At 43.7% G+C, this 57,671-nt stretch carries 38 protein-coding genes and 1 tRNA gene (2 of these 39 only partly in view); 10 read left to right on the top strand and 29 right to left on the bottom strand.

Annotated elements, in window-relative coordinates:
- From lptE to GGD38_RS01110, 4 genes are all read right to left on the bottom strand, one after another.
- Positions 1–227 carry the 5' portion of an LPS assembly lipoprotein LptE gene (gene lptE, locus GGD38_RS01125; RefSeq protein WP_375299874.1) on the bottom strand. 349 nt of this gene lie to the left of the window's left edge, so 227 of the gene's 576 nt are visible here — the first part of the coding sequence; the start codon lies at positions 225–227; its stop codon lies beyond the left edge, outside the window.
- Positions 211–1,458, bottom strand: a complete 1,248-nt coding sequence (locus GGD38_RS01120; RefSeq protein ID WP_375299875.1) for a sigma-54 interaction domain-containing protein — start codon at positions 1,456–1,458, stop codon at positions 211–213. Before GGD38_RS01120 ends, lptE begins: the two co-directional genes overlap by 17 nt.
- A gap of 294 nt (positions 1,459–1,752) precedes the next feature.
- Positions 1,753–3,180 carry a tRNA (N6-isopentenyl adenosine(37)-C2)-methylthiotransferase MiaB gene (gene miaB, locus GGD38_RS01115; RefSeq protein WP_375299876.1) on the bottom strand — a complete coding sequence of 476 codons (1,428 nt, stop codon included), beginning with the start codon at positions 3,178–3,180 and terminating at the stop codon, positions 1,753–1,755.
- A gap of 292 nt (positions 3,181–3,472) precedes the next feature.
- Positions 3,473–4,324 (bottom strand): class I SAM-dependent methyltransferase, encoded by an 852-nt coding sequence (locus GGD38_RS01110; protein ID WP_375299877.1) that lies wholly within the window; start codon positions 4,322–4,324, stop codon positions 3,473–3,475.
- Between the two features lie 173 nt (positions 4,325–4,497).
- Between GGD38_RS01110 and GGD38_RS01105 the strand changes: the two genes are divergently transcribed.
- Positions 4,498–4,570 (top strand) — tRNA-Gly (locus GGD38_RS01105).
- 209 nt (positions 4,571–4,779) lie between these two features.
- Here GGD38_RS01105 and GGD38_RS01100 read toward each other — a convergent pair.
- The 9 genes from GGD38_RS01100 to GGD38_RS01060 all read right to left on the bottom strand — a co-directional run bounded on the left by GGD38_RS01100 (position 4,780) and on the right by GGD38_RS01060 (position 19,979).
- On the bottom strand, positions 4,780–6,123 hold the full coding sequence (locus GGD38_RS01100; protein WP_375299878.1) for a TolC family protein: 1,344 nt from the start codon (positions 6,121–6,123) through the stop codon (positions 4,780–4,782).
- Between the two features lie 293 nt (positions 6,124–6,416).
- Positions 6,417–7,082, bottom strand: a complete 666-nt coding sequence (locus tag GGD38_RS01095) for an ABC transporter ATP-binding protein (protein WP_375299879.1) — start codon at positions 7,080–7,082, stop codon at positions 6,417–6,419.
- A 333-nt stretch (positions 7,083–7,415) separates the two neighbouring features.
- Positions 7,416–9,827 carry an ABC transporter permease gene (locus GGD38_RS01090; protein ID WP_375299880.1) on the bottom strand — a complete coding sequence of 804 codons (2,412 nt, stop codon included), beginning with the start codon at positions 9,825–9,827 and terminating at the stop codon, positions 7,416–7,418.
- Positions 9,828–10,033: 206 nt separating this feature from the next.
- Entirely contained in the window at positions 10,034–12,412 is a 2,379-nt protein-coding gene (locus GGD38_RS01085; protein WP_375299881.1) for an ABC transporter permease, read from the bottom strand.
- A gap of 153 nt (positions 12,413–12,565) precedes the next feature.
- Complete coding sequence (locus GGD38_RS01080) at positions 12,566–14,998, bottom strand: ABC transporter permease (protein WP_375299882.1); 2,433 nt, start codon at positions 14,996–14,998, stop codon at positions 12,566–12,568.
- Positions 14,999–15,324: 326 nt separating this feature from the next.
- Positions 15,325–17,745: an ABC transporter permease gene (locus GGD38_RS01075; RefSeq protein ID WP_375299883.1), complete on the bottom strand. Its 2,421-nt coding sequence runs from the start codon at positions 17,743–17,745 to the stop codon at positions 15,325–15,327.
- A gap of 78 nt (positions 17,746–17,823) precedes the next feature.
- On the bottom strand, positions 17,824–18,501 hold the full coding sequence (locus tag GGD38_RS01070; protein ID WP_375299884.1) for an ABC transporter ATP-binding protein: 678 nt from the start codon (positions 18,499–18,501) through the stop codon (positions 17,824–17,826).
- Positions 18,502–18,531: 30 nt separating this feature from the next.
- Positions 18,532–18,705, bottom strand: a complete 174-nt coding sequence (locus GGD38_RS01065; protein WP_375299885.1) for a hypothetical protein — start codon at positions 18,703–18,705, stop codon at positions 18,532–18,534.
- Positions 18,706–18,722: 17 nt separating this feature from the next.
- Positions 18,723–19,979 carry an efflux RND transporter periplasmic adaptor subunit gene (locus GGD38_RS01060; RefSeq protein WP_375299886.1) on the bottom strand — a complete coding sequence of 419 codons (1,257 nt, stop codon included), beginning with the start codon at positions 19,977–19,979 and terminating at the stop codon, positions 18,723–18,725.
- A 252-nt stretch (positions 19,980–20,231) separates the two neighbouring features.
- On the opposite strand from GGD38_RS01060, the gene GGD38_RS01055 reads away from it, so the two are divergent.
- The 3 genes from GGD38_RS01055 (at position 20,232) to GGD38_RS01045 (ending at position 23,714) form a co-directional block, all read left to right on the top strand.
- The gene (locus GGD38_RS01055) at positions 20,232–21,590 is read left to right on the top strand and encodes a sigma-54-dependent transcriptional regulator (protein ID WP_375299887.1); all 1,359 of its coding nucleotides are present in this window, start codon (positions 20,232–20,234) and stop codon (positions 21,588–21,590) included.
- A 277-nt stretch (positions 21,591–21,867) separates the two neighbouring features.
- Positions 21,868–23,211, top strand: coding sequence for a PAS domain-containing sensor histidine kinase (locus tag GGD38_RS01050; protein WP_375299888.1), 1,344 nt, complete (start codon positions 21,868–21,870; stop codon positions 23,209–23,211).
- 263 nt (positions 23,212–23,474) lie between these two features.
- Positions 23,475–23,714 carry a hypothetical protein gene (locus GGD38_RS01045; RefSeq protein WP_375299889.1) on the top strand — a complete coding sequence of 80 codons (240 nt, stop codon included), beginning with the start codon at positions 23,475–23,477 and terminating at the stop codon, positions 23,712–23,714.
- Between the two features lie 30 nt (positions 23,715–23,744).
- Here the strand turns inward: GGD38_RS01045 and GGD38_RS01040 are convergent, their stop codons facing one another.
- Both GGD38_RS01040 and ychF read right to left on the bottom strand, forming a co-directional pair.
- A complete protein-coding gene (locus tag GGD38_RS01040; protein WP_375299890.1) occupies positions 23,745–24,254 on the bottom strand; it encodes a hypothetical protein in 510 nt (169 codons plus the stop codon).
- Positions 24,255–24,678: 424 nt separating this feature from the next.
- Positions 24,679–25,776, bottom strand: a complete 1,098-nt coding sequence (gene ychF, locus GGD38_RS01035) for a redox-regulated ATPase YchF (protein WP_375299891.1) — start codon at positions 25,774–25,776, stop codon at positions 24,679–24,681.
- A gap of 180 nt (positions 25,777–25,956) precedes the next feature.
- On the opposite strand from ychF, the gene GGD38_RS01030 reads away from it, so the two are divergent.
- Complete coding sequence (locus GGD38_RS01030; RefSeq protein WP_375299892.1) at positions 25,957–27,360, top strand: nucleoside recognition domain-containing protein; 1,404 nt, start codon at positions 25,957–25,959, stop codon at positions 27,358–27,360.
- 74 nt (positions 27,361–27,434) lie between these two features.
- On the opposite strand, the gene GGD38_RS01025 is transcribed toward GGD38_RS01030, so the two are convergent.
- The 12 genes from GGD38_RS01025 to GGD38_RS00970 form a co-directional block, all read right to left on the bottom strand.
- Positions 27,435–28,256, bottom strand: coding sequence for a DUF4397 domain-containing protein (locus GGD38_RS01025; RefSeq protein ID WP_375299893.1), 822 nt, complete (start codon positions 28,254–28,256; stop codon positions 27,435–27,437).
- 64 nt (positions 28,257–28,320) lie between these two features.
- On the bottom strand, positions 28,321–29,985 hold the full coding sequence (locus GGD38_RS01020) for a SusD/RagB family nutrient-binding outer membrane lipoprotein (RefSeq protein WP_375299894.1): 1,665 nt from the start codon (positions 29,983–29,985) through the stop codon (positions 28,321–28,323).
- Between the two features lie 35 nt (positions 29,986–30,020).
- Positions 30,021–33,170, bottom strand: a complete 3,150-nt coding sequence (locus GGD38_RS01015; protein ID WP_375299895.1) for a SusC/RagA family TonB-linked outer membrane protein — start codon at positions 33,168–33,170, stop codon at positions 30,021–30,023.
- Positions 33,171–33,295: 125 nt separating this feature from the next.
- Positions 33,296–34,045 (bottom strand): DeoR/GlpR family DNA-binding transcription regulator, encoded by a 750-nt coding sequence (locus GGD38_RS01010; protein ID WP_132559917.1) that lies wholly within the window; start codon positions 34,043–34,045, stop codon positions 33,296–33,298.
- A 181-nt stretch (positions 34,046–34,226) separates the two neighbouring features.
- Positions 34,227–34,952 (bottom strand): hypothetical protein, encoded by a 726-nt coding sequence (locus tag GGD38_RS01005; protein WP_375299896.1) that lies wholly within the window; start codon positions 34,950–34,952, stop codon positions 34,227–34,229.
- 340 nt (positions 34,953–35,292) lie between these two features.
- The gene (locus GGD38_RS01000) at positions 35,293–36,045 is read right to left on the bottom strand and encodes a DeoR/GlpR family DNA-binding transcription regulator (protein WP_375299897.1); all 753 of its coding nucleotides are present in this window, start codon (positions 36,043–36,045) and stop codon (positions 35,293–35,295) included.
- Between the two features lie 656 nt (positions 36,046–36,701).
- Positions 36,702–37,178 carry a hypothetical protein gene (locus tag GGD38_RS00995; RefSeq protein WP_375299898.1) on the bottom strand — a complete coding sequence of 159 codons (477 nt, stop codon included), beginning with the start codon at positions 37,176–37,178 and terminating at the stop codon, positions 36,702–36,704.
- A 159-nt stretch (positions 37,179–37,337) separates the two neighbouring features.
- A complete protein-coding gene (locus tag GGD38_RS00990; RefSeq protein WP_375299899.1) occupies positions 37,338–40,787 on the bottom strand; it encodes a TraB/GumN family protein in 3,450 nt (1,149 codons plus the stop codon).
- A 26-nt stretch (positions 40,788–40,813) separates the two neighbouring features.
- Positions 40,814–42,835, bottom strand: coding sequence for an LPS export ABC transporter periplasmic protein LptC (lptC, locus tag GGD38_RS00985; protein WP_375299900.1), 2,022 nt, complete (start codon positions 42,833–42,835; stop codon positions 40,814–40,816).
- Positions 42,836–42,849: 14 nt separating this feature from the next.
- Positions 42,850–43,821 (bottom strand): MlaD family protein, encoded by a 972-nt coding sequence (locus GGD38_RS00980; protein WP_375299901.1) that lies wholly within the window; start codon positions 43,819–43,821, stop codon positions 42,850–42,852.
- Between the two features lie 517 nt (positions 43,822–44,338).
- Positions 44,339–45,307 carry an N-acetylmuramoyl-L-alanine amidase gene (locus GGD38_RS00975; protein WP_375299902.1) on the bottom strand — a complete coding sequence of 323 codons (969 nt, stop codon included), beginning with the start codon at positions 45,305–45,307 and terminating at the stop codon, positions 44,339–44,341.
- 162 nt (positions 45,308–45,469) lie between these two features.
- Positions 45,470–46,477, bottom strand: a complete 1,008-nt coding sequence (locus GGD38_RS00970; protein WP_375299903.1) for an N-acetylmuramoyl-L-alanine amidase — start codon at positions 46,475–46,477, stop codon at positions 45,470–45,472.
- Between the two features lie 80 nt (positions 46,478–46,557).
- Between GGD38_RS00970 and GGD38_RS00965 the strand changes: the two genes are divergently transcribed.
- Positions 46,558–49,287, top strand: coding sequence for a putative LPS assembly protein LptD (locus GGD38_RS00965; protein WP_375299904.1), 2,730 nt, complete (start codon positions 46,558–46,560; stop codon positions 49,285–49,287).
- 108 nt (positions 49,288–49,395) lie between these two features.
- On the opposite strand, the gene GGD38_RS00960 is transcribed toward GGD38_RS00965, so the two are convergent.
- Both GGD38_RS00960 and ung read right to left on the bottom strand, forming a co-directional pair.
- Positions 49,396–50,139, bottom strand: coding sequence for a lysophospholipid acyltransferase family protein (locus tag GGD38_RS00960; RefSeq protein ID WP_375299905.1), 744 nt, complete (start codon positions 50,137–50,139; stop codon positions 49,396–49,398).
- A gap of 164 nt (positions 50,140–50,303) precedes the next feature.
- The gene (gene ung, locus GGD38_RS00955) at positions 50,304–50,975 is read right to left on the bottom strand and encodes a uracil-DNA glycosylase (protein ID WP_375299906.1); all 672 of its coding nucleotides are present in this window, start codon (positions 50,973–50,975) and stop codon (positions 50,304–50,306) included.
- Between the two features lie 191 nt (positions 50,976–51,166).
- Here ung and GGD38_RS00950 point away from each other — a divergent pair, with 191 nt between their 5' ends.
- The 4 genes from GGD38_RS00950 to GGD38_RS00935 all read left to right on the top strand — a co-directional run.
- Positions 51,167–51,745, top strand: a complete 579-nt coding sequence (locus tag GGD38_RS00950) for an RNA polymerase sigma factor (RefSeq protein WP_375299907.1) — start codon at positions 51,167–51,169, stop codon at positions 51,743–51,745.
- Between the two features lie 252 nt (positions 51,746–51,997).
- Positions 51,998–53,101 (top strand): FecR family protein, encoded by a 1,104-nt coding sequence (locus GGD38_RS00945; RefSeq protein WP_375299908.1) that lies wholly within the window; start codon positions 51,998–52,000, stop codon positions 53,099–53,101.
- Between the two features lie 211 nt (positions 53,102–53,312).
- Complete coding sequence (locus GGD38_RS00940) at positions 53,313–56,819, top strand: TonB-dependent receptor (protein WP_375299909.1); 3,507 nt, start codon at positions 53,313–53,315, stop codon at positions 56,817–56,819.
- Positions 56,820–56,850: 31 nt separating this feature from the next.
- On the top strand, positions 56,851–57,671 hold the 5' portion of the coding sequence (locus tag GGD38_RS00935) for a RagB/SusD family nutrient uptake outer membrane protein (protein WP_375299910.1). The gene runs 763 nt beyond the window's last position; the window shows 821 of its 1,584 coding nt (coding positions 1–821); its start codon is at positions 56,851–56,853; the stop codon falls past the right edge of the window.

Raw genomic sequence — 57,671 nt, 5'->3', positions numbered from 1 at the left:
TCTGTTAACTGCGGGCTCAACTGCGGGTTTATATACCGGGCCTTGTTCTCAATATAATTAACCCTGAAAGTTTTTACCTCCTTGGGAATTGAGCCTATATCTTTAAATGAATAGCATCCTGAAGTCAATAGGGCAATGGGCAATAAGCAATAAGCAATAAGCAATTTTATTCGTTGCCAATTGCCTTTTGTCAATTGTCTATTGGTTTTATCATTCTTTAATATCATACTCCTTTAATTTTCGGTACAGCGTTCTTTCACTGATTCCCAGGTCAAGGGCCGCATCTTTACGTTTGCCTTTATGTTTTTTAAGTGCCTTTTCTATCAGTTCTTTTTCCTTGTCCATAATGTTCAGCGACTCATCCACCTCTTCGTGATGATGAATATCATCGTGATTATCATGATGCACCATTATGGGCTGCTGTGTGCTGGTGACCACCGGCTGAACGTAGGTTGAAGGCAACAATTCCTTTGTCTTCAGCTCGTTCAATAACGATTGATTTTGCACGCTGGTACCGGGGTTCTGCAAAATATCTACAAACATCTTTTTCAGTTCGGTAACATCCTTTTTCATATCGAAAAAGAGCTTGTACAGGATCTCGCGCTCATTGGCAAACTCGTGGCCATTGGCCACAGGGTTACCGCTTCCATGGGCCAGCACCGGCAACCGGTTCATATCGCGATTAGGCAAAAATCGTTTTAGTTCGTTGGCCGTAACCAGTTTATCTGAAGCCAGCACAGAGATCTGTTCTGCAATATTCTTCAATTCACGCACATTACCGGGCCAGGGATAATTAATTAACACATCTTTTGCCTCATCGTCAAGCTGTACCGGGGTGGTTTTATAGCGTTCTGCAAAATCAACACTAAACCTTCTGAACAGGAGGGGAATATCTTCCTGCCGGTCGCGCAGGGAAGGCACCCGAATGGGCACTGTGCTTAAGCGGTAATACAGGTCTTCCCTGAATTTACCGTTCTGTGTGAAGGTGAGCAGGTCTTTATTGGTAGCGGCAATTACGCGCACATCGGTTTTTTGAACTTTGCTTGAACCTACGCGAATAAATTCGCCTGTTTCAAGCACCCGCAGCAGGCGGGCCTGGGTGCCGAGGGGCATTTCGCCAATTTCATCGAGGAAGATGGTACCGCCGTTCACAGTTTCAAAATAGCCTTTGCGGGCGTCAACCGCGCCGGTAAAAGAACCTTTCTCATGGCCAAACAGCTCCGAGTCGATGGTGCCTTCGGGAATGGCGCCACAGTTTACAGCGATAAATGGATTGTGTTTACGTGCAGATAAGGCGTGAATGATCACTGAAAATGCTTCTTTACCAACCCCACTTTCTCCGGCTATCAATACGGTCAAGTCGGTATTGCTCACCTGTGCAGCAACCTGCAGGGCAAAGTTCAACCCTTGCGAGTTGCCAATAATGCCGAACCTGTTTTTGATACTTTGAATATCCACTTTGATACTAATTTTTTCAGATACCCCCAGCGGTGATCAGTAATGATGTTGCATGAAGGTGATCCGGATTATTTTAATCAGGGCAGCGCCCTGTTTATATTGTCGGTCTCTTTTTGGCATGCCCAATTGAGTTATGGGCTGGCCCGGTATTTTACCGGGCTTACAGTTTCACGCCGATACAATCAGGCGATGGTTGAAACTATTTAGGGAGCGCTTATAGTAATAAGCAGCTCTATTTATATTTACAGTTCTATAATTTAACTCGTCTCCTTTTGCTTTTGGTGAATGCCTGTCTTATGGTTCAATTTTTCCTATCAACGTTGCGCCAGTACAATCATGTACTTTAACCATTACGTAGCTGCCTTTGTTCAGCGGGTATTGTTCTTTTGGAAAAACAACCACTTTATTCTGGCTGGTACGTCCCATCCAATCCTGGTCGCTGCGTTTACTGTTTCCTTCAATCAATACTTTAAATGTTTTGCCCAGGTCTTGCTGGTTACTTTCACGGCTGAGCGCATTTTGCAGTTTAACGATCTCGTCGAGCCGCTTTTTCTTCACGTCCTCAGGAATGTCGTCTTTATAGCGGCGGGCGGCCAGGGTTCCCGGGCGCTCGCTGTAAAAGAACATATAGCTCATATCGTATTTACTGTGCCGCATAATACTGAGCGTATCCTGATGGTCTTCTTCTGTTTCGGTACAAAAACCGGCAATGATATCTGAGCTGATGCCGCAATCGGGCAGTATTTCACGTATACGATCTACCTTGGCCATATACCATTCGCGGGTATACGTTCTGTTCATCAGTTGCAATACACGGGTTGAACCGCTTTGCACCGGCAGGTGAATGTATTTACAAATGTTCTCATACTTTGCCATGGTGAGCAACACATCGTCGGTAATATCTTTCGGGTGCGAAGTAGAGAAACGAACGCGTAAGGAAGGATCAATGAGAGCCACCTTTTCGAGCAGGTTGGCGAAGGTTACAGGAACGCCTGTTGCCTCGTTTTCGGGCACCCAGTAGTAGCTGTCAACATTTTGACCTAATAAGGTCACTTCTTTGTAACCGTTATTGAATAAATCGGTGCATTCTTTAATGATAGAATGAACATCACGGCTGCGTTCGCGGCCCCGGGTAAAGGGTACTACGCAGAACGAGCACATATTATTACAACCCCGCATAATGCTTACAAAGCCCGATACGCCATTGCTATCGAGCCTGACTGGGGAGATGTCGGCATAGGTTTCTTCACGGCTTAGCAGCACATTCACCGCTTTTTGGCCGGTTTCGGCTTCCATGATAAGGCCAGGCAGGCTTCGGTAGGCATCGGGGCCAACTACCATATCAACCAGCTTTTCCTCCTCAAGGAACTTGGCTTTTAAGCGTTCGGCCATACAACCCAATACGCCAATAAGGGCGCCGGGATTGTTCTTTTTAACCACCCGCAGGTCGCTCAGGCGCTTGCGAACGGTTTGTTCGGCCTTTTCACGAATAGAACAGGTATTGATGAGAATGAGGTCGGCTTCCTCGAAATTGCGGGTGGCGCCGAATCCGTTCTCATTTAAAATAGAGGCAACGATCTCGCTATCAGAGAAATTCATCTGACAGCCATAGCTTTCAATGTAAAATTTTTTATTATATGCATTAGGGTCATTTACAAAGGGAGAGTAGGCTTCTCCCTGCCGGCTTTCCTCGTGCATCGTATGGTTCATCCGCTCTAACATCAACAATTCAGTTTTTGGGATGGCAAAGATAGCCAAAAAAGGGTAACAATGACAGGTTGGCACTCCGACGCCCAAAGGGCGTTGGAGTAGTTAACAAAGTTGATAAGTTGACAAGTTGACGAGGAGGCGTCCCGCTGACTAAATGGAGGAGGTAATAGGTTATAGTTCATAGCCCATTAGACTGTATTTTAATTCATCCGCCAGCTGGCGGACCGTTTCACGTTTTACGGCAGGCGAGGCACTGAGTTTCGGAAATATTGCCGATTGCCGATTCACGATTGCCGCTGCTCCCTCATTTCCCAAACAACACATACCCATAGGTCTTATTCCCAATGTCGCGGGCTTTTTTAGGAAAGAGTTTGATAAAGAGACTCAGCGGGAACCTGAAGGGTGGAAGCTTGCGGCCGATGCGGTCGCCTTCATCGAGCAGGTAAATATTGTCATGCACCTTCCAGCCATGGCTGGTAAAATAACGAATAGGGTCTGCTACATTAAACTGCAATGGTGCTTTGGTGAGGATCTTTTTTAGATCGGTAGCCCTGCGGTGGCGGCGCAACCCACCATGGTAATCCATTATCCAGTAATGGAAGGTAGGTACTGCAAAGATCGCTTTTGATAACTGGGCGGCCTGTTCATTGGAAAGATAGCCAACAACCCCTTCGGTTATGAGCAGCGCCCGTTTGGCCTCATTGCCCAATTGGGTAAACAGGGCCTTCCGCTCTGTATCGTTCGAAAGATCGGCCGATAAACGTTGCAGGTGACAAGCCGGTTTATCGTTCTCGAGCAGTTTCGATTTATAATCTATCATTTGCGGAAAATCAACTTCTACCCAACGCAGATTAACCGGCAGTGGCATACGATAGGGACGGGTATCGAGACCGGCGCCTAAATTTATAACTGTATCTATACCGCGTTCAATGGCCCTGTTTATCAACCTGTCGATACCGGTTGTGCGGGTAACCATGGCAAAAGCCATATGATCTTTAATGGGTGTAGCTTCCACCATTTGAAAACCGCGGTCGGTAGCCAGTTTGCGGGCAAGCGGGTCTTTGAACACTGCATCGGGGCGTTCTGATTCCAATGCTCTGTATGCGGCGATCCAAAGCGCTGTATCGGAAACGTTATTGATGAGTTGTTCAGACATATTGGGACCAGGTTTGTGTATATAAATTTAACTATTTTCCGCAACAGCAATTATCAAGCGAATGGGTATTAAGATTGTCTTTTGGTGCTTTAATTTTTTAATTAACTTAGAGGGAGTGATGATTGGTTTTGTGTTTGTTGAACGCGGAGTTATTGGTGCTTATGGTAATATAAGCGGAAGTAGCTCAGTTGGTAGAGTATTAGCTTCCCAAGCTAAGAGTCGCGAGTTCGAGTCTCGTCTTCCGCTCTGAAAAAGACAATCTTATATGGTTGTCTTTTTCTTTTTTTATAACAGTAGCTTCTTTCAAATGATTGATTACACTCAAATAAATCAAATTCTATCCATTTTTCTGCGTGCGCGGACACCGTGCTCCCAGATTTTGACTGTTTTCTGTTAGCGCGAATACCGCGCTGGCAAATTCTCTCCTTTGGTGCAAAATAGGTGTTGTAAATTCTTTACCACAACGGTTTTCCCTGGTAGTAATCCAGGATCTTAGTACGAAGAATGTAATCATACCGGGCGATAATGAGATTTACATTGGCCCGGTCGAGGTTATTTTTGGCAATAAGATAATCAATTGAGGTAGTAGCGCCGGCATTGAAGCGGGCTTCAGCGGCACGGAACGATTCGGTATAAGCCGCCACCTGTTCAAGCAATGCCTGGTAACGATTTTTAGCGGCCGTCATATTAAAATGGTCCTGCTCTATGTTTTGCTTTAATTGTATTTGTTTGGTTTGTGCCGTATAACTGGCGCTTTTAAGATCAATTTTTGCCAACGCTATCTGATTGCGGTAGCGAAGGTTATTAAAGATGGGAATGCTAATACCTACACCTACATAAGTACGATAGTTATTGCTAAGCTGATCGTAGTATTCAATTTTTCGATTGCTCGAATCGCGGGCGGTGCTGGAGTAGGGGGTATAGAACCCGGCGCCCAAACCAACCGATGGGAACAGGCTACCGCGTGCTGCCTGTACCGCTTTTTCTGCACTCTTTGTACGAAGATCGGCGGCTTTTATAATGGCCAGTTGTTGTAATGCAATACTGAAAATGCTATCGGGCAGGGTTGTATAATTCATTTCAACCTGGTCGGCCCGTAACCTTTCCACCTGTAGTTCCCTGTTATATTGCACATTCATTAATTGCGACAGGGCCAAACGGGCGGCATCGAGATTGTTCTGGCTGTTTATTATGGTCACTTTGTTATCGGCCAGCTGTCCCTTCATATCCGAAAGGTCCGATGGTTTTATAGCGCCTTCCTGGTTCATCACCTCTAGTCGCTCAACCTGTTTCTGCGTAACATCAACCTGCTTTTGCGCCTGCTGTAACAGATCGGTGCTGCTTAATATTTGCAGGTAAGCCAGTATTACGTTCAGCATCAACTGATCTTTGCTGGTTTGCAATTCCATTTTACTGGCTTCATAAGCGTATTGCGAACTCTTTAATGTATTTAACAACCGCAGTCCATTGAATAATGTAACATTACCCGATAATGAATAGCTGCCCGATGTTTGTTGCTGGTTCACATAACTGTTGGTGCTAAGATCGATGCTACGGCCCTGGTTCAGCGTATGATTTATTTCACCCCCTATATTGGGTAATAAATTGGCTTTCGACTGACGCATGGTTACACCGGCCCGCTCCATACTAAGATCGCTTTGCTTAACATCGAGGTTGTTTTCAATAGCCGTTTGCACACACTCCTGCAACGATAATGGACGACCGGTAATACTTTGCGACCGGCCATCCATATACACTATCATGGCTATACTACTTATTATGAATAATTTTCTTAACATTATTGCTTTTGTTCTTGTTGTTTGTTTTCGTGAATGGGCGTAATCGGCAATGGCTCGCGTATGTGCAGGCTCTCTTTCGTGAAACGGCAAACGTGAAACGTGAAAGGGTTGCCTGATTTCAGGGCTCGCGCTTTTATCGGCAATCGCCAATCGTCAATAAAACCCATACTCGCATTACCTAATTAACTCATCAATCCGTCAGCTATTAGTGCAAAGCGCTGCACATAAGCCCTCTATCACCTCTATCACCTTTTCAACTCCTCGTCAACTCGTCAACTTGTTAACTCGTCCACTCAATTTGCCTCAATCCGCCCATCCAATAAATTAATTATATGAGAACCATAACCCGCATTCTTCTCCGAGTGCGTTACCTGTATAATGGTTACGCCTTCTTTGTTCAGTTGTTTGAACAGGTCCATGATCTCTTCACCCTGTTTTGAATTGAGGTTACCAGTGGGTTCATCGGCCAGTAATAATTTGGGTTTGGCTATTAGTGCCCGGGCAATACCTACCAGTTGTTGCTGACCGCCCGATAGCTGGGTAGGAAAGAGGTCTTTTTTGCCAACGATATTAAACCTGTCTATCATATCTGCCACCATGGCCTTACGCTCGGCGGTTTTTACGTTTTGATAAATGAGCGGCGTTTCAATATTCTCGTACACGGTTAACTCATCAATAAGATGATAGGCCTGAAACACAAATCCAATATGTTGTTTATATAACTGCGAGCGTTGTTTTTCCTTTAGCGTATGCACCGGCTGGCCAATAAAATGGTATTCACCTTCATTGGCATCGTCGAGCATGCCGAGAATATTAAGCAGGGATGATTTGCCCGAACCTGATGGGCCCATAATAGAAACGAATTCCCCTTCTTTGATCGTTAGATTAATATCTTTTAATATAAACGTTGGTTTACCGCCAACCTGTACCCATTTTGAAATGTGCTTCAGCTCGATCATAGTTCTAAGTTCTTGGTTTTTAGTTCTGGCGTTAATCTTTCCCAATACATGCCAGTTTATAGTTGGGTGATTTGCAATATACTATAAGCTAATTGCAAAATCATAAGTTCGTTTCCGATACAAGAAGTGTTCGGTTTTGATACAGGTATTTAGTTGACAGGTTAATCCCGATGCAATCGGGAACGAGTTGACGAGGGGGGTGAAAAGTTGATAATGGTGATAGAGTTGATAAAGGAAAGGCAGTTTTTAAGTTTTTAGTTCTTAGTTTTCGCGTTTGCCGTTTCACCATTCGCGAGGCCACTCACCACCCACCACTCACCATTCACGACTGCATTATTCCGATCTTAATGATTTGACCGGGTTGGCCAGCGCTGCCTTTATCGCTTTATATCCTACAGTTAGCCATGCAATCAATACCGACCCCACAATGGCGCTGATAAAGAACCAGGCATTTAGCGGAACCTTGTATACGAAATTATTAAGCCAGCTACTCATCATGTACCAAGATACCGGTATGGCTATAAAGAACGAAATGATGATAAGAATGGTAAACTCTTTTGAGAACAATTGCAACAGGCTTGCTACAGATGCGCCCAATACTTTGCGAATGCCTACTTCTTTTGTTTTTTGTACGGTCATAAAAGAAACCAGACCATATAAACCCAGGCAGGAGATAAAAATGGCGAGGCCCGCAAAGATCTTATATAACAATGACAACTGTTCTTCCTGTTTATAAAATTCTGCAATGTCTTCGTCAAAGTACGATGAAGTGTAAGCATATTCAGGATAGAACTGGTCCCAGGTTTTTTGAATAGCCGCCTGTGTTTGCGATAACTGGTGGGTGCGTAATTTTATAGCCGTAAGTGAGTAAAAGTTTTTACGGGTTGAGATCAAAAGCGGTTTGATATCTTCACGCAGCGAATTTGTTTTAAAGTCTTTCATCACGGCTACAATGGGGTACGACTGGCCCTGGCCAAGCCGTATGGTTTTACCAATGACTTCGTTGGCGTTTTTAATACCCAGCTTTTTTACCAGCGTTTCATTGATCATGGCTTCCCTTATGGTATCGCTTTCAGCCAGGTTACGGCCTGCCAGTAATTGCAGTGAAAACGTTTTACAATAATCAACATCTGCGAACTTCAGGGTTACCTGAAATTTTTCATCGGGTTGGTTGTTATAGGCAAAATTTGTGGCCCAGGTATTGCCCGATGAAGGCGCATCGCTGTTAAAACTTACCGATTGTACACCGGGCGCCTGTAGTAGCTGTTGTTTAAATGCTACCAGTTTCGATTGAAAAGTACTGTCGCCATTTCCTCTTAAAACCAGTACGCCTTCTTTATTGAAACCCAATTCGGCTTTACTTATGAAATTCATTTGGCTTACTGCCACGGTGGTGGCAATGATCAATATTTGTGAAATGGTGAATTGCATAATAACCAATCCTCTTCGTAACGATACACCTTTTACATTGGCCGATACCATTTTATTCTTCAACGCATTAATAGGATTGTATTTCGACATTACAAACGATGGGTACAAACCAGCCAACAGGGTAACTGCCAAACCTATAACCGCTATTGTACCCAGTATTTTTGCATTAAGCATGTTGAGCGGTTCTTCTATAGATGCAATATGTTTTACATAGGGCAGGGTAAGGTAGCCAATGCCCAATGCTACTATCACTGAAATACCTACGATAACAGCAGTTTCGCTCATGATCTGTGTAAACAACTGCTTACGGTTGCTACCCAGTACTTTTCTTATGCCAATTTCACGGGAGCGGTTAACTGAAAGGGCCGTTGACAGGTTAATAAAATTCACACAGGCCATCAATATAATGAACAGCCCGATAAGCGATAAGGTTACCAGGGTTGATTTACTGGTTATATGGTCGCCAAAAGATTCGAACCGGCGATCGAAGTGTACAGTGCTTAATGGTTGAAGAAAATTGGTCTTTATGGAATTTTTTCCTAACGACTGGTAATGTTTGTTACTGAACTGTAATAAGGCCCCATCTATACTGGCTGCTTTTGCTCCCTGTGGCAATAAAGCAAAAATGTTGAAGTTGCTTGACGTGTGGTTATAGCTATCTTCGTGGTAATATGCCTTGCCATGTTGTTTCAGCGTTTTATAGGATACCAGTACTTCCAGTGGAAAATCGGTATTGGCGGGTACATTTTTTAATATACCGTTCACCTTTAATGGAATGGCATTATCGAGCGTTATGGTTTTACCCATGGCCTGCTGCCAGTTGCCAAAATATTTTGTAGCTGTTTTTTCATCGAGCACCACATTGTTGGGCGCATCTAATGACGAAGGGTCGCCAGCCAGCCAATCGTAATGAAATACATTGAACAATTGTGGGTCATAAAAGAAGATGCCTGTTTCCTGAATGAATTTTTTACCGGTTGCATTTTCTGCAGCAGGAACTGTTACCTGGCTGCCATATGTTGAACGCATGGCGCCAAATTGTATGTTGGGAAAATCGGCGCGTAATGCTTCCAGCGCGGCAACAGGAATGCCTGCATTGTAAGTAAGGTCTTTGTCGAATTTATCCTGCGTTACAACCCGGTGTATACGATTGTAATTGGGTTGAAAGGTGTCGTAACTCAATTCATACCTCACTACAACGAACAACAGTATGCTTGCTGCAATACCTATTGATAAGCCCGTAATATTTATAAGCGAAAATGCCTTGTTGCGTACAATACTTCGCCAGGCGGTCTTTAAATAATTTTTAAACATTGTATAAATAAGGTTATTTTATTTATTAATTGATCATTGTCTTTCTAGTTAGCTTATCGTGAAACGTGAAACGTGAAACGTGAAACGGCAATCGGCAATCGGCAATCGGCTTGAATTTTTGGCGGTACAAGGTAGTATATTAGCTTTAACATTCGCGAGTCCACTCACCACTCACCACTCACCACTCACCATTCACCACTCACCACTCACTCTGTTCTAAGGCTCTTCACCGGATTGGCCATCGCTGCACGAAATGCCTGAACGCTGATGGTGATAACAGCAATCAATATGGCCAGCACTCCGGCCATAACAAAGATCCACCAGCTGATACTTGTTCGGTATGCAAAATCGGCCAGCCATTTATTCATAAAATACCAGGCAACCGGTGCTGCAATAAAGAATGAGATGATAACCAGTTTCAGAAAATCTCTTGATAGCAGGTTAATAATATTCGATACCGAAGCGCCCATCACTTTACGAATACCTATTTCGCGGGTACGTTGCATGGTGCTGTAAGAGGCCAGTCCCAATAAGCCCAGGCAGGAAATAAAAATAGCCAGTACCGAAAAGTTCATAAACAACCGGCCAAACCGTTCTTCGTTTCTGTATTGGCGATCGAAAAACTCATCGAGAAAATAATAACTGAACGGCCGGTTGGGTATAAGGGCTTTGAATTCTTTTTCAATTGATGCTATGGTTTTCTTTACATTGGCCGCATTTACTTTTACCGAGATCAATGAAAAGCCCGACCAATCCATACGAATTGATAAGGGCTTAATAGGCGTTTGCAAAGATTTGTAGTGGAAGTCTTTTATAACCCCAATGATCTTGCCTTCGTGGCCCCATTGTTTAAACCGTTTGCCAACGGCCTGGTCGGGTGAATGATAGCCCAGCAGTCGGGTAGTGGCTTCATTTACTATCATGGCTTCATTGCTATCGGTTTTAAACTCCCTGTTGAATGCACGCCCCGCCACCATTTTAATATTATAAAGTGGTATGTAGTCGAAGTCAACATAATACAGATCGAGATTGGTGATCTGCAGATCGCCTTTAATATTCTCTACTTCCGAATAGGCGCCGGGGTTGCCGCTACCCGGTACGCTGCCCGAAAGAGAAGTTACTTTTACATTTGGTAAACGTGAAATTGCCTGTAACAGGGCATCGCGCTTTTTTTCCCGTTGCGTTTCTATAACCAATACCTGGTCTTTATTAAAGCCCAGATCACGATTACGCATATAATTCATTTGCGTATATACTATAATGGTACCAATGATAAGGGCTGTGGATATGGCGAATTGTGCAATAACAAGTCCTTTGCGCAAAAAGGTGCCTTTATTACCGGTTGCAAACCTGCCCTTTAAAACTTCTATGGGTTTAAAGGATGATAATATAAATGCAGGGTAAACACCTGCCAGCAGCCCTATTATAATGCCTGCGCCCAATAACAACACTATTAAACCGCCATCATAAAAAATTCCTCTGCTAATGATCTTGCCGGCCAGCTGGTTAAATGAAGGAAGCAGTAATGCAGAAAGACCCACGGTTAACACGAAAGCAATAAAGCAAATTATTACAGATTCGCCAATGAACTGGCTTGCCAGTTGCGGTCTTACTGCACCGGCTACTTTACGTATACCCACTTCTTTTGCCCGCTCCGATGCACGTGCAGTAGTTAGATTTATAAAGTTTATACAGGCTATAATAAGAATGAATAAGGCAATAATTGAAAAAATATAAACATTTCTGATGCTACCCAATGAATCGCCGCGGGTTGAATACAGGTAAACCGATTTCAACTGTTCCAGTTTCAGAGTAACAAACATTTGCAGTTCTTTCATTTCCTTACCGCTCCATTTTTCAAGGAAGGCCGGCAGTTTCTTTTCTATCGACTGTGGGGTTATGCCTGGTTTTAACAGTATATATGCCCATGGAGAATAGTTGCTCCACTGATCGTCGATGCCTTTCGCGAATTTTGTTGTAATGGTACTCATCGATACCAGCAGATCGCCTTTTACCTGGGTATTTTCAGGCATATCCTGCATAATGCCTGTTACGGTGGCTGGTGAACTTTCGCTTGTGATAAGGATGGTTTGCCCAAGCGGATCGGCCTTGCCAAAATATTTTTTGGCGGTTGATTCGGTCAGTACAACGCTGTATGGTTCTTTAAGTGCGGTACGTGGGTCGCCTTTCAGTAGTTTAAAACTGAAGATCTGGAAGAACATAGAGTCGGCCCAGATTGACTTTGGCTCGTTGAATTTTATATCGCCTTTCCTTAATAGTAAATTATCAGGCATTACCCGGGTAACGGCTTCTATTTCGGAAAAATCAAATTTAAGATGTCCGGGTACGGCCCATGCCGGCCCGCTTGACGGAATAGTTTCGGTGGGCGTTTTTATATCGGCCACTATGCGGTATATACGATCGGCTTTCGTGTGAAACCGGTCATAACTTATTTCAAAACGCACATACAGAAAGATCAGCAAACAGGCTGTCATGCCAACGGTTAACCCCATTATATTTATAAAGGAAAACACCCGGTGGCGCCATAGGTTCCTAAAGGCTATTTTGAAATAGTTCTTTAACATATGATTTCTTTATTGCTTAAATCTAATTTGATCTTATGTTAATTTAAGAGGCTGTTACCGGTTACCAGTTTCCGGTTACGAGGCCTCGACGCGGACGGATTTCAGGTCCGGATTTGTATTTCCCGGTAACTGGCAACCGGTACCCGGTAACTGCTATTCATTCCTCAAACTATTCACCGGGTTGGCCATGGCCGCTTTCACCGCCTGTATACTGATGGTGGTAACGGCCACGAGCATGGCAAAAAGGCCCGAAAGACCAAATACATACCATGCAATATCTATACGCCAGGCATACGTTTGCAACCAGTTGTTCATAAAATACCAGGCAAGGGGAGAAGCGATGAGTAATGCCACCATTATCAGCTTTAAAAAGTCTTTTGATAATAAACCTACCACCTGCGTTACCGAAGCACCCATTACTTTGCGAATACCTATTTCTTTAGTTCGGTTCACAGCTGCCAATGCTGCCAGTCCAAACAAACCTAAACATGCCAGAAAAATGGAGATGCCGCCGGCCCAGCCTGCTATAGAGCTCCAGCGTTCTTCGCTTTTATAAAAATTGTCAAACTTCTCATCAACAAAACTGTATTCAAAAGGTGCATCTGTTACCAGCTTTTTCCAGGTAGTTTCAAGCAGCGCCAGTTTTGATGCCGGGTCACCGGCTTCAAGCCGCACAAAGATACGAGATGGTTCAAGGTTGGCAGGCCGGCTAAACAATTGTGGCCGTACCTTATGAGTTAAGTCTTCAAAATTGAAATTGCGCGATACGCCAATGATTATTTTGGGTGGGTTATTTCCTCTGGCAGTATGTAGCTCTTTGCCTATTGCTTCTGTGGCCGGAATACCAAGTACGGTATGCACCAGTTCTTCATTCACAATAACGGCGTTCATGGTATCGCTTGTTAATGCTGCATCAAAATTGCGGCCGGCAATTAATTGCATACCCAATGCTTGCAGAAAATTATAATCGCCGGGGTATTCAATAACACCCGTTTTTTCGCCCAAATAAGTTTTGTAGCCGCGGCCCATTTGCCCTTCGCCAGAACCCAGTCCCATTTCACCGGCTGTTACATCCACAATACCGGTGCTTGATTGAATGGCCTGTTTGTACAGGGGATATATCTTTCTGGAATCGATGCCCTGCGTATTGATCATTACAATGTTCTCTTTATTGAACCCGATATTTTTAGAACGCATATACCTGATCTGCTGTAGAATGATGATGGTTGAGATGATCAATCCAATTGAAAGTATAAACTGTAATGTTACCAATGAACGGGTGAACAGGTTGGAACCGCCTACACGGAATTTTCTTTTCAGCACCTCAACAGGTTTAAATGATGATAACACCAGGGCCGGGTAACAGCCCGCCAATAAACCTACCAGTACGGTGAGTGTGGCCAGTAACCAAATGAGTTCAGGGAACTGCCTGAATGAAAAACTAAGTTGCCGGTCGGCCAGTTGATTGAAAAGCGGTAACAATAAATAGGCGAGAAGCAACCCAATAACGGCCGAGAGCACGCTAAGCAGAAATGATTCTGCCAGAAATTGACCAATAAGTTGTTTGCGCTGGCTGCCCATTACTTTTCGTACCCCAATTTCTTTTGCCCTGCCGGCAGAGCGGCCAATGGTCAGGGTGGTGAAGTTGATACAGGCGATCAATAACACAGCGGCAGCGATGGTGATGAGGATCCAGATATTTTTAGGATCACTACCGCCTTCTACCTGCGGGTTTATATGAACATCGCGTAACGGTTGTAACCGAACGCTTGAAATTACTTCGGGTTCTTTCTTCTTGTCTTCTTTGTCTTTTCCTTTTTTCTTCTTCGCTTCAGGATAATATTTTTTGCGGAACGATGCCAGTTTTTTGTATTCTGTGGCCAGGTGACTGCCTTCTTTTAAAAGTACATACCCATCAATGCCAACGGTCATATACCAGTTATTGTTGCTTTCCTGCATCGCGGGTGTATTGGCTAAGTAGGCAAAATTGCCCAGTATTTGAAATTTTACCGATGAATTTACAGGGATGTTTTCGGCAACGCCACTGATTGTAAAAGGTTCGTAGGTAGAATCGATCTTTAGTTGAACTGTTTTACCTACCACGTCGGCTGCGCCAAACAGCATCAATGCTTTTTCTTTGGTTACAACTATATGGCGAGGGTCATTCAATGCGGTACGTGCATCGCCGTACAACAGCGGAAATGAAAAGATCTTAAAGAAATCGCCATCGGCAAAGGTGATGGAAGAATGGAATACGTTTTCGTTTACCCGGGCCAGGCAGCTTCTGCCCGTAGTACGTGCGGCATATTCCACATCGGGAAAATCTTTTTTAAGGGCAGGGGTTAGGGGCGTTGGTATTGAACCTGAACCGCCCGGTTCGCGGCCTTCGCCTTCCCACCATTCAATAACGCGGTGAATGCGGTTTGCGTTGGTGTGAAACCGGTCGTAACTGAATTCATGAACTGCGTATAATAGAAATAGACTAAAGCAGGCTATACCTATCGACAGGCCAAGGATATTTATACCTGTCAGCACTTTTTGTTGTGCCAGATTGCGGAAAGCGATTTTTATATAATGTTTTAGCATGGCCTGGTTGTTTGTTTCCGTTGATACATCCCCGGTAAAGGATGTGTGAACCTTGTGTGATCCTTGTGTGATCCATGTGTCAAACGGGGTACTTTACCAATGGTACACACATGTTTGACACATGGTTGACACATGCTTTATGCTATTCGTCCCTGGATTAGCGCATTTCGTCCCACTTTTGTATATGTTTTACGTATACAAAATGCTATTCGTCCCTGGTTTCACACATGCTCGTCCCAGGCTGACACATGCTTCGTCCCATTTTTCAAAACCATGTGTATTTGCTGGCTATATTTGTGGTTCGTACGAATAGATCTTTGACATGTTTATTCACTTCTTATAGCCTTCACGGGGTTGGCAAGCGCTGCTTTTATAGCCTGAACGCTAACCGTGCACAATGCTATAAGGATGGCAATAACACCTGCCCCTGCAAACATCCAAACATTCAGGTGTATGCGATAGGCAAAATCGAGCAACCATTGGTTCATTACCCAGTATGATAATGGGAACGCAATAATGCAGGCGATGATCACCAGTTTTATAAATTGTTTCGATAGCATGCTGGTTACCTGTGTTACACTGGCACCCAGCACTTTTCGGATACCGATCTCTTTCGCCCGCTGTTCTGCTGTATAGGTAGTGAGCCCGAATAAACCCATACAGGCAACCAGTATGGTGAGTATGGTAAATATGTTCAGGATGCGGCCGGTCTTTTGTTCGGCTGTATAGGTTTTGTTATACAGTTCATCCATAAACGACCAGGAAAAAGCATCCACTGTATTGAATGTTTGCCATTGCTTTTTCATGGAAGCCAGCAAACCTTGTACATCTTTCGTTTTTACTTTTATTATTAAACCGGTTTCTGGTTGTAATACCATCAATAGGGGGGTAATGGCTTCGTGTAATGAACGGAAATGAAAATCTTTTACTACGCCAATAATGGTATAACCCAGGTGTTGCCCCTGGTCGCCATGTTCCCTGAAGATCTTTTTTCCAATGGCATTGTTGCCAAAGCCAAAGGCCTTTGCAGCCGTTTCATTTATGATCATGGCCAGTGAATCGGTTGGCATTGAGGGTGAGAAATTTCTGCCCATAGCCATTTGAATACCCAGTGTTGGAATATACCTTTCATCAATTCTATATTCCAATGTATTCATAAACTCGTTTTGCCTGCCTTCGGGATAAGCCAGCGCATTGTTAAAGAAACTTGGGCCAGCAGGTCTGTAACCAGACACTGTTACGTTCTCTACACGCGGGTCGTTCAGCAACAGATCGCGAAAGGTGCGTTCTTTATTACCCAACGCCCAGGAATTGTCGATCACCAGCAACTGGTCTTTGTTATAGCCGAGTTTAATGTTTTGAATGAATTGCATTTGCTTATATACCACTATAGTGCCGGTGATAAGACAAATGGCAATGAAGAACTGAAATACAATAAGGCCGCTGCGTATATTATAGGTGCTGTTGTGTGTGGTAAATTTTCCTTTAAGTGTGGCTATGGGTTTAAAGGACGACAGAAAAAAAGCGGGGTACATACCGGCCAGTATGCTTACCAGCAAGCCTAGCAGGGTGAGCGCTGCCAGTGGTTTTAACTGAAAGCCAAAAACAAGCGTTTTACCCGATAGTTCATTGAATAACGGCAGCGCCAGTTGTACAAGTATGGCTGCAATGAACAATGCAATTACCGTAATAAGTAATGATTCAAGCAGGAATTGTTTTACCAGCTCCTGTTTGCGTGAACCCATTACTTTTCTTATACCAACCTCCTTGGCACGTTTTACTGCACCGGCTGTTGACAGGTTTATGAAGTTTATGCAGGCTATCAACAGCATGAATATGGCCACTGCGCTGAAAATGTATATATAACGAATATCGCCCCTGGCTTCCAGTTCGGTGTTTGAATCGCCATGCAGGTGAATGGCAGTTAGTGGTTGCAACTTAAAACCAATGCTATTACCCTTCGTGCGAAACTGTTCAAGGGTAAGGCCCATATGCTGTTTTATTTGCGGGCCCATATATTTCTCCACCATGCCCGGCAATTTGGCTTCCAGTTTTTTATGGTTATACCCCTTCTGCAATACCGCATAGGTATAGTAGCTGGAAGTGAGCCATGAATCGCTGACCGCATCCGGATCGGTTATCATTGAACCGAAAATGTCGAAATGAAAATGGGAATTGGATGGTATTTTGTCAAATACACCGGTAACTGTAAAGGGCGGTATATCGTTTTTCTTAGAGAATTTGATCAGTTTGCCAATGGGGTCTTCCCTGCCAAAAAAACTTTGTGCCAGTTCTTTTGAAATAACAAGCGAGTGGGGGTGCAGCAAGGCAGTTTTGGCATTACCCTGTATCAGCGGAATGGTAAAAACATTAAAGAAATTAGAATCAACATATACCAGGGACGAGCCATCGAATTGTTTTTCATTTATCCATATGTGCGGCTTGCCTAATGTGCGAAGGCGGGTCACCTCTTTAACCTCGGGGTAGTCTTTTTGCAATGCCTGTGCAACCGGTGGCATTACATTGCTTTCATTTATTTTACCGCCATTGATATTGGCATTGAACTCTATTCGATAGATATCGTTTGCCCTGGTATTAAAGCGGTCGTAACTAAGCTCTTCCTGTACAAAAAGCGAAATGATGAAACACACTGCAATGCCAATAGACAATCCCAATATGTTGATGGCTGAAAAAACTTTATTCTTCAGTAAACAACGGATGGCTATTTTGAAGTAGGTTTTAAACATACCGGGATTGTATTCTGTATTTAATTAGCACAATTGGCATATCAGCACATTAGCATATTAGCACATAGCCTATTACGCTTATACCATTATATTTTCAAGAACGGTTTGTCCGTCGAGCATGCGAATGATGCGATGGCTGTAACGGGCATCGTGTTCGCTGTGTGTAACCATTATAATAGTGGTACCCTGTTCGTTTAAATCGGTAAGCAGTGTCATTACCTCGTTACCATTACTTGAATCGAGGTTACCGGTAGGCTCATCTGCCAAAATCAATTTGGGGTTATTGACAACCGCCCGTGCTACGGCCACACGTTGTTGCTGGCCACCGCTCAATTGCTGCGGATAGTGATTGCGGCGGTGCATGATCTGCATTTTATCGAGCACTTCTTCCACCCGTTTTTTTCGGTCGCCCGATTTTACACCGGTATATATTAATGGAAGTTCAACATTTTCGAAAACTGTAAGTTCGTCGATAAGGTTAAAACTTTGGAAAACGAAACCAATGTTATGTTTACGCAGGTCGGCCCGTTTGCGTTCATTAAAATGAGCTACCTCAATATTGTTAAACAGGAAGCTGCCGTTATCGGGATCGTCGAGAAGCCCTAATATGTTTAACAAAGTTGATTTGCCGCAACCTGAAGGGCCCATGATCGCCACGAATTCGCCTTCTTTAACATCTATTGATATTTTGTTCAATGCTACAGTTTCAACCTCTTCCGTGCGATAGATTTTTTCGAGATCCCGGATCTTTATCATGTGTTGTATGGTTTGAAGTAAATAGTTGTTTTAAAAATTGCGCAGGAAATAATGCAGTGGCATTAGTTCTGCTTCGTCTATCATCATTATTACTGTTTTTGCAGGTGAAATTTTTGGGTGTTTCCCATTGCAACTCCTGTTTGGAGAGGCGGAGATGGCGCCCGTGAGCAAGATACCCAGTAGAATGATGAATTTAAATTTCATGTTGGTTGGTTGTTAGGTTATTCTTTTTTCAAAACTAACTCCTGCATATTGCCATAGTTTTCATACGAAGAAGTAACTACTTTATCACCAGGCTTCAATCCTTCCATTACTTCGTAGTAATCGGGGTTCTGGCGGTTAAGCTGAATGTCTACCTTATACGCTGTTTTACCATCTTCGCTCACTTTAAAGATCCAGTTGCCGCCGGTGGTTTGGTAAAAGCCGCCTTTAGGCACCAGTATGGCTTCCGTTTCATCACTTAATGCCAGCAATATTTGCAGCGTTTGTCCCCGGCGGATGCCCTGGGGCACTTCGCCCACCAGTTCCATATCAACCTGAAAACGGCCGCTTACCACCTGGGTATACACTTTTTTTATCTTGAGTTTGTACTCTTTATTTACAAGTGTAAACTTACCAGTTAAACCGGTAAAAACATTGGAGATATAATGTTCATCAATGTCGGCCCTTATTTTAAATCCGCTGGCCGCATCAATTTGTCCCAGCCGGGTGCCGGCGCTGATGTTTTGACCGATCTCTGCATCGAAAGAAGTGAGTTGTCCGCTGATAGGCGCTTTAACTACCAGGTCGCCTACTTTTTTCTTCATCAGCTCAAGTGCTTTTTTCATATTCATATATGATTGCTCATCCTGCCGCATTTGTATTCTATTGGTAGAAGAGTCCTGCCGCATAATGTCCTCCGTTAATTCTTTGCGGCGTTTTTGATAATCATAAGTGTTTTCGGCTTGTTGAAATTCCTGCGAACCGATTGCTTTTTGGGCAAGCAGTTTTTTATTCAGGTTATAGAGGCGTTCGGCTTCTTTCAATGCATTGTCAACCTCGGCCATTTGGTTCCTCCGGCTTACGGTATTTTGCTGAGCGTTATTGCGGGCAATCTGCATTTGGGTCAATACATTGAACACGCTGGTTTCCTGGTTGGCGAGGCTTAGTTCCAGGTCGGGATTGCTCAATCGCAAAATGGGCTGGCCTTCCTGCATCATGGCGCCGTCTTCCACAAATTTTTGTTCAACACGACCGCCTTCCTGTGCATCGAGATAAATAGAAGTTTGTGGTAATACGATACCGTTAATGGGTATGGTTACCTGGAAGGGGCCTTTCTTAACTTCACTGATGGTAATACGCTCTGTATCTACATTCAACCGGCTTTTGCCTGAGGTGAAATAATAACTGGCACAGATCAGGAGGGCAATCCCAACGATTCCCGCAAGGGTTATGATCCGTTTAGAGGTCCATTTCTTTTTAGCGATGACTCTATCCACTGTGTAATTTTTTAATTTTATCCTGCAGGGTATGCCAATAACAATATGCCAGAATACAAGCTATGTGATTACCAGTAAATTAGACTGCAAATTTGGTTTCGCCTGTTCGCAACCAATACAACGGGTGTACGGTTTTGATACAATGCCCTAAAACGACATTTCCGTCATAAAAAATTGTTTGCCACGCCTTTGTATTTATGGTATAATTGTAGTTGCGAATGTTGCATCTAAACAGAAATTTATACAAAACTTATGTTACTGAAGAATGCTACCATACTGGTGATAGATGATGATGTTGACGTGTTAACGGCAGTGCGGCTACTGTTGAAGACGGAAGCTAAAGAAGTAGTAACAGAAAAGAACCCCGAGAACCTGCGGTGGCTGCTTTCGAAGCAGCAGTTTGATGTGATATTACTCGATATGAATTTTAACAGCTCCATCAATACCGGTAATGAGGGTTTGTTCTGGCTAAAGAAAGTGAAGGAGTTTAAGTCGGAGGCTGCGGTGATCATGATAACGGCTTATGGCGATATCGATCTGGCAGTACGCTCGCTGAAAGAAGGGGCTGCCGATTTTGTTGTAAAACCCTGGCACAATGAAAAACTCATCATTACAATAAAAGATGCGTTAAAAAGAAAAGAAGGCAAAAGCGCATTATCCTCAGTACGCAGCAGCGATTCTATAATTGGTACCGAGTTGCTGGGCGAATCGGATGTTATGGCCGATATTTTTTATAAAATAGAAAAGATTGCGCCTACCGATGCCAATATATTGATATTGGGTGAGAACGGAACGGGTAAAGACCTTATAGCAAAAGCCATTCACCAGCAATCGTTGCGCGCAAAGAAAGCATATGTAAAAGTTGATGTAGGAGCGCTTACCGAAACCCTGTTTGAAAGCGAATTGTTTGGTCATAAAAAAGGTGCGTTTACTGATGCACGGGAAGACAGGGTAGGGCGGTTTGAAGCAGCCAATGGCGGTACGCTTTTCCTAGATGAAATAGGAAATATCAGTTTACATCAACAGGCCAAATTGCTAAGCGTACTACAAAACCGCCAGGTGATCCGTTTGGGCACCAACGACCCGGTACCGGTTGACATCAGGCTTATTTGCGCTACCAATGTGCCGCTGGCCGAACTGGCCAATGAAAGCCGTTTTCGTAAAGACCTTATCTATCGCATTAACACGGTGGAGATCATGGTGCCACCATTACGTAAACGGGGCAACGATATTATTTTGCTGGCAAAATATTTTAGTACACTGTACAGCAATAAATACCTGAAACCGGTTATGGAATTTGATGAGAAGGCGATAGAGAAACTATTGACCTATCATTTTCCGGGTAACATCAGGGAATTGCAATATACCATTGAGCGGGCGGTGATCATGTCTGACGGGCATGTGCTGCAGGCGGCTGATCTTATTTTCTCACCCATTGAATCGGGTTCGGCCCGTGAAAAAGAACCCGATGAGCTGAACCTTAGCGCTGTTGAGAAAAATACCATTTTGCATGTTATTGAAAAGCATAATGGGAATATTACGAGAGCGGCGAAGGAGTTGGGGCTCACTCGCACCGCTTTGTATCGTAGGCTGAGTAAGTACGATATTTGAGTGGAATGAACACCGAATATCGAATGTTGAATATTGAATGTAGAAGGAAATGGGAAATGAAAAATGAAGAATGTGAAATGAAAAAGTTAATACAGTTCCGATTGGCATATTTGTATTTGCTTTAGGCTTTAAGCTTGCGGCCTGCAGCTGTATTTCACGTTTTCCGTTTCACGTTTTACGATAGCGAGGCCAGCTGATGAGCGACTCATTGCCGATTGCCGATTCATGATTGCCGATAGCTGGTAAAAAGAAATAGTATAAACTTTAAATTATAAGCTTGTTCTATAAAAGATTTGAATGGCGCATCATCTTCCAGGTATTATTTCTGTTTATAATCCTGGTTATATCTTCATTCCTGCTGGTTAAGGGATATTACGTGTACCTGGTGGTAATGGTGCCGCTGATCATATACGCTATTGCTGAAATGTACCGCTTTCAACGAAAGGCGCATGCCGAACTGGACCAGTTTGTTGAATCGGTACATTACCGCGATTTCTCCCGCTATTTCGATGTAAAGCATGCCCCGCTTGAATTACAACCCTTGCGAAAAGGGTTTAATGAGATCAACTCCACCTTTAAGGTGATCAGTAAAGAAAAGGAAACCCAGTTTCAATACCTGCAAAAAATATTGGAGCTGGTTGATACGGGCATACTTTCATACCGCGAGCACAATGGGGAAGTGGTATGGATGAATGAATCGCTGAAGCGTATGCTGCATTTACCCTACCTTAAAACCATTCACTCTTTGGCCCGCCGCGACAATGAATTGTACCGCCAGGTAACCTTGTTAAAACCAGGCGATACAACGATTGCCACTGCGCATAGTGAAAAAACATCGTATAAATTATTTCTGTCGGCTACCGCCTTTCAAACCGACGGCAATAAATTCAAGTTGATCGCTTTTCAAAATGTGAGCGAGGCATTGGATGAAACGGAATCAAAAGCCTGGCAAAAACTGTTGAGTGTAATGACGCATGAAATCATGAATTCCATTGCACCCATCTCATCACTGGCCGAAACCCTGAAATACCGCCTGCAGCAATTTGCCGAAAGACCCGACCTGGAATCGGGCTCTATGGACGACCTGGAGTTGGGCATCGATACTATTAAAAGAAGAAGCGAAGGCCTGTTGAAGTTTGCAGAGACCTATAGGAATCTAAATAAGATCACCACACTGAATTTAAAGAATGTGTATGTGCGTGATCTGTTCGAGAACCTGCATCATCTGATGCAGCCTACGCTCGATCAAAAGAACATTGAACTGGAAATTGTTTTAAAAGATCCCGATCTGCAATTAGAAGCCGATACTAACCTGCTTGAGCAGGTGCTTATTAATTTGGTGGTGAATGCCATGGAGGCGGTGAAAGAGCGCGAAGAGCCACGTATTGTGTTATCGGCTTATTATGCCAATAACCATAGAACTGTTATAAAAGTGGCCGATAACGGCACTGGTATGCCCGAAGAGGTGCTTGATAAGATCTTTATTCCATTCTTCAGTACTAAGAAAAGCGGTAGTGGTATTGGACTAAGTCTTTGCAAACAAATTATGATGCTGCATAAAGGTAACATACAGGTGCAGTCGATAGAAGGGGAGGGAACTGCGTTTATGATGCAGTTTTAGAATAATGTGATAATGTGATAATTTGCTAATGTGATAATGAAATACAGGCGTCGCGATATTTGAAATGAACTACAATTCGCAGCATTATTGTCGATATTAATACAATTACGAAATAGCTTAGCAGATACGTGTAGCCGTTTTGCTAAAATTTATATGTATAAATAAAAAGAGTTAAACTTGTAGTGTGGTTGTATTACCACGGTTTAGTATATACTTCACAAGGAAAAGCCTTGCATTAATCAGCTATTACTAAACACGTATTTATGGAAACTACACAGCTCAGGTTATACGCATTAATCCGCGATCAAAAAGATGGTAACGAATATGAATTGTGTGTGCGTATTCAGGAAGAAAAAGTGGATGTGAAAAATGAGCCTTCTATAAAAGATGAAATTTCTTTTTTAAGAAGGGAAATAATGGATACCAAATCGGCATTAAAAAGCGCCATTTACTTTACAGCAATGGCGCAGTTACTTATGATCGTAGTCTGTTTGTTTTTCTGATAATTGTCTTAATTAGCAGATAATCTTTGGCTAATTACTTAAACTTACTCTTTTAGCCAGCCAGCTGTCTTTAACCGGAACAAGCCATTTATTTTCCAATTCTTCTTTTGTTTGCACCAGATTATTGAAATAGATAGTATCGGGGGTAATGAAACTATTGTTGACGGCGTATTGTAGTTGCGCCAGGGGAAGCATTTGCACCTTATCCTTTACCAAAAAGGCCAAGGTAGTGCGGTCGAACATATTTACTTTGAAGAGTTCCTCTATTTGCTTTATAAGGCGAACTGAGCTGTCGGTGCTGCAACCGCTTACACCAGTAGCACGTTCATCGGCCATCAATACTACAAACTGACCAAAGAACAGGTTGGCGAAACCTTTTACCGGGGCTCCATGCGAATTCCAGTTGGCAATGAAATTATTCAGCAGGTCTTCTATATGTAAAGCCTCGCTCATCATAAACAGGCGGCTGCTCTGATAAACCCAAACTCTCGAATCTGACGCAAAACCGGCTGGTATTAGATCTTTGTAATTCTCTGTCATGGTGCAAAAATAATACAAAACTGTTACTTCATTGTATTACAATATGGAGCAGAGAATGTTCGATTAGTAGGAGAGATAATTCAGTAAAAGGACTGAGGAATAGAACTAGCGTTTAAAGTAAATCCCGAGGAGCGTAATTACAAGAGTTATAAATATGGCTAACATCCAGCGTTGTATTGAAAGGGTATTATCTTTCATTTCGTTATGTAAGCCATGTATTTCTTCACTAACGAATGGACTTCTTCTTTAATCAAGGCTTTGGTTGCAAATATTTCTTCTTTGACCAAAATCTTAGTTGCTAATAAATACAAGATTGCGTTTTTGTTAAAAAAATTAGCAAACTGTTGCATCATATTGTACAACAAAAAACGGCCCCAGCTTAACCGGGACCGTTATAAGATACTCTATTATTAAAAGTTTCTAACTATACATTGAACCTAAAGTGCATTACATCGCCATCCTTCACAATATACTCTTTACCCTCTATGCGCAGCTTACCGGCATCGCGGCAGGCGGCTTCTGACCCGTACGAGATATAATCATTGTATGCAATCACTTCCGCTTTGATAAAGCCTTTTTCAAAATCGGTATGAATAACGCTGGCGGCCTGAGGAGCTTTCCAACCTTCGTGGATCGTCCAGGCGCGCACTTCCTGTACACCGGCAGTGAAATAGGTTTGCAGGTTCAGTAATTTATATGCTGAGTGAATGAGGCGGTCAAGGGCAGGTTCGGTCATTTTGTATTCTTCCATGAACATTTGCTTGTCGCCAGGATCTTCCATTTCGCTGATCTGCGCTTCAATGCTGTTGTTCATGATGATCACCTGTGCATTTTCATTCTTAACAGCTTCCTGCAAGGCAGCTGAGAACTTGTTGCCGGTATGCATGCTGGCCTCGTCTACGTTTGCTACATACAACACCGGTTTTTCGGTGAGCAGGAACAGGTCGGCAATGGCCGGACGTTCTTCTTTGGTAAAAGAAAGCTCGCGAATGCTTTTTCCTTTCTCCAGGTGTTCTTTACAACGCAGGAGTACCTCGTATTCAACTTTCAGTTTGGGATCGAGGCGGGCCTGTTTTTCAATGCGGCTCAGTTTTTTATCAACACTTTCAAGGTCTTTCAACTGCAGCTCGATATCGATGATCTCTTTATCGCCAACGGGGTTAATAGCGCCCTCATCGCGTAAGATGTTCTCGTCTTCAAAACAACGGATAACGTGAATGATGGCGTCTACTTCGCGAATGTTACCCAGGAATTTATTTCCCAAACCTTCGCCTTTGCTTGCGCCGCGTACAAGGCCGGCAATATCCACAATTTCAATCTGAGTAGGAACAATACGGTCGGGGCGAACCAGTTCAGCCAGTTTTTTCAAACGGGCATCGGGCACGTCAACCAGTCCAACATTCGGATCAATGGTACAGAAACGATAGTTGCTGGCCTGCGCCTTGGCGCTGTTGCTCACTGCGTTAAATAAGGTTGATTTCCCAACGTTTGGTAATCCTACTATTCCTGCTTGTAAAGCCATTTTTTTAGTTTTTAGTTCTGAGTTCTAAGTTCTTAGTTCGGGTTCATTAGTTTTTTGCCAAAACTGTGAACTAAAAACTAAGAACTTATAACTGGTTTTCGGGCCGCAAAGATAGGGTATTACCGGGTGATAATATATGGCGGGATTCCTTTATCTTCAGCGCTTAATCTTATTTCCCTTATGGCATTAAGTCGTATCTGGAGTGCCTTTATTATAGTTTCTATTTTAGTTGCTGGTATTCAATTCCTCGCAGGTGGTCAAAAACAGATCTTCAGCTCAATGGTGGTGGGTAAACGGGGCGATTCGGTGCAGGTGAAAGAAATGCCCGTTTCTGCGGCTGAGCCTTCGCTGGCGGCGGCCCTTGATACCGTTGGCCGGGTAAAACAGGGTGAACTGATCTTCCGGAAAGAGGATGGCATGGTAAAGGCCGTAAAAGTGCAGGCGGCCAATGGCATTATAGATACCTGCTGGGATGCAGTGGAGCTATGCCTTAAACTTATTGGGGTGCTGGCCTTATTTATCGGCTTTATGAGCATTGCCGAAAGGGCGGGGGGCATCAATCTGCTGTCGCGCATCATTGCTCCCTTCTTTACAAGGCTTTTTCCCGATGTGCCCAAGGGCCACCCATCCCTGGGGCATATGATCATGAACTTTTCGGCCAATTTGCTGGGGCTCGATAATGCGGCTACGCCTTTTGGACTAAAGGCCATGCAAAGCCTGCAGGAGCTCAATCCCAATAAAGAAGTAGCCAGCAATGCACAGATCATGTTCCTGTGTTTGCATGCGGCTGGTTTTAATATTATTCCGGTGAGCGTTATTGCCATCAGGGCTACGCAACATGCCAGCGACCCTACCGATGTGTTTCTCCCCTGTATGATAGTGACCTTTGTGGGCACTATGGTAGCCTTGTTCATTGTATCGTTGCGGCAAAAGATCAACCTGCTGCAACCGGTTATTCTGATGTGGATCGCCGGCATTTCAGCAGTGGTTGGTTTGCTGGTTTGGTATATTACTACGCTGAGCACAGCAGGTGTTCAATCGTTTTCGGGCGTGCTGAGCAATGGGTTAATATTGCTGGTGTTCCTGTTGATAGTGCTGGGAGGCATTTATAAAAAGATAGATCTGTTTGATGCGTTTATAGAAGGGGCAAAAAATGGTTTTGATACCGCCATCCGCATAGTTCCCTACCTGGTAGGTATAATGGTAGCGGTTAGCATGTTGCGCATTAGTGGAACGTTCGATGTGATCATGGATGGCATCAGAAGTTTTTTTGCCATGCTGGGTACCGACACCCGTTTTGTGGAGGGGTTGCCTACCGCGTTAATTCGTCCGTTAAGCGGGGGCGCAGCCCGGGGTATGATGGTGAGCACCATGATGGCAAACGGCCCCGATTCGTTCGCCAGTAAGCTCTCGGGTATATTTCAGGGTGCTGCCGATACTACTTTCTATGTTGTTGCTGTTTACTTTGGGTCGGTAGGAATAAAAAATACCCGCTATGCCATAGGCACTATGTTGCTGGCCGATTTAGCGGGAATCATTACAGCTATAATACTTGCTTATCTATTCTTTGGAGGCACTGCGTAAAAGCATGCCGGGCAAAAAGAAAAGGTGAGTTTTCCAGTCAGGGAAACTCACCTTTTTTATGCAAACCGGTTTAATTACTTATGTACAATAGTTGCAAGGCTTCTGGCCCTGGGATTGGTTGTTGTGCTAATAGTACCATCACCTTTAAAGTAAAGGGTATAGGTTCGCTGGTTAGCGGGTTTCCAATTTAATGTAGCCAGATTAACATTGCTCCTTACCCGTCGTACATAAACAGTATCTTCTAATGCCGCATCGTAAGAAAATTGTGAAAAAGTAGTTATAGTACCGGGCGTGATCTTAGTGTAAATATTCCTGTTATAACGGGAAGAGAATAGGTCAATGGTATCTACCAGCCTGTTTGCTGGAATAGCTGCGTCCTGCATTACTGCGTGAATAAAACGCAGGCCATAGTACCCCGTGGTAGGGGTTGTAAGCGAATCCCGCACAAACATCTGGGCTATATCTCTATTGCTATTAATAGAATCGGTGATCATAAAAGTATAATAGGTATCGGGCGCCAACACTTTTGTAAATCGCTTAATAGTAAGCGAATCAGTGTTCAGTACTCCTGCTGATAATTTAATTTCCTGTTCTCCCGCCGGTACCGAAATATATCCGTTTAATGTTGATACGTTAGGAAAAATGCTATTATACGTCATGTACGGGTTACTGCCGGTTATGGATGCAGTAACCTTGGTACCGCCTACCAGTACATTAAACGAATCGCTCACATTGAAGATATTCCTGAAATAGGGCGCTGCATGAACAATACGCAGGTATGCTGTGCCGGTTGGCGTTTCATATGAAGCGCTGGGCTCAAGCTCCCGTTTACACGATATTGCAAACCAGGTGATAGCTATACCTATTGCAAAAAAAAGCAGACTGTTCTTTCTCATTTGAATATTTTTATAGTTGCTGTAAGCTCCGGCTACATCGGGCATGGGCGCTTACAGGTTAAAGTTACTTTTGCGAGAACCAGCATTCTTTAGTGATATAATCTGTTTCAAATGCTCCGATCCTTGTTAATTCAGGAACATTATACAGGTATTCTGAATTATACCTGGGTTTGCAACGGTATACCAATTTGCCATTGTTAGTCGCCACCGCATATTGGCCCGATGGCGGTGTAAAATCAGCATATACCTGTTTGCCGGTAGCTTCATCGATATCTGTGTAATGGAACTTGCGCATATCAACCCAGGTTTGGTGAATACCCCATGCGTATAAGGCAATATACTTTTGCAGCATAATATGGGTTAATGTAAGATTATCTGGCAATGCCGGTACAACAGCCGGATCGGCTAAATAGGCGGCTTTAACTGCCGGGGTAATTACATTGGCTGCAGGTATGTGTTGCGGATAAACGGTGGTAAGCATATCGAAATTAAGGCCGATGGCATTGGTATAAGCTGCAAGCGCTTCGGCTTTTTTGCCTTTTCTGTACAAGGCTTCGGCTTTTACAAACTGCATTTCCGATGCCGTCATCATAGGCCAGGGGCTGGTGTTCTGCCAAATGTACCGGCTGCTATCAACGGTTGGCGCTACAGTTGAATTGGGAGTAGCAAAATTTCCCCAGAAATTATGAGGATACACAGCAGTGGTGATACCCGGGGTATTACCGCCTCTCCATGGAATGAACCCCTGGAAATTACCTGAGTTGTTTTCACGCAACATATACCAGGCCCTGGGGTCGCTTACACCTTTGAATGCTGAGCTGTTGCGGCCCGACATAAGATCGGCTATATAAGCGCATTGCCTGTATGCGCCCATGTTGCCTCTTAAAGGACCAAAATAATTATTGGTATGAGACTGCAGGCCACCGGCATATTTTACATATGCATTGTCATCATTGGAAGTCATGGCCAGGTCGGCATATTTGATGGCCGAATCGGCAAAGGCATAATTATTTGCAGCGAACAGGTTCTTGGCGCTCAGGTTAATGTAAGTCTTTGCCAGAATACCGTACACAAATTTTTTCCATTTGTTTACATCGCCGCCATTAAAAAAGGCATCACCCTTGGCAAAGTTTTCTGTGTTTACACTGCCGTCTTTTCTGTTAAAAAAGCTAAGCGCTCTGAAGCAGGTAGCCCGACAGCTATCGTAAAATTCGGGTTGTGTATCGTACGGGAACTGGGATAAACTAGCATTCCATGCCTCTTTTAAAACGCCTTCATTGTATTGATTTGTCAATTCAAGCCAGCCCCAGGCCCTGATGGCCCAGCCCGCCCCAACATAATCCCATTTTTCTTCTTCAGTACCCCACTCAATGATCTTGTTTACATTTTTTCCATGTCCGTAATATACGGCTGCCCAAATGCCACCGGTAATATCGCTGGCGCCGGTTACACCGCCCATGCGAGCATAATTCTCATTGTCGGTTTGGGTGGTAAAATATTGCACATAACGCCCTATATAAGTGGCATCCTGTTGAACGCCATACAAGGTACCATTGGCTGATTGAAAACTGGTCAATCCGCCGATAACGCCGGGAAGTATTGTTTCAATTGGCACTCTGACCGGTGCATTGGGGTTAAGGTAGGCCTCATCAATTTTTTTACTGCAACCCTGCATACATAAAGCGCCGGTGGCGAGGGTGAATATAGTAGTTAAGAATTTATTTCGCATAAATGATGTCAAATTTTACATTGGAAAATAACAGATTAAAAACGAGCGCGTAATCCAAAGCTCAGGCTTAACGGCGTTGCCGGGCTGCCGTAATCAAAACCATAAGAACCAATTCCTACTGAACCGGGGTTGTTGGCGATCACTGCCGGATCGGCGCCACGGTAGTTGGTGATCATGATCAAATCGTTCCCTGTTACAAAAAGGCTTAATGATTTCATGTATTTTATCAGATGTGTAACTTTTTCGGGCAGTATATAGCTCAACGTTACATCCCTTAATTTCAGCCAGTTTACATCATGTTGTATATATTCCTCATTCGGCATGGTGTAGTAGTTTGAGCCGGTACTGGGAGTTAAATAATAAGGAACCACTACTATGCTATTAGGTGTTGGATTATCGGTATTTTGTAAACCATCGTCCAGCACACCTTGTACAACCCGCGGTGTTTTTCTGTCGGATGTTCTTATTGATTTACCCAAACCGGTGAGCACCTGCTCGGTCAAATTATAAATATCGCCACCCACTTTCAGGTCCCACAGGATGTTCAGCGACCAGTTCTTATATCTGAAGCTGTTGATGGTTCCCAGCGTAAAATCGGGGGTACGGTCGCCAATTATCTTGAAGTTTGCATCTATTTGCGGTAAGCCTGTGGTAGGGCTTATCACGATCTGTCCGGCCTTATTTCTTACATAGGTGCTGCCTGTTATGGTACCTGTTTGATGGCCGCGTACCAGACCGCCTCTTGCGCTGAACAGGTTGTCTGACTGGTAAAAGTCATTCTCAGGGCCGATAGCATCCGGAAGCGTCAATACTTTACTCCACATATGGTTGAAGTTGAAGCTGATGTTCCAGTTGAAATCGCTCTTCCTGATGGCATTTACGTTCAGTGACAACTCTATGCCCTGGTTGCGCAATGAACCAACATTGCCTGTGTTTAAAATAGCGCCGGTGGCATAGCTTGCCCTGTATTGCTGAACGATCTGATCGGTACAAAGGGTATTGTAGTAAGCTGCCTCCAGCGTGATGGCATTATTTAAAAATCTAAGCTCAGTACCAATTTCATACGTTTTTTGCCTTTCCGGTTGCAGATCGGGATTGGGATTTGTGTAGCTGTATGTATAGCTTTCCGGAAGTATAGTGCTGCTAAAGTTATTTACAAAGTACGCCTGGTTCGAGTAAGGATCGTTTAACCGGGCAGTGCTGGCCAGCGATGCTCTCAACTTGGCATAATCCAAAATTTTTCCTTTTATCTTTGGAAAGATATCTGACAGGATCATACTTAAGCTGGCGCCAGGATAGTTGTACTTGTTGTTTTTATTAGGAAGCGGCGAAGCGTTCTCAAAACGATGTGAATAGGTAAGATATACCAGGTCTTTCCAGCCTATTGAAGCTTCCCCAAAATAAGCCATCATTCTTAAAATATTCAGGTTGGGCAGGCCATATTTGTTCCTGAGTAACCGTAGCCTGGTGCTTTCGAGTGTATTGCTGCTGTCGGTGCTGGTTGAATCTTTCAACCGTGAGCCGTTGATGCCAAACTGACGGGTCTCAAAGTCTTCCCACATGTTGCCCACCATTACTCTTGTGCTGAAGTCGCCGAATTTTTTCTTTGCCGTGGCGGTAAGGGTGTGGTTGTATCCTATATACGTTCTGTAATAATTATCGAGAGTACCTCCTGTTTGATTGGTTAGCAGAAAAGACTGAGGATGGGTGAACATATAGCCATCCTGTTTATACGTGTCGTAACCAAACCTGCCTGCTAACGATAGCCACGAAAATGGATTGATGTCTACACCCAGTGTGCCCACCCAGCGGCTGTTCTTGTCACCGCTTTTATTGTTTTTTGCACTCCATAACGGGTTATCATAGTCAGCATTGTAATTGTTGCTGAACATCAACAGTTTGTTGCCCTGTTTATCCTCATAGTTTCTGATGTCGTCCCACACCGGCCATGCATAAAGGTCTATCAGGTATCCGCTTGCCCCTTTGATCGGCTTTAAGTTATCTGAATTTATGTAGGCAATAGAAGGGGAGATGGTAAGCCATTTACCGATCTTAGTATTGTTGGAGAGTTTTAAATTATATTTTTTATAGGTATTGAAAGGCACTGTTCCATCATTGTCTAAGTAAGTGCCTGAAAACCTGAAACCCGAATTCTTTACCCCAAACTCCAAACCCAGGTTATGGGTTTGTGTAAACCCTGTATTAAAGAAGTGATGGGTATTATCGTAAAATTTGGTATCTGCGGGCAATGCCGGACCGAAGCTGGTAAACTGTCCTGTTGTGGGGGGCGCTGGTGGAACACCGTCTGCTCCGGGACCGTACCTGTTCTCCAGATCAATAAACCGGGTTACTTTTTGAATGCGGAAATTGTTGTCATAATTAACGATCAGCTTTCCTGCCGTGTTTGCTTTTTTAGTAGTAATTACAATGGCACCCGAGCTTGCCTGGCTGCCATATAAGGCAGTGGCTTCGGGGCCTTTTAAAATAGTAACCGATTCAATGTCGTTAGGGTTAATATCGGCTATACGGTTGGTATAGTCGTTATTTCTGTTTGGCAGATCAGATGAAAGACCCACACCGGAACCACCGTAGGAGTTTTGGTTAAGCGTTTGGTTATCTAAAAGCACCCCATCAACAATAAACAACGGCTGGTTATTTCCCGAAAGCGTATTGAAGCCACGTAGTACTATGCTCGATGAAGCACCTGCAGCACCGCCGGTAGGGGTTACCGTTAACCCGGCTACTCTTCCCTGCAAACTGTTAAGGAAATTTTCCCTTTGTGTTTGTTGAATATCAGATCCTTTAACTGTTTGGACTGAATATCCCAATTCACGCGGGTTTCTTTTTTGGTCCATGGCGGTTACCACCACTTCACTCATTTGTTTTTGTGCGCTTTTTATTTTTACCGAAACGATATCGGCATCGCCTACCTTAATCTGGTTAACTTCATATCCTACAGAAGATATAACCAGTATTTCTCCTTTCTGGGCTTTAAGTGAAAATGATCCGCGCATATCGGTAGTTGTACCGCGGTTTGTGCCCTTGATGGTGACAGATACATTCGGCATTGGCGAATTGTCGTCTGCATCTTTTACCGTACCGGAAATTGTTTTTTCCTGTGCGGTTAGGCATAGGCTCTGAAAAAGACATACAACTGCCAGGAGCAGTTTGAGGGGAGTTCTCATAACAGTTTTTTTGGGTCAATTAATCTGTGATTCATTCATTATTGAAATAACATTTCCTATTCAACCCTGGTCGGGGGTGAAATAGTTAAGGTTTACCTGTTTCATAAGGGCATTGAAAAATGGCGTTACAGTACCTGGATGCCTGCGTCGATATAGGGTTTTAATTTCGGATCGTCCGGTGGCAATTCAGTGATCAGTACATCTATATGTTGTAAATCGCAAATGTGGATAGGTTGTAAGGTGTTGATCTTTTCAGAAATGGTAAGACAAACGATCTTCTGGGCCGATTGGATCATCGCTTTTTTCAGTTGCACAACTTCCCAATCGTTATCGGTGGTGCCATGTTTGAGGTCGATGGCGTTGATGCCCAGCAGGCAGAGGTCGGCATTGATCTGCTTTATTTTTGAAATGGCTTCGGCGCCAATCGTTATTTTGGAGCTTTTCGAAATGCGGTCGCCGATCATAATTACGTCAATGTTTGGGTGTTGCATATATTCCAGTATGGCTGGTATGCTGCCCGACATAAAAGTGGCTTTTAGCTGACGTGGCAGGGCACGTGCCATTTCTATGATGGTAGTACCGCCACTGGTAAGCACAAACATGCCGTTTTGAATGAGGGCTGCTGCTTTGTTTGCTATGATCTTTTTATGATCCTGTGAGTATACATTATCGGTTGGATAATAAACTTCGTTGAAGGAATGGCTAAGGGCACCACCGTGAACCTTTATAATCTTGCCTTCATCGGCAAGTTCCTGCAAATCTCTGCGGATTGTATCTTCAGAAACCCGAATTTCCTGGCTTAGCAGCGAGGAAAGAACCTTATTATGGAGGTTCACCTGATGCAAAATATAGGCTTGACGCTCTTTTTTAAGCATATACAGTTAGCGGTTATGCTTTCAAATATAAAGTATTTACCGCATGAAAGTGCAGAAAGCAGGAGGAAATAACGCAGAATATGCAGAAAATAACCTAAATACAGCGCTGTTTGCGGTATTATGCGGAGAGTTGGAGTATTAAAGCCGCATTTCGAATTAATGCAGGCGAAAAGTGGAGATATTAATTTGAATTATCATTAATATTCGACTCGCCGTTTAGAGCGGCAAACAAGGCTACAATGTCTTTATCAAGGTCAACGATCCTGTTTTGTAATTTTATATGTGCGTCGAGGAAGGTATTACGAATATCTATGAGTTTATCGGCCATATCGGTCATATCGCAAAATGCGCCTCTGAAATCGTCGAAGTTCTCATCGAGGCTGCAAATATCTATCTCCATTATCTTCCAGTCTTTGATGATAGGGTTGAAATAATTGTCATTGAAATCATCAAACTGTAATTCCAGCTTCTCCTGTTGCTGTTCTGTGGCGGCATATTCCTTTTCGGCGGCCATGAGGCCATCGGCGTATGCATCGAAGGTATGATTGAAGATATGTAATTGCGATAGTAAGGGCTGTGTGTCGTAACAAACGCGTTCGCTTTCATCAATTGATTCTATTTCAGTATCAGAAAGCGGACCGCCTTCCTGCAGGTAATGTAACATTGGTGTAAGCAAAATGTATTCGTTCTGCAGATTGTCGAATATAGCCTCGCATTTTTGTAATGTTTTACTGGCCGAGGTATAGTAGGTGGTCAATCTTTCAAGTACCTGTTTGTACTCCTGCGATTTGTTATGCAGTTCTACGTATTTTTCAATTCCTTCCTCCTCCAGCGTGCTTAGGGGCGCCTCACTCATATAGGTAAGGTTAATAACGTGGAATGGGTGGTTAATGATAGTGGGTTTCATAAGCAACCATATTTATATAAAGCTACCAAATTATTAGGGCAATAAATAATGTGTGGGGGAGAAATTAACGGCAAAGCATTGAAATGTTCCTGTTAAAACAATGAAATAGCCCTGAAAGTGTATTGGGTACGCCTGTGTTAAATGCTTTTTTATTGTTGGGTTGCCTTTTTAGTATTGGTCTTTGATACATGCAATTTCAGTAAAACGTATAAGCAATTAAGTTAGTAACGATGTTGAATATGTGTCACAATAATGAGAAGGTATGCTACCTTTTGAAAAGGTAAAAGCCGTCATTAGATGATCTAACGGCGGCTTTTCTATTTAAAAGACTTTGTATGAATTATATTACCTGAATACCGGCATCAACATATGGTCTTAATATTGGTGCATCGGGTGGTAGCTCGGTAATAAGTACATCTATATCGGGAATGTTGCAAATGTGAATGGGTTGCAGGGTATTGATCTTTTCGGAAATGGTGCAGCATACTACTTTCTGCGATGAGTCGATCATTACCTTTTTAAGCTGTGCTATTTCCCAGTCGTTTTCGGTAGTGCCGCGTTTTATGTCAATGGCGTTAATGCCAAGGAAACAGATGTCGGCATTAATGTTCTTGATCTTGTTGATGGCTTCGGCGCCAATAGTGATCTTGGCGTTCTTCGATACCCGGTCGCCGATCATAACCACTTCAATATTGGGGTGCTGCATGTATTCGAGAATGGCAGGTATGCTTCCCGAAATAAACGTAGCCCTTAATGCAGGGGGAAGTGCCCGCGCCATTTCAATAATGGTTGTGCCGCCGCTGGTCAATACAAACATGCCGTCTTTTATAAGGGCTGCTGCTTTTTCGCCAATGACCTTCTTCTGGTCCTGGCTGTATACACTTAAACTGTTGGAATAAGTTACCTCATGAAAGGAGTGCGAAAGGGCGCCGCCATGAACTTTTATGAGTTTGCCTTCGCCCGAAAGTTCCTGCAGGTCGCGACGAATGGTATCTTCCGATACCCGTATTTCGTGGCTCAGCAGGGAAGAAAGTACTTTGTTGTGCAGGTTTACCTGGTGCAGGATATATGCCTGACGTTCTTTTTTCAGCATATTGTTAGGTTGGTTTCAATTCAAATATAAATGGAAATGTGGCATAAATACGCATAAAATTGATTTTTTGTTGGTAAATCGTGCAAAATATCACGCATAAAGACCGAAATGAATTGCTTGTTGCGGTTTATTGCGTCAAGTAATTATGTGGGACGTATAATTGGGCGTTTGATAAGAAAGAAGCCGCAAGGAATAATTAGCTAATGCGATAATGAGATAATGTGCTAATGAAATACACGGGAGAGCTGAAGCTATAATAGAAGCTGTGGTTAAAACAAATGGAAAAATGAATTCATGATAGGGATAATGAAAATTAAGATGGCTATAATGAATTCATTATTTCAAATTTTAAATTCATGATGACTATAATGAATTTAAAGATAGCGACAATGAAAATCATTATAGCTATAATGAAAACAAAGACGACTATAATGAATTTAAAATAGCCGGTAATTGAAATAATGATAGCTAAAATGAATTCATTATTTCAAATTTTAAAATCATGATGGCTATAATGAATTTAAAGATGGCGACAATGAAAATCATTACTTCCATAATGAAAACAAAGACTGCTATAATGAATTCATTATTTCAAATTTTAAATTCATGATGACCATAATGATTTCAAAAAAATGTGTAATTGAAACCATTTCTGCCTACTTCAACGCAAACCGGATGGTAAGTGCAAATGCATCGGGAACAAAGTTGATCTCGGGAAGAATATCGAGCTCGGGTTTCCAGTCGAGCGAAAGATTTACAGGCGCATTGGGGAATTTGTAATCGAGCCCAACAATACCGGTAGGCCCAAAATAAGTATCGCTATCCTGAAAGCCTACATACACACCGCCGCCATAAAACCAGCTAAGACCGGGCGTGCTGAACTTGTTGTGTATTTCAACCAGGGCGCCAATACCAAAACGGTTACCCCAGCTTATCAGGCCTTCAACAGCGGTTTTATTGGTTACAAAAAATTTACCCGAAACAGCGCTGCTTAGGGTAGGTGAGGAGTTACTTAGCCGCACACCCGCTGCAAACCGGTAATCGGGACTTTGAGCCTGGTCCTGGGCAGCTGCATGCTGGCAAAAGAAAATAGTTAATAATATAACGGGCAGGGTTATGGAGATCCTTTTCATGAAAAACAATTTTGATTTTACATGAGTAAAACAATCTCTACAATCAGCTTCGCTATCAGCTGGTGTATTGATCAATGGTATTAAGAAGGGAACGAAAATAGTGCCAAAGGTATTGATTAACTGTTCGTTAAAACAGTTGAGCGGTTTTTTAACTTAACATTATTCGCTATCGTTTACCACCTCAAGGTTTTTAAGAAAAATTTTAAAGTGTGTATTCACTTTAGCGGCCGACCAGGTTTCATCCCAATAAATGCCGTTGAGATAAGTTGCCGTTTCAAGTGTAGTGCTATTGGGTTTATAGCCACCTGCTATACCCAGGTAGCCTGCGGGTTGATCGTCATCAATAACCACCCGGTATAAATAAAACGTATATGATTTACCTTTGTAGCGGGCCGTTCTTTTTTCAAGGAAAGTGATCTTCTTTACATCGTAATCTTCTACGGCCAGTTCATACATGGCCGACCGGCCAAATGCCTGTTGTGTTGCATATTGGGTTGGGAAAAGCGCCGTTTTTTTCAACTCCTTCAACTCATGATACAATTGTGTTCTTATATTATCATCTGCAGCCAGCTTTAATAAAACATCTGCCGGAACGGTCTGTTTGTTTTTTATCAATTGCAGGGCAGCTTCCTTTTTTATATACAGGTCTTTGGCTGGTAAATAGCTTCTTAACACATTGTAGCAGGTGGTTGTATTAAAACGGCCTATCAATGTAAGCAGGTCGTCGATAATGAACCATTCAACCTGTTGCTTTTTAGCGGCGGGCAGTAATTTTTTGGCGGTATATATAAAATCATTCTGCAAAGGAGCCAGTTGCTCTTTTTTAATAAAACCACTGTCTAACAAGGCCAGGGTAACATCGGCTATATAAGCGCCCTGTGTACTGTCTTTTATCAGTTTCTGTAACGTATTGAAGATTGTGGCCGTTAAGGCCAGACTGTCTTTTAACGAAGCTACAGACTGAAGGTCTATCGCTTCTTTGGGTGGGCCATATTGTTCAATAAGACTGGCCAGGGTGGCATAGCTTTCTTTGGTATACAGGTTTATAAGTGTAGCAAGCGCTGCGTTCCTGAACACCTCGTTCTCCCCGATGAGTAGGGGATATTTTTCCTTAATAAATGAAATGGTGCTCGAATCTTCCAACTGGCCAAGGATCATAGCCAGGCGCATGTTGGTATAGGTATCTTCCTCATTGCTGTAAAGAGATAGGTAGCGTTTAAATAACGCTTCGTGTAAAAGCGGAACGTCTTGTTTGCGAAAGGCCGAGCTGAAAAGGGCGGTACCCGTTTCTCCTCTTACGGTGGAATCTTTACTGGCAATGTTTTGCAGCAGCAGGGGCGTTTTTGATTGGGTGATGAAATGCGGGTTCTGCTGTGGTTTGTTAATGCGAAAACTGTTTAGGTATTCGGTAGCGTTTGTGTCATATACAAAATTGCTGTCGCCTATAACCATTACCTGCATCACTTTATCATCGTGCAATATGAGGCGCATTCTTTTATAGGCCGCATCTTCTTTTACCAATAGCTCCAAAGCCGGCTGGCCGTTATATACGATGTTTGTTTTCTTTATAAGCTTATTTCTTTCTGAATACCGGTTAACCGTATTATCCCAAAAAAGGCTATCGTTTTCGAACCACACATATTTGCCCAGGGTATCGGGCATTATAAAATAGGTGCTGGCAGTTGTGGTGTCAAATGAATAGGTATAGTGATTGCCATCTGTATTCCAGGTTCTGAATGGCCCGGGAACACGGGCCGAGAACAGGGAATCGGCGGTTGTATATACCTGCCAGGGTACTGAAGCCGGTGTAATAAGCTGTAACGAATTGAAAATTTTTTGCGTTTCGGGGCTTTGCATTTGGGCCGAATCGCTAACCACTACCAATACAATGTTGCGGTTGTTTTTGATAAGCGACATGGCCTGCATATAAAAGCCTTTTTGTTCGGCATTGGCGCCTTTCAAAACAATACCATTATAGCCCTGTAGTTGTATACTGTCAACCTTTAATTGCGGATATTGCGAGGCCATGCTTTGCACCAAACCTTGTTGAATGGTGGTATCGTTGCTAAGGTAAAGACCCGGTGAAATATCTTTTGAAAAGAGCATTACATATCTGCCGCCCGAAATGTCGGCGCCGGCATAAGCGCTGATGTGCCAGCCATCGCTATCGTTGCTTAATTTTTTATTATAGGCGAGTTCGGCAGGGGATACCAGGCTAATGCCCATTACCGAATCGATGAACGGATGATCACCGGCAGCCGCCAATTGTTTTTTGGAAATGAGGAACGACTTAAAAAAACGCTCGGCGTCTTCTGATGTGAGCATTTCCTTTTTAACCGCATTCATATACGCTACATAGGCCACGTTGTCGTGTATAAATGCCTGCATACGTATTCGCTGGCCCATAAGGGTATGAATATATTCTTTCCCTTCAATGCCGCTATTGATCACTTTTTTTGCGGTTATTTTTTCTGTTGTTTGAAACATCCTTTGCGCCAGTTGCTGCAGCATACTGTCTTTATTAATAGTAGAGCGGGGGCTCACTACCGACATGGTGCAGTAATTGGATAAAGTGAAAATATCGAACAGGTATTTTAGATCTATGACGCCAAACAGTTTAATGTCGATGGCATTGCCGGGCATGGCCACTTTGTACAATCCCTGTTTGTCTTCGGTTTCTGCCCAGGGCAGTTTTACTTCCTGAAAGGTATAATTACTGGCGTCTATTTTTTTTGAGGAGAACACCGGTTCTACCGTAAAACCTTTTGATTGTAAAAGGTGTATTACACCACTATCGCCAGGTAAGTGCGCTGCGCCAACGGCAATGAACATGGTACGCAGGGCCGTAAGGCTATCAATGCGCCGCGCCATTTTTACATTGCGTTTTATCATCAACAGGTCGTGGAACTGGGCCGAACCGGTCATAGTGATGGCTTCAATGCCCTGCAGGTCCTGGTTTATATACATTTCAGCCATATGCTCCATCATATTGTCGGCGGCCTTTTTTATATATACCGTATCGCTGGCCAGCAGCATGTCGATATCACTTTTATCTACCAGGTCGTCTAAGATGCCGGTTTGGTCGGCAATGTCTTCAACACCGCCCACCCATTTGCCCTGCCGACGGGCAATATTATACAGGTATGCATCGAGGAAGGTGGCCATTTCACCTTTTTCGAGGTAATCGGCCATCCATTTATTTTTTGCGGTAACAATATCGCCGGTAGTTATTTCTGAAGCTGGTTTTTTAAATTTTTTGGCGAGTGCCGCGCTGTATTTTTTAAAATCCCTTTCGCTTAACAGTTCGTGTAGTTTGGCGCCTTCGGCTTCGTTTATTGCTTTATTTATATAATAGGCGCCCATTTCATCGGGATTCACCTCAATGGCCAGTCCATCGGTTTTTTCAATAGCATTATAAACCGAGTCGCCCAGCCTGAATAATCGTTTATCGGTAAGGTGTATGGTACCAAACAGATAGGAGGGTTGTTTAAGTCCATTGCCGGTAATACGCCATAACAAACTTTTTGGATAGGTACGTTGTTGGCCGTAGGTACAAGATGCGATAATGCATAATGCCAATAGGCAACATGCGTATCGGATGGGGAACATGTAATAGGGTTTAAAAAAGTTTTGGTTTAATTTTTCGTAGCTGGTTGTTCCTGCTGCTTTTGTTCTTGCTGGCCTTTTGTTTCGTTTTGCTCGTCAGTTTTTATTACCGGTTTTACGTCTTCGAACAGTTCGAATTTTGTTTTGGGTCGTTTTTCCTCGAGCCATTTAAAACCGCGGAGAAATTTATTTTGTTCCGTGGCCTGGTTTACCGGGTACAAAGTACCCGATACGTCGCTTATGAAGACCACTTTGTTCAGTTCTTTATTTTTAAAACGCAGGTCAATAATATCGCCGGTTGCATTATTAATGCCTTTCAGTTTTCCATTTTCTTCTTTAAGATAATAAATGCTTTCGGCATTTCCCTGCGAACGCATATAATCTATTTGCCCATCTTTGAAATAACCATGTATGCGGTTGCCCTTTATTTGGTTATACATGTTCTTATCGCTGAGGTTAATGGCCAGGCCATTCTCAAATACGTATAAACGATCGGGGTTTTTGTTCTTTGTGTACACGTAAATAGTGTCGCCGGTGATCTGGCTGTTGCTGGCCCACATAACGGGGTCGGTGTATAATCTGAAAGTTGAATCTTTACCTGAGTACCAAAGGCTGTCTGACATGGCCTGCATACTGTCGGAGAAAATGCGCACATGGTGCCAGCCCTTAAAATACCGGTCGCTGCTATCGTTCTTATTTTCGGTAGTTGTTTTTTCGGGTTTGTTGTTGGCAGCAACCACTGATTTGACTGCGTTCTTTTTGGCCGGGGGCTGGTTTCGTAATGTGGGTTTCGGCGCTATGTCTTTGGTAATATTTTTTTTCTGTATTGTATCGCGCTTTACTACACTGGTATCTTTTTGCAGGCTGATGGTGCTGTCTGCCCGCGCAATATTTGTTTGCAGTTTGCTGCTATCTGTGGCCAGCAGGGCCGAATCTTTTGGTAAACCGAGCGAGTCGCGAACGGGGCTGATTGAAATTTTTGCCAGGTTAAGGCTATCGTGTTTTAAAAAGCTGGTATCGCGCACCAGGCGGTTGGTATCAGGCGGCAATGTGCTGTCTGTTTGAGCACGCAATTTGCTCAACCGGCCCGATTCAAGTGTATCGGCTGTGATATAAATAGAATCTTTATCCTGTTTTATGATCAGCAGGGGATGCTGGGTTGCCAAAAATGAACCGTCAATACGGTTGGCATTGATCTTATTGGCCAGCACCGAAATACCCTGGGCCGTATCAATATATACGGCTCTTCCTGTCAAAATACTAATGCCGGTACTGTCGTCACTGTCAATGTTATCGGCTATAATGGTTGTGGCCCCATCTTTCAATATGGGCCGTTGGCCAAAAAAAGCTTTCCTGTTACGGGTATCGTAAAACCCATCCTTGGTATTGATGGTGCGTTTTGCGCTGTCAACAATTTTGGTAGGGGCAATGAAGGTTGCAATCTGTGTAGATGTATTATATAAAAGCGAATCGGTTTTAAGGGTGTACTTGGGATCTTTGAGGTCAACGTTCTTTTTAAAATATACATCCTTCAGCTCTTCATAATAAGTTCCTTCCTTACTGGTTAAAACAGAGGTTTGGTTAACAAGCCTGCCACCATTGTGGTATTCCCCAACTTTGGTGTTGAGGTCATATTGCAGATCGTTGGTGTACAGGGTGCTTTTGCTATCGGTTAATGTTACGTTGTTCTTGAGAAAAGCCAGTTTGGTTTCGGTAAAATATTGCAGGTATTGCGAGCGTATGTTTACCGTATCATTATCTACGATATGTACATTGCCGAATGCTTCCAGGTACTTGGTCCTTTTATTCAAAATTGCGCTATCGCATTTGAATAAAGTATTCCCCTGCTTCAATTGAACATTGCCCGACAGCATTTGCAGTTCGGTGGTGTCGTTGGTTTTAGCATAGCTAAGCCGGTCGGCATTTATCAGGTTCACTACTTTCATAGTGTCTGCGCCGGGCCGGTTCATTATTACCTGGGAATGTACTTTGTCGGCAGAAAATAACGCTGCCAGCGTCACTATCAGCGACAAAACCACATATCGTATCATTGATTAAGCTTGACTTATTGTTTCAGTGTATCGAGCGGCGCTTTTAACGGTCCCTTTTTGTCTTTTCCACCAAACAGGGAAATGTTAATATAACGTTTTGGATTAACCCGCAGGTCGTCGAGCAAGATAGTCAAACTGCGATTAGTGAGGCGAACCTCATCGTACAATTTGCGATCATTTAACAGCAGCCCAATAGAGCCTTCCTTGCTATCGATCTTGGCAATGCCTGCCTCCAGCCTTGCCATAGTGCGGTTCATGCTTTCAATGGCCTCCTGAATTTTAGCTTTCGATATTTTGTCGGTAGCGGTTTGCAGGTTGCTGAATGTGCTATCGATCTTTGGACCATTACGTGCAAAGCCACTGGTAATGGTTTCCAGGTTATTGATCGATTTTGCCAGCATACCGGTTTCGGTATTGAGCAATAGCTCCAGGGATTTCGATGACTGGGCCAGGTTGCCAATAATGCCCTGTAAGTTATTGCGGGTATTGGGGTCCAGAATGGTGTTCAGTTTTTGCAGCACATCGTCCAGCGAAAGCAGGGTCTTATTAATATTATTAATAGCCGGATCTAAAGATTTCTGAAACTTATCGGTAAGACCCAGGGTACGCTCGGTACGAATGGTGTCCCCTTCCTGCAGGTAGCTGGGGCCATTGCCTAAATGAATATTTACGCCAGTGGTACCCAGCAGTTCTGAATTAAGAGTGGCTACCGAGTTTTTGGGAATGTTGATGTCTTTGGTAAGGGTAAGGGTAACTATAATACCACTCATGTTCTTGTCCTTCTCATGTATGTCAGTTACTTTACCTACCTGTAATCCATTAATAATAACCGGGTTAGAGGTTACCAGTTTTTCAACATTAGGAAATTCGGCAAATACTTCTGTACCGCGGGCACTTTTTCCTTTCAAAAAATTAAAGCCAAGAATAAGCACAGTGATCGCAATTGCGGTTAAAGCGCCTACTTTAGTTTCATTAGAGATTTTCATCTTATTAGCTATGATGTTTTCAATGGCCAGACAAATCCTTGCGGGCAATTGTTCACATTGGTGAAAATATAAGCGCAGGTGGTTTCATCTGAACGGGTTATGTTTTAAAGGTTACCCCCTAAAACGGCCAATTGCTAGCAAAAGTATAAAAAATTGAAATACAGGGCGGTTGAAAGGTTAAGTATAGTTGACGAGTTGACGAGTTAACAAGGAGTAGGGGCTGGTTGTTAATAGTCGGCTTTTAGTTAAAAAGTTGATGGAGGTGATAATGTTGATAGAGGAAAACCACTTTCTTGGGGCGCCTTCGGCTCCCCGACCTGATAATTCGAAGCTCACTATTAAATGCCTGGCTTCGAATTTTGCAAGAGTTGTATTTGCTTTCGGCTTTTAGCTTGCAGCAGTTTTTTACCCTTTGCCAGCCTATCCCGACTCTCGGGATTTCACTTTTTACGATAGCGAGGCTACCCAAAGGCGAGTCATTGCCGATTGCCGATTCACGATTGCCGTTGCGGCTTTCTTACGACTTTCCCCCCTGCGAACGGCTTTTTTCATTGATGGTAATTGGCTGCGAAGTGGTAGTATTGTTGCTGGTAGTGGCGGCACGGTATCTTTTAACCGCATTTACAATGGCTTTGGCCATTTCGGTTTGTCCCTTTTTGCTGTTGAGGTACGCTTCATCGGAACTATGGGTAATAAAACCGGTTTCTACCAGAATGCTGGGCATGGCGGTAGCCTGTAATACCCAAATGCCTTTTTCGTTCCGTTGCCTAACGCCCCGGTTGAGCATGCGCGTGTTTTTGGCAATTTCTTTTTGAACCAGGGTTGCCAGTAACAGGCTTTTATTAAAATAGCGTTTGGTCCACAGTAACGATTTGGCTTTAAATGCCGGGTCGTTAAGGTTAGGCATGTATTCGCCATCATCTAATTCTTCGGCCATGCGGTTCGATACATATTCGCTTTTGGCTTTTGCCCTGTCGGCAGCCCATATATAGGTTTCGGTACCGCGCAGGGGATTATCGGTATAGGTGATCTTGTAGTTCTTAACCTTACGTGTTTTTTTTATGCGCTTTTTACCCTTTTTTACATAGTAAGTTTCCGTTTTGTAGCCAATGAATTTTTTGTTTTTGATTTTGGCGGCGGCATTGGCGTGAATGGAAATGAACAGATCGCCTTTGTGGGAATTGGCGAAATCGGCCCGGGCCTTTATTTCAGGGTAATTATCTTTTGTGCGGGTAAAATAAATTTTGGTTTGCGGAAATGCTGCTTTTAGTTGCTGACCCAGGTTTAAGGCAATGGCTAAACACACCTTTTTTTCGGTGGAATAGTTGCCATGGGCACCGGGGTCACGACCGCCGTGGCCGGCGTCGATGATGATAGTATTTATGCCTTGTTTTACGGGCTTAGGGATTGCAGGTGCGGTCCTATATGACGAAAGAACCATGCACAAGCCGGTGCCCAACAGGCAAAGGATCATTTTTTGCAGCATGTATTCCGGGGCAATTTTATAAATTCAATCAATACCGGTATAACGCAAAGATAATGCTGCAATTGGCTTATTTATAGTTATTATTAAAAACCAATGTACTATTATTATAATTTGCTAATCTGCTAATTAGCATTTTTATCAATATGTTGAATGGAGACGAGGCTAGGGGTTTGCCGGACCAGCCTGTTGAGCCTGCTGAGCTTGTGCCGGGGCTGGCGAACCGCCTTCCAGCACCGCTTTATATCTTTTTATAGCATTTATAATTTGGGTAACTATTTCATCCTGTCCTTTCTCACTATTGAGATATTGTTCTTCTTCAGTATTAGTAATAAATCCGGTTTCAACCAGAATGCTGGGCATACCGGTAGCCTGTAATACCCAAATACCTTTTTCATTCCGTTGTTTAACGCCTTCGCTTAACCGGCCCCCATTTTCAAATTCTTCTTCTACAAACGTGGCCAGGGTAAGGCTTTTGGCAAAATATTTCTTTTCATACAGCTGGGCGCGAATGATGGCTTCGGGCGAGTTCAGGTCGAGCACGTTGGTGCTGTCGTCAACATTTTCACCGGTTTGCTCTTCGGGCGAATTAGTTGAATTAATAAAACCTGTTTTACTACCAGAGCGGTCGGCAGCCCAAATATAGGTTTCGGTGCCACGCCTGTTATTTTTTACCCAATAGCTTTCGTAAATGGGAACACGAACGGTTTTTTTACGTCTTTTAGAACCTTTACCTACGTAAGTGACCTTGCTTTTATGACCAACTACCCTTTTGGCATACCAGCCGCCGGCTCTGGCACCGGTAGCGTTACAGTGAATGGCAATAAACAGGTCGCCCTTGGCCTGGTTGGCCATATCGGCACGATATCGTAATGATTCATGAACACTGTTGGGATTCCCGGGCAGCTCATCGGTAGTGCGGGTAAATATTAACTTACTGTTTGGGAGTTCCTGGGCCAATGCCTTACCCAGTTTGAGCGAAATAGAAAGCGCTACGGCGGCCTCGGTAGAGAACTGGCCATGCGCGCCGGGATCGATACCACCATGACCGGGGTCAATAATAATAGTACCTAGTACCTGTTTCTGTTGCGCCCATGCGCTGATTCCGGCAAACATGAAAATTCCTGCAACAAAAAAGCTTTTAAAGCTGCGATATAATTTTTTTTTATTCATTTATTGTTCAAGAATTTAGGAGACTTTAATCTTCACATATTCTTAATCCATTAATACCTATTTTTGCCCACCACCTGCATATGATGAACGGACGCAAAAATAATTTAAAAGATGGTTCGGCCCTGATTTTATCGTTATGGCTTTTGCTATTAACGTCTGATATCTGGGCTAATTATTTCTCGAAACCTTATTTTGACAATTCCTTAACCAGAATTGAGCAGGATACGACCAAGCCTGTACGTGCTTTAGATACCATACCAAAGAAACTGGACTCGGCTTCCCGAAAGCTTAACGATACCATTCCCGGGAAAGATACATTAATAAACAAAATTGATACCGTTAATGTTCCGGTTTCGGAAGATACGCTCGATGCACCGGTATCTTATAAAGCATCCGACAGTATGGTGCTGGATGTACCCGGAAAAACGATCACGTTGTTTGGTAAAGGGAACGTAAAGCAAAAGGATATGGACCTTTCGGCAGATAGCATTAGCCTTAATCAGGCTACGCAAATGGTAACTGCCGTTGGCCGTAAAGATACGGCAGGTAATGTTATCGGAAAGCCGGTAATGGTACAGGCCGACAGTAAAATATCGGCGGATATCATGCGGTACAATTTTAAAACGCAAAAGGGGATCACCGAAGGAAGTATTACACAACAGGGTGAAATGTATGTGCAGGGTGAAAAGGTAAAGAAAATAAACGAGCACGATTTTTTTGCATATCGTTCACAATTCACTACCTGTAACCTCGATACGCCGCACTTTGCATTCCGCGCCAATAAAATGAAAATGGTAAGCCAGAAGCTGGCAGTATCAGGGCCCATTCACCCCGAGTTTGAGGGCGTGCCGGTACCAATATATATTCCCTTTGGGTTCTTTCCATTATCGCAAGGGCGCCATTCCGGTTTATTACCACCGCAGTTTTCGCAAAGCGAGCAGTTTGGTTTGGGGTTGGAAGGCCTGGGTTATTATAAAGTGCTGAGCGAGTATTTTGATGTTACCCTTCGTTCAAACCTGTATTCTTATGGCGGTTACGAACTTACGTTAACACCTACGTATCGCAAACGCTACCGGTATAATGGACAGATGAACCTGAGGTACCAGTCGGTGAAAATATTGTCGAGCAGCGGAAAAGGGGAGTTCGACGTAACAAAAAACTATGCTATTAGCTGGAGCCATACGGTTGACAGCCGCGCCCGGCCGGGTACTACTTTTTCGGCGAATGTGAATGTTGCCTCTACCAAACTTAACAGGTTTATTCAGAGCGACCCCACAGCTAACTTTCAAAATACACTGAATTCTTCAATTGCTTACTCCAAAACCTGGGGTACTAAATATAATTTAACAGCAACGGCCAACCATACCCAAAACAACCTTACTCGGGAAATAAACCTGACCCTGCCGAACCTGTCGTTCACGGTAAATACATTGTACCCATTGCAGCCAAAAGAATTTGTTGGTACACAAAAATGGTATCAAAAACTGGGTATCGGGTTGAACAGTACCTTAGCCAACGATATAAGATTCCTGGAACAGGATTTCAGCTTTAGTAAAATACTCGATACCATGAACTGGGGCGCCCAGCATTCAATACCCATTCAGCTATCCCTGCCACAAATGGGGCCATTTCAAATTTCACCAGGTATTAGCTACCAGGAAAAATGGTATTCACGAAAACTTAAACGTACCTGGAACGATTCTACCTTGAAACTTGATACCTCGGTTACAAAAGGGTTATATCGCGCCAGTGATGTATCGTTCAGTTTGGGTGTAAACACCGCCATGTACGGGACGTTCGCCGGTTTTGGGAAGAATAGCCCAATTGCGGCTATTCGCCACACCGTAAGGCCTACCATTTCCTTTAGCTATAAACCCGATCTGGGCTCAAAGCATTACTATGATGAGTTTATAGATTCTGCCCATTCCCGTACACAACGCTTCTCCTATTTTGATGGAAGTTTATACGGTCCGCCCAGTGAAGGCATATTTGGTGGTATTAGTTTTGGGATAGATAATAATATAGAAGCCAAGGTAAGATCGAAAAAAGATACAGCGAATGGTGGATTGAAGAAGATACGGCTGATTGATGGTTTTGGTTTTAACAGCAGCTATAACTTCATTGCCGATTCATTTAAATTGTCGCCATTTAGTTTGTATGTACGTAGCACCCTGTTCGAAAAGATCAATATAACTATGGGCGCTACACTCGATCCTTATAAGACAGATTCCATGGGCTTCCGTAAAAACCAGTATATGTGGGAACACGAAAAATTCTCATTAAAAAATCTTGGTCGAATTACAAACGGTAACATTGCGGTATCTACCTCATTCCAAAGCCAGGCAAAGGATAAAAAAGCGGCACAGCAAAAAGAAGAGGCCTTACGCGAGCAGGGAATGTTAACGCAGGAAGAGCAGCAGGCGCAATTGGCGTTTGCCCGGGCCAACCCGGCCGAGTTTGCCGACTTCAATGTGCCCTGGTCGCTGAGTTTATCGTACTCGATGAACTTTACTAAACAGATCAAAAGCGATTATTCAGGCTGGGAAACCAATTCGTATTCGAACCTGAGCTGGAACGGTGATTTCAACCTTACACCCAAATGGAAATTTGGTTTGCAAGGATTTTACGACATCAAGGAAGCTGCAATACAACAGTTCTCCATGTATATTTCGCGCGAAATGCACTGCTGGCAATTAAGCATTAACGTAACACCGGTTGGTTTGTGGCGTACATTCAATTTTACCATCAGTCCGAAGTCGGGAATTTTGCGTGACTTGAGGATCAATAGGACCAGATACTTTACCAATTAGTTGAAAAGTTAACGAGGTAACTGGTTAACGGGGAAGAAATGAAAAGTTTTTAGATAAAGAACAGGGCCATCGCCTAGGGCGATGGCCCTGTTCTTTTACTCGTCACCTTTACTTAGCATTTTGAGTATAGTAATCATGCATGATCTGATAAACTCTTTCCTTCAACGCCACCGATGTTTCGCCGGGTTGCGGCTTAATGGGTGGTAAAAAATGCATTTCCATTTTATGCGGCATCAAAAAGAAAGCCTTGCTGGCTGGTAACACCTTCTTTGTATTGAAAATAATGCCGGGAATAATAGCCTTGCCACTGTCGATAGCCAGGCGGAAAGCGCCATCGTGAAAACTTTTCAGCGGTTGATCGGTAAGGTTACGGGTGCCTTCGGGATAAAGGCACATATGCAAACCCATATCGAGCACCTTACGCATTTTATGATAACTCTCTTTACGGCTGGCTTCACTTTTACGGTCAACCAACACAGAGCCGGTGGTATAAATCAAACCAAAGATGGGGATCCTGGCCATTTCAATTTTGGCAATGGTCTTGTTACCACCTGGTATGGCGGGGTAGGAGATAGGCACATCCATAAATGAATTATGGTTGCTTACTACAACATAGGTTTCGCCGGGAGCAAAATTCTTTCTGCCACGAACAATGAGGGGGCAGCCAATGAGCGGCAGGTAAATACCCATCCACACCCGGGAAATGGCGGCAAACCGCCTTGTTTTTTTGGGCTCGCTGCATGGATAACTGAAAATCATAAACGGGATCAATACTATCAGCAGGGTGATAGTAAATATCAACGCGGCCCAGGCTGCACAAATGCGACCGATTATCTCTTTTAGGATATTCATTTTTTATTTATACTTCCGTAATAAATCTATGTTACAGGTTGCAAGTTACAAGGTTGCCGGTTACCAGTTTCCGGTTGCCAGGCTTTAATTCGAAACTTGCTATCAGGTGCCTGGTAACTGGCATCCGGTAACTCAAAGCTATGTTCACTGCAGCTTCTTGATTACTACAATGCCCAGTTAACAGGATCTTTCCCATTCTTCATCAGGTATTCATTGGCCTTTGAAAAATGGCGGCAGCCAAAAAAACCTGCGTAAGCGCTCAGGGGCGATGGGTGGGCGGCTTTCAGTACCAGGTGTTTTGTTTCATCGATCAACACCTGTTTTGCACCCGCAAATTTGCCCCACAGAATGAACACTACATTTTCCTTCTCTTCAGAGATCTTTTTAATTACATTATCGGTGAACTCGGCCCAGCCTATTTGCGAATGGCTCATGGGCTCCGCTGCGCGAACGGTTAACGATGCATTGAGCAGCAATACCCCCTGCTCGGCCCATTTGGTAAGGTTGCCATGATCGGGGATGGCAACGCCAACATCAGTTTGCAATTCTTTAAATATGTTTACCAGTGATGGTGGCGGCGGTACTCCATTCGAAACAGAAAAACAAAGTCCGTGCGCCTGTCCGGGCCCGTGATACGGGTCCTGTCCTAAAATGACCACCTTTACATTATCGAATGGGGTTGTATTGAATGCATTAAAGATGAGGGCGCCGGGCGGATAAATGGTCCTGTTGGCCATCCTTTCCGTTTTTAAAAAAGTGACGATATTCTGAAAGTACGTTTTTGCAAATTCGGGTTTCAATGCTGTTTTCCAGCTTTCCTCAATTTGTACGTCCATGAGTAGTAATAATATTTGCGATAAAAATAAGGAAAGGGAATTTATTTGATATATTAAATTCCATGTTATGTAAGTCGTACGATTACTATGTGCTAATATTTTTTTTGCATCGAATTGTTCTGATGCCTTAATATTGATGCGCGAAATGCCAAAAACGCAGAACGCTTTTAAGTAACCTATCCTCACTGCTGATGTTGAATAATGATTCACAGTTAGAAGCCACATGGCTTCAACGATTGCAACAAAATGACGAGCAGGCGCTGGCTGCCATCATGAGAAAATATTATACTGCCTTGTATAATTACGGGTCGCGTTTTACCACAGACGAAGGCCTCATAAAAGATTGTATACAGGAGGTGTTTATTAGTTTATGGCAACGCCGCGAAAATGCCGCTTCTATTTTATCTCCCCGTTATTATCTCCTGCGTGCTCTAAAAAATAAAGTACTGAAATCACTGCATCAACACAACATTCGCCTGGGTACTGTTGCATTGGAAGAGGAATATGATTTTTTGCAGGAATTCTCTGTAGAAAAACTGATCATCGATAAACAGATGTCGGAAGAACAGGCTACCATATTACGTAAAACCATGGCGCAATTGTCGAAACGCCAGCATGAACTTATTTACCTCAAATTCTATCAGCACCTCGATCACGCACAAATAGCAGGTTTAATGAACCTTAGCCGGCAGTCGGTGTATAATCTTTTGCATGAAACTATTCAGAAGTTAAGAAGCCTTTGGCAGGCTGAGTTATTCCCACCAGCATAATCGGCAATCGGTCGGCAAACGTGAAACGGCAAACGCCCTATTTCGAGGCTTGCGTTTTGTCGGCAATTGACTTGAATTTCGGGTGCTGCAAGGTCGTAAACAAATCTGAATGCTCGCGAGGCCATTCACCATTCACCACTCACGCCCACATACTGATACTTTTATGACCTAACCTGGTGTTTTTTTAACAATTACTCATTTTTACCAGTAGAATTTACCGGCCGAAGGAACTTATTGGTATAACCGAGAAGTATGAAGGATTTCCGGCTTTATGATATATCAGATTTTGTAATAGATGAAGACTTTATCCGCTGGGTGCATGAACAGCGCGAGGAAGATAACCTGTTTTGGAGCACCTGGCTGCAACAGCATCCTGATAAACACCTGGTTATCGCCTCGGCGCGGCGCATTGTTGAATCAATACAATTTCAGCAAAGCAATATCAGCGGGCAGGAAGTTGAGCGCGAGGTAGGCCGGTTACTGCAAACCATTTCTACCCAGCATATAAAACCCGAACCCCGTACCGGTAAAGTAATTGCTTTTAAATGGTGGTATGCAGCCGCCGTATTACTGTTTTGTATAACCAGCGCCTGGTATTTTTATTTCCGTAATACCCATGCGCGTCCGTTTGCTTATGCCGTTATGGTGTCGTCGAAGCAATTGATTGAGCACGTTAATACTTCACAGCAGCCGTTGCTGCTTACATTACCCGATGGCAGCCATATTACCCTGGCATCAAAAAGCCGTGTAAGCTATGCACATACTTTCGGAAGCGGCGATACCGCCAAAAACGGCGCAACCCGCGATGTGTACCTGTTGGGTGAAGCGTTTTTTGAAGTTACCAGAAATCCCCACCGGCCATTCAGGGTATTTGCCAATGAAATTGTTACAAAAGTATTGGGCACCAGTTTTACCGTACGCTCGTTTGAAAAGGATACTACCATACAGGTTACAGTTAGAACCGGTAAAGTGAGTGTTTATAAACAGGCCGAAACCAAAGCCAGCAGTAAAACAAGTGAAATAATTCTTACCCCAAATCAACAACTGGTTTACGAAAGAATGGGGCAAACGTTCCAGAAAGTACTACTCAGCAATCCCGCTACAATTACATCTACAGGTACCGACAGAACATTGGTGTACGACGAAGCGCCGATAGACAGGATCCTGAGTGACCTCAGCAACATGTATGGCATTAGTATCGTATTCGACAGCGATCTGCTGAAGAAATGCACCGTAACCGCCGACCTTACGAATGAACCTTTTTACCGCAAACTCGATCTTATTTGCAGCGCCATCGATGCGCATTATGAAGTGATAGATGGTCAGGTGGTGATTGAATCGAGCGGATGTAAATAAGCGGTAAGAACGACAAATAAAATGACTGTTTTAATTTATTTATAAACTAAATAATATGATCAAGTTACCACCATAACTACCAGGCAAAAAAGAACCCCAGCATTGTTCGCAGCAATACCGGGGCTACTTATGATTTTGTCCTGCAGCCTTTAAGTAGCGGGACAAACAGTGATTAAAACTGATTGCTTTAACCAACTAATAGTACAAAACTATGAAAAAAGTACTCGTTAACCAGTTAATCTACCGGTTTATGAGAATAGGATTGCTGCCATTACTACTGATCACTGGATTTACCAGTATCATGTATGCCCGCCCGGTACACGGGCAGGAGGTTCTGAATCAGCGTATTAACCTGATTGCAGATAACAAGGAAATGAAGACGGTGCTGAATGAGATCAGCCGGCTTGCCGAAATAAAATTTGTGTACAGCTCCCAACGCATTCCGGTGCGGCAGAAGATCTCTGTGGCCGCCCGCAACCAGCGTTTGGGCGAATTATTAGAGATTGTTCTAACGCCATTAAATGTCTTGTATTTCGTATCGGGCAACCAGATAGTGTTGATGAAAAAAGGAGAGGCCTATAACCTGGCCATGTTCCTTACCGATGACCCCCGTAAATATTTACTCGACGAAGAAGCGACCGCCAAGAACATTACCGGAAAAATAACTAACGAAAGCGGGGAACCGCTGAACGGTGTTTCGGTATTGGTGCGGGGTACCAACAGGGGCACCAGCACCAATGAAAAAGGTGTTTTCGTTATTTCAGCCGATGTGGGCGAAACGCTGGAGTTCTCGATGGTTGGCTATAAAGAACATGCTGTTAAAATAGGTGATGAAACCAATATCACTATAAGGCTGGTAGCCGAACAAACCAACATGAACGAAGTGATCATTGTTGGTTACGGTACCCAAAAACGGAGTTCTCTTACAGGCGCCATCACTTCGGTAAATACCAAGGCCATCAACGAACTGCCGGTAGCCAGTGTTGAACAAGCCCTGCAGGGCAGGGTAGCCGGTTTAACGGTTACCAACAATGGCGAACCCGGTTCATCGCCAATTGTGCGTATCCGCGGGGTTAGCTCCATCAATTTTGCCAGTGATCCCTTATATGTGATCGATGGATTTCCTACTGGCAACCTCATCAATTTCGATAGCCGTGATATTGAATCGGTAGAAGTATTGAAAGATGCCAGTGCAGCCGCAATTTACGGGTCAAGGGCTACCAATGGCGTTGTACTGATCTCTACTAAAAAAGGAAAACGAGACAGGAAATTACAGGTTCGGCTCGATAGTTATGTGGGTACGCAAAAGCCCTGGAAAAAAATTGACCTGCTGAATACCGAACAATACCTCAAGTATGAATTTGCATTGAATGAAGCCGGTGGAGTAGGGCATCCGCCCCGTTTACAACCAGCCAATTTCAATCAACCTATATATGCCGGCGCTACCCAAACCTATGCACAAACGAATACCGACTGGCAGGATGCCTACTTTAAAAGCGGCGTGCTTACCCAACATAATTTGTCGGTAAGCGGTGGCAATGATATCAGCCGCTTCTTTACATCGGCCGGTTATTTTAAACAGGATGGTATTTCACAGGGTGTGTATTATGAAAGAGGCAATTATCGCATCAATTCTGACCATAAGATCAGTAATGTATTCAATATAGGTGAAAACCTGATGCTGTCATATTCAAAACAACGTTATGATAATACACCAGACAACAGGACCAGGCTGGTGAATGTTATTCGTAATCTGCCATATTTACCGGTGTATGACCCTACAACATTAGGTGGGTTCAGAGGCGCCGAGAACAGCGTAGACGGCGCTGACCCTACGAACCCGGTGGAAGATGCGTTACTCCAGAATGCCATTCGCAAAACATTAAAAGTGCTTGGTACTGCGTATGCTGAAGTGAATTTTACCCCCTGGTTAAAGTTCCGCTCTACCTTTGGTGTTGACCATGTAAATCTGTTCCAGCACCAGTTCAAACCCATTTTTAACGATAAAGGACGCAGTGATCCCCTGGCTTCTATAGACGATGTGCGCACCACGCTCACTACCTTGTTATATACCCAGCAGCTTACGTTCGATAAAACGTTCGGTAATCATCACCTCACCGCTACCGGTGTGTATGAAACCCAAAGCAACAAGGCATACGGCGAACAAATGACCGGCAACCAGGCTACCAATGATATTGAGACCATGTTTGGCGCCACGAATGTGAGTGCCTTCAGCACAAAAAGCGAAAACCTGCTGATCTCTTATGTGGCCCGGTTAAATTATGAATTTGGTGGTAAATACATGCTGAGTGCAGCTATTCGCCGTGATGGATTATCAGTTTGGGCGCCCGGCAATAAATTCGCCAACTTCCCTTCTGCCTCAGTTGGCTGGCGGGTTGACCAGGAACCATTTATGCGTGATCTGAAACAGGTGTCGGAATTAAAACTGCGTGGGGGGTATGGAGTTACCGGCCTGAATGGCATTGGCATTTTTGGTAGACTTCCCAATTCACAACTGCCAAATGATTATCCCTGGCAGGCCATCGTAGCATTGAATGGCGCCACCTATCCCTTTAATAATTCCATGCCATCGGGCGGTAATGCATCTTTCTATAATGCTATTTCAAATAGCGACCTTGAATGGGAGAAAACAAAGCAGTTGAACATTGGCTTTGATCTGGGTTTGTTCAATAACCGCGTTACATTGTCGGCCGATTATTACCGGCGCAAAACAGATAACCTGATGCTGAATGTACCAACACCCGGTTCATTCGGGTTTGGACGCACCGGTGTATTGGCTAATATAGGCGCCATGGAGAACAATGGGTTCGACCTGCAACTGGGCTATAAAGAAAGCGTGGGTGATTTTAAATGGGATGTTACCGGCAATATTAGTTTTATTACCAACAAAGTGATCAGTCTGAATACGCCGAATGCAACCATCGACAATGGCGGCGATCAGGACTTTGGCGGTGGGGCGCCCATTACCAGGACCAAAGCCGGAGAAACGATCCAGTCTTTTTACGGGTATGTTGTAGAGGGCATTTTCCAGAGTGATGCCGAAGTAACAAGCAGTCCATTCCAGACCGATAAAACCAGAGCCGGTGATTTGAAGTTCAAAGATCTCAGCGGGCCCGATGGTAAACCCGATGGAGCTATTACTGCCGATGACAGAACTTTCCTTGGAAATTATTTACCCGATTATACCTATTCTTTGAATTTAGGCGGTAACTATAAAAACTTCGATGTTTCTATCTTTTTTCAGGGCGTACAGGGCAATAAGATCTTTAATGCAGCCCGTATCATCAGGGAAGGTATGCCGCGATTATTTGGTGCGGGTACAGCCGTGTTAAATGCATGGACGCCTACGAACACAAACACCAACGTGCCAAGGGCCGTTGCACAGGATCCTAATCAAAATGTACGCCCCTCTACCCGCTGGATCGAAAATGGTTCTTACCTGCGGTTAAAGAATATCATGATAGGGTATACGATCCCCGGCAGCTTTTTGCAATCATTTACGAAAGGAACGGTTAGCAGTTTCAGGGTATACGTTTCATCCCAAAACCTGTTCACCATTACTAATTACACAGGCTGGGACCCTGAAGTTGGATCGAAAGATATCAAGAAGCCCAACGGAACGCTCACCAATGGTATCGATTTTGGGCAGTACCCTGCCGCCCGTTCGTTCCAGTTTGGTGTACAGGTAGGTTTTTAACCGGCTATTTCATTTAATACAATTTACTATTATGAAACCTAAACATATTAAGTATAGTATTGGGGCTGCTTTGATAATTGTAGTAACGATCATTGCCTGTGAAAAGCAACTCGATAAAACCAATCCCAGCTATCCAACGCTGGAAACTTATTTCCGCAATAATGATGAACTATTGAAAGGGACCAACGCCATTTATTCCATTTTTCACGCCGGATCATTGGTAGGCCGCGAGTGGTTTTTTGTGCATGACCTGCGAAGTGATGATGTAAGTGCGGGTGGAAGCCAGCTTGAAGTGCCCCGGGCGCAGATCCTGAATGGCAATGCTTCGCCAGATAATAAAGTATTGGGTGACGTATGGAATGGCCTTTACACGGTCATTCACCGGGCCAATACCGTTATAAAGTATGCACCCAATGTAACAGGTAATGTGCCCCTGCGCGACCGCAATGTCGGCGAAGCCAAGTTCTTTAGAGGATGGGCCTTGTTTGAGGCGGTATCGTTGTGGGGACCGGTGCCTATGTACCTGGAACCCGTAACCGCACCCAATCAGTTTCAGCCCCGTGCACCGGAAGCCAGTATTTACGAGCAGATCATTAAAGATCTTACAGACGCAGCAGCGATTTTGCCTCCCAGTTATGGCGAAGCAGATCGTGGCCGGGTAACCAAAGGGGCGGCCAATGCCATGCTAGGCCGTGTGCAATTGCAAAAAGGCGATTACGCGGCTGCCAAAACTGCTTTACTGGCTGTAAAGAATTCCGGAGAGTATAACCTCAATGTTCCATATGCCAACAACTTCCTCGAAGAAACGGAATTCAATAAAGAGTCTATTTGGGAAGCGGTGTTTTTCGAGAA

It is taken from the genome of Niastella sp. OAS944 (genome assembly GCA_024809215.1).
GTDB lineage: Bacteria > Bacteroidota > Bacteroidia > Chitinophagales > Chitinophagaceae > Niastella.
This window is presented reverse-complemented; position numbering and strand designations above follow the sequence as displayed.

What these genes read in the sequence shown, in the direction of transcription:
- GGD38_RS01025 (WP_375299893.1), bottom strand. Translation starts at nt 28,256, where the DNA reads ATGAGAAAGAACAGTCTGCTTTTTTTTGCAATAGGTATAGCTATCACC.
- GGD38_RS01100 (WP_375299878.1), bottom strand. Translation starts at nt 6,123, where the DNA reads ATGTTAAGAAAATTATTCATAATAAGTAGTATAGCCATGATAGTGTAT.
- ychF (WP_375299891.1), bottom strand. Translation starts at nt 25,776, where the DNA reads ATGGCTTTACAAGCAGGAATAGTAGGATTACCAAACGTTGGGAAATCA.
- GGD38_RS00995 (WP_375299898.1), bottom strand. Translation starts at nt 37,178, where the DNA reads ATGAAAAGGATCTCCATAACCCTGCCCGTTATATTATTAACTATTTTC.
- GGD38_RS00975 (WP_375299902.1), bottom strand. Translation starts at nt 45,307, where the DNA reads ATGCTGCAAAAAATGATCCTTTGCCTGTTGGGCACCGGCTTGTGCATG.
- GGD38_RS00945 (WP_375299908.1), top strand. Translation starts at nt 51,998, where the DNA reads ATGAAGGATTTCCGGCTTTATGATATATCAGATTTTGTAATAGATGAA.
- GGD38_RS00990 (WP_375299899.1), bottom strand. Translation starts at nt 40,787, where the DNA reads ATGTTCCCCATCCGATACGCATGTTGCCTATTGGCATTATGCATTATC.
- GGD38_RS00970 (WP_375299903.1), bottom strand. Translation starts at nt 46,477, where the DNA reads ATGAATAAAAAAAAATTATATCGCAGCTTTAAAAGCTTTTTTGTTGCA.
- GGD38_RS00965 (WP_375299904.1), top strand. Translation starts at nt 46,558, where the DNA reads ATGATGAACGGACGCAAAAATAATTTAAAAGATGGTTCGGCCCTGATT.
- GGD38_RS00940 (WP_375299909.1), top strand. Translation starts at nt 53,313, where the DNA reads ATGAAAAAAGTACTCGTTAACCAGTTAATCTACCGGTTTATGAGAATA.
- GGD38_RS00980 (WP_375299901.1), bottom strand. Translation starts at nt 43,821, where the DNA reads ATGAAAATCTCTAATGAAACTAAAGTAGGCGCTTTAACCGCAATTGCG.
- GGD38_RS01000 (WP_375299897.1), bottom strand. Translation starts at nt 36,045, where the DNA reads ATGCTGAAAAAAGAACGTCAGGCATATATCCTGCACCAGGTAAACCTG.
- GGD38_RS01030 (WP_375299892.1), top strand. Translation starts at nt 25,957, where the DNA reads ATGGCATTAAGTCGTATCTGGAGTGCCTTTATTATAGTTTCTATTTTA.
- miaB (WP_375299876.1), bottom strand. Translation starts at nt 3,180, where the DNA reads ATGTTAGAGCGGATGAACCATACGATGCACGAGGAAAGCCGGCAGGGA.
- GGD38_RS01010 (WP_132559917.1), bottom strand. Translation starts at nt 34,045, where the DNA reads ATGCTTAAAAAAGAGCGTCAAGCCTATATTTTGCATCAGGTGAACCTC.
- GGD38_RS01070 (WP_375299884.1), bottom strand. Translation starts at nt 18,501, where the DNA reads ATGATAAAGATCCGGGATCTCGAAAAAATCTATCGCACGGAAGAGGTT.
- GGD38_RS01075 (WP_375299883.1), bottom strand. Translation starts at nt 17,745, where the DNA reads ATGTTTAAAACCTACTTCAAAATAGCCATCCGTTGTTTACTGAAGAAT.
- GGD38_RS01090 (WP_375299880.1), bottom strand. Translation starts at nt 9,827, where the DNA reads ATGTTTAAAAATTATTTAAAGACCGCCTGGCGAAGTATTGTACGCAAC.
- GGD38_RS01055 (WP_375299887.1), top strand. Translation starts at nt 20,232, where the DNA reads ATGTTACTGAAGAATGCTACCATACTGGTGATAGATGATGATGTTGAC.
- GGD38_RS01020 (WP_375299894.1), bottom strand. Translation starts at nt 29,985, where the DNA reads ATGCGAAATAAATTCTTAACTACTATATTCACCCTCGCCACCGGCGCT.
- GGD38_RS00960 (WP_375299905.1), bottom strand. Translation starts at nt 50,139, where the DNA reads ATGAATATCCTAAAAGAGATAATCGGTCGCATTTGTGCAGCCTGGGCC.
- lptC (WP_375299900.1), bottom strand. Translation starts at nt 42,835, where the DNA reads ATGATACGATATGTGGTTTTGTCGCTGATAGTGACGCTGGCAGCGTTA.
- GGD38_RS01045 (WP_375299889.1), top strand. Translation starts at nt 23,475, where the DNA reads ATGGAAACTACACAGCTCAGGTTATACGCATTAATCCGCGATCAAAAA.
- GGD38_RS01065 (WP_375299885.1), bottom strand. Translation starts at nt 18,705, where the DNA reads ATGAAATTTAAATTCATCATTCTACTGGGTATCTTGCTCACGGGCGCC.
- GGD38_RS01110 (WP_375299877.1), bottom strand. Translation starts at nt 4,324, where the DNA reads ATGTCTGAACAACTCATCAATAACGTTTCCGATACAGCGCTTTGGATC.
- GGD38_RS01095 (WP_375299879.1), bottom strand. Translation starts at nt 7,082, where the DNA reads ATGATCGAGCTGAAGCACATTTCAAAATGGGTACAGGTTGGCGGTAAA.
- GGD38_RS01005 (WP_375299896.1), bottom strand. Translation starts at nt 34,952, where the DNA reads ATGAAACCCACTATCATTAACCACCCATTCCACGTTATTAACCTTACC.
- GGD38_RS01015 (WP_375299895.1), bottom strand. Translation starts at nt 33,170, where the DNA reads ATGAGAACTCCCCTCAAACTGCTCCTGGCAGTTGTATGTCTTTTTCAG.
- GGD38_RS01080 (WP_375299882.1), bottom strand. Translation starts at nt 14,998, where the DNA reads ATGCTAAAACATTATATAAAAATCGCTTTCCGCAATCTGGCACAACAA.
- GGD38_RS01040 (WP_375299890.1), bottom strand. Translation starts at nt 24,254, where the DNA reads ATGACAGAGAATTACAAAGATCTAATACCAGCCGGTTTTGCGTCAGAT.
- GGD38_RS01085 (WP_375299881.1), bottom strand. Translation starts at nt 12,412, where the DNA reads ATGTTAAAGAACTATTTCAAAATAGCCTTTAGGAACCTATGGCGCCAC.
- GGD38_RS00950 (WP_375299907.1), top strand. Translation starts at nt 51,167, where the DNA reads ATGTTGAATAATGATTCACAGTTAGAAGCCACATGGCTTCAACGATTG.
- ung (WP_375299906.1), bottom strand. Translation starts at nt 50,975, where the DNA reads ATGGACGTACAAATTGAGGAAAGCTGGAAAACAGCATTGAAACCCGAA.